Genomic DNA, 57,671 nt, shown 5'->3' on the forward strand with positions numbered 1-57,671 from the left:
ACGTTGATCGTCTGGTAGCCGTAAAGCGGGTCCATGATCGGCGGGAGCACCAGCTTGGCAGGGTCGGCGCGAGAGAATCCGCCATTACGGTCGACCGTCCATTGCATCGGTGTCCGCACACCGTCGCGGTCGCCAAGGTAGATGTTGTCGCCCATACCGATCTCGTCGCCTCAATACAGCACGGGGGTGCCAGGCATCGACAACAGCAGACTATTGAGCAACTCGATGCGGCGACGGTCCCGCTCGACCAGCGGTGCCAGGCGGCGTCGGATGCCCAGATTCAGCCGGGCCCTACGGTCGGACGCGTAGAAATTCCAAAGGTAATCCCGCTCCTTGTCGGTCACCATTTCGAGTGTGAGCTCGTCATGGTTGCGCAGGAAGATCGCCCATTGGCAGTTGTCTGGAATCTCGGGGGTCTGCCGGAGAATGTCGCTGATCGGGAAGCGGTCTTCTTGCGCCAAAGCCATGTACATGCGTGGCATCAGTGGGAAGTGGAAGGCCATATGGCATTCGTCTCCTTCCCCATTCTCATTGCCACCAAAATATGGCCGGGTGTCTTCGGGCCACTGGTTGGCTTCGGCGAGCAGCATGCGATCCGGGTAGTGCTGATCAATCACCGCCCGGATCTTCTTCAGCACGTCGTGCGTTTCGGGCAGGTTTTCGTTGTTGGTGCCTTCTCGCTCGACCAGGTAGGGAATCGCGTCCAGCCGCAAGCCGTCCACGCCCATGTCGAGCCAGTAGCGCATCACCCGTAGCACCGCCTCCAGCACACGAGGGTTGTCGAAGTTCAGGTCCGGCTGGTGCGAATAGAAGCGATGCCAGAAGTACTGTTTAGCGACCGGATCCCACGTCCAGTTCGACTTTTCCGTGTCGATGAAGATGATGCGCGTCTCGGAAAACTTCTGGTCAGTGTCGGACCAGACGTAAAAATCCCGGGCACTCGACCCGGGCTTTGCCCGCCGGGCACGCTGAAACCAGGGGTGCTGGTCAGAGGTGTGGTTGATGACGAGTTCAATGATGACGCGCAGACCACGCTTATGGGCTTCGCTAATAAACCGCTTGGCATCTGCGCGCGTGCCATAGTCAGGGCTGACATCGCGGTATTCCGCGATGTCGTAGCCGTCGTCGCGACGCGGTGAAGGAAAGAATGGCAACACCCAGATGGTGTTGACGCCGAGGTCGGCAATGTAGTCGAGCTTCTCGATCAGGCCAGCGAAATCGCCAATGCCGTCACCGTTGGCGTCGTAGTAGGACTTCACATGCACCTGGTAGATGACCGCATCCTTGTACCAGAGTGGATCTTCGATGAAGTCCGCAGTCATGGGCATTGCTTGGGCTTTCGCCATTTCAGTGAATGTCCCTTCAGCCGTTTAGGGGTGAGAACCGCCAGATACCGAATGGCAACTGGTTCGGGTCGAGTCGGGTGAACTGCGTCTTGCCGTGCCAGTGCCAGCGGTGGCCGTTCATCAGGTCCTCACCCTGCGTGGTGGCGTCGTCCGGCAGGCCAAACTCCCAGAGCGGAAGCTCGAAATGCGCCTCGTGAGCGTTATACGGATCGAGGTTGACGGCGATCAGGATGAAATTCGATAGGTCGGCGGTGCGCTTGCCGAAGTACAGGATGTTGTCATCCCAGCAGTTGTAGACCTGCAGGCCAAGGTGGGTCTGCAGGGCCGGGTTCTGACGTCGGATGCGATTGAGCTGGGCAATCTCGGCAATGATGTTGCCTGGCGCGTTGTAGTCGCGGGGGCGTATCTCGTACTTCTCGGAATCCAGATACTCTTCCTTGCCGGGTACAGGCGCCGATTCGCACAGCTCGAACCCGGAATACATGCCCCACAGACCAGAGCCCATGGTCGCCAGCGCCGCCCGGATCAGGAACCCCGGTCTGCCGCTGTTGTGCAGGAAGAAGGGATTGATATCCGGCGTGTTCACGAAGAAGTTCGGCCGGTAGCACTCACGCAGCGGGGATTCGTTGAGTTCGGTCAGGTACTCGGCCAACTCGGCCTTCGTATTGCGCCACGTAAAGTAGGTGTAGCTCTGATTGAAGCCGACCTTGCCGAGGCGTGCCATCATCGCGGGACGGGTGAAGGCTTCGGACAGGAACATGGTGTCGGGGTGCTTGCTGCGAACGTCCCCGATCATCCACTCCCAGAATGGCAGCGGCTTGGTATGCGGGTTGTCGACACGGAAAATCTTCACGCCCGCCTCGACCCAATGCAGGATGACGTCGCGCAGGGCGATCCAGAGGTCTGGGACAGCGTCGTCGGCATAGAAATCGACGTTGACGATATCCTGATACTTCTTCGGCGGGTTTTCCGCATAGCGAATGGTCCCGTCCGGCCGCCAGGCAAACCAGCCGGGATGCTGCTCAAGCCAGGGGTGGTCCTGAGAACACTGGATGGCGAAATCCAGCGCAATCTCCAATCCGTGGTTAGCGGCTTCACTGACCAGAGCCTTGAAGTCGTCCAGGGTCCCGAGTTGGGGATGGATGGCGTCGTGCCCGCCGTCGGGGCTACCGATCGCATAGGGGCTTCCCGGATCGTCCGGCCCTGCGTTCAGGGAGTTGTTTGGGCCCTTGCGGTGGGCCCGGCCGATGGGATGGATGGGCGGGAAATACAGCACGTCGAATCCCATGTCGCGAACCACGGGCAGGCGACCCATGACGTCGCGCAGCGTGCCGTGACGGTTAGCGTCATCCGTCTGGGAGCGGGGAAACAACTCATACCAGCTCGCGAAGATGGCCCGCTCGCGCTCGATCTCCAGCGGGTAAAGGCGCGTAACCACGCGATGGGGCTTGGCGTCGGCGGCGGCCATCGCGGCGTTCACTTCTGCGGAAAGGAGGAAGTTGACGCGATCGTCCAGAGCGTCATGCTCAGCAGGCATGCGCTCGAGCAGCGCATCCAGCACCTCGCGGTTCTCGCCATCGCTGCGATTCCGCGCCGCTTCCAGGTGTTGACGCCCTTCGGTCAGTTCCAGGTGAACCTGGACACCGGCCGCATGCTTCTTGCCGAGCTCATAGCGGTAAGTCTCGTAGATATTCCACCAAGCCTCGACCTGAAACTGGTGGCGCGCTACGCGGTTCGGGGAGAAGTGTGCCGTCCAGTAGTCGTTGCCCGCGGGGACGAGCTTTTCCCTGTGCCAGTCCTGTTCGTCCTCGGCACGCCAGAGCAGCGACGCTGCCAGCTGGTCGTGCCCGTCAGCGAAGATTCGGCAGCGGACGTCGATGCGCTGATTGACGATGCCCTTCACCGCGAATCGACCATCGTCCACCGACGGCGTGACCGATTCGATCGCAATACGCGGCATGCGTACAGCATCCTCCAGGCTTAGAACTTCGCCAGGCGCGGGGTGCCAATGTGCGTCATGCGACGGAGCGTAGGTCATCGGGGTCCTCTCCTCGGGTATTCGGGTCGGTTGCTCCCAGGCGAAGGCTTGGGTGGAGTGCCTTCGGTAATGCCTGACTACGGAACGGATCATGGAAGCGGCGAGCAATCGCAATCAGCGTTGGCTGGCGGAGTCCGGTTATATCCAAAGGCGAATGAAGCCAATGGGACCGGGGGCCTGCGGTCGACGAGGTGCGCTGTCGCTGGTCTGTTCATTCGAAGCAGCACGCTGATCAAAGTTCACTGCCGCTCAACGGGCCGGCCAAGCCCCTACGCCGCATGGTGTGGGTGTTTGCTGCCCTTGGGCGGGAAGTAAGCGAGACGGTACGGGCAGCAACCGCCTACGCTGGAAGTGCCGGCGAATAGTCGCCTGCACTCTGCGTAGGCGACAGACCCGACGAGCTACGTCGCCGTGCGGCTATCCGGCTGGGGGCGTCCCGGCGTGAGACGCCCCCGGAACGCTGGTTTAGCCGGTCTTCTTACGTGGGGTACGTGATTTGGACGTGGTCGACTTCCGAGTACTTCCGCTCGAGGACGACTTGCTTGATGAAGATGCCTTCGACTTCGTGGCGGGCTTCGCAGATGAAGATTTGCCCTTGTCGCCGCCGCGCAGGCTTCGCTTGAGCAGTTCGCTGAGATCGATCACTTCTGCGCCGCTCGAAGCATCGCCTCCATCATCTGCCTCGCCAACGGACTCGATATGCCCCTTGCTCGCCTTCTCCTCGACAAGTGCCATGATCTTGTCTTCGAACGAGTCGCGGTACTGAGATGGATCCCATTTGTCGCTCATGTCATCCACAAGCCTTACGGCCATGTCCAGCTCGCGCTTGTTGATGTCCGGACGAAGCGCGTCTTCATCGAGTTCCAGCGCGTCGATGCCCCGCACCTCGTTGCCCCAGCGCAACGTGTTGAGTACAAGTGCATCGCCCATCACCATGACAACGGCCAGGTGCTGCTTGGTATGCAGCACGACATTGGCGAGCCCGGCCTTACCGGTCTTCTTCAGTGTTTCGCGCAGCAAGGCATATACCTTCTCGCCACGCCGTTCGGGCTTCAGGTAGTAAGGTCGATCAATGAAGGTGAACGGGATTTCGGCCGCCTCCACGAACGCGATGATGTCCACGGTTTGGGTCGCTTTCGGATGCGCCTTTCGGATTTCGTCCTCGCTGATCACCACGTAGCGCCCTTTTTCGTACTGGACGCCTTTGACGATGTTCTCCCGGTCCATGTCCTCGCCGGTGGTCTTGTTGATCCGCTTATAGCCGACGGGGTCCATGGTTCGCTTGTCGAGCCAGTCGAAGTCGATACCCTGCCGGGTCGTCGCCGGTACGAGTGCGACGGGAATATGTACAAGACCGAAGCTGACCGCGCCTTTCCAGATGGTACGTGCCATGACCTTTTTCCTTCGTGAGGTGCCTACGGAGGACTCGGCGCCGCTTGCAAAAGTTCGCGCAGGATTTTCCGTAGGACCGTTGAAGCGCGAGGCAAAGACGGCAAGCCCGGGCAAATAAAAAACCCCGGTAACGCAGCGCGTCGCCGGGGTTTTGCAAGGGCCATGGTCAGACCTTGAGGACCACCCGCCCTCGTTTTGGGCCAGACTCCTGGTACCGGTGGGCTTCGACCACCTCTTCGAAACGGAACGTCCGGTCGATGTCCGTACGGAACAGCCGATCAGTCGTCAACTGATCGATGTATGTCAGCGCTTCACGCATTGCAGGCTCGTTGCGCGGAATCCCCATCTCCGTCAGGCCCGTAAAGTCATGCAGGCAATGCACGAAGAATTTCAGGCTCTTTTCGAAGGCGGCACATGCTGGGAACGGCGTTTGGTTACCGCCCATAAGGCCGTAGAGAATCAGCTTGCCGCGCTGGGCCATCACGTCGCCCAGCAGCCCCATCTGAGGACCGCCGCACGCGTCGAGAACAACGTCCATGCCGTGGCCGTCCGTAAGCCGCTGAACGCGCCCCACGATGTCCTCTTCTTCGGTCACGATAACCTTTTCGGCGCCCAGCGAGAGCAAGTATTCGCGGTCATCGCCATCGTCGGTGGTGGCGAACACTCTGGCGCCCATTTGATGGGCGAGCTGGAGTGTCGCAGGTCCGGAACAATGGCAGGCATTGGTGATGAGCACATTCTGCCCCGGCCGCAGGGTAGCCAGATAGTTGTAGGCAAAGTAGCCGATCAACGCGCCGCGATAATGCACGCAGGCTTCTTCGGGGGTCAGGTTGGCTGGATAGCGCGCGACCGAACCGACCGGCATGCACATTTGTTCGCCGTACGCCGGATAGGTGTTGACGTCGTGCCCGCCTGGAAAACTGGCGACACGGTCTCCCACTGCAAAAGCAGTAACATCTGGCCCGATCGCGTCGATGATGCCCGCCAGTTCGTTGCCAAGGCCTGACGGAAGGCGCGCATGCAGCGGGGCCATGTCCTGGCGCCAGAGCGCGTCGTTCCAGCTGACGCCGATTGCTTCGACACGGATGCGTACTTCACCGGCACCGGGCTCGCGGACAGGTTCGTCCTCGACCTTGAGCACATCGGGCGGTCCGAACTGGTGGAAGCGGATCACGCGTGGCATAGGATCCTCGTCTAATTACTACGTTATGGGGTGACTTTATCCGCCTTGCTTCGTCAACTCCACCCGTGACTATCAATAGTTTCCATGTCCAGCGGTGATGAGGGCAAGCTACTCTTCTTCGACAGCCATCCGTCGTATGATGCGCGCTGCCTCTCCGACCGCCCTGATGCCGCACGAGCCCTGGTATGAATCGCAACGACCTGCGCCGACTCGATCTTAACCTGCTGATCGTGTTTGAAACGCTGATGCACGAGAAAAGCGTCACGCGTGCGGCCGAGAAACTGTTCCTTGGGCAGCCGGCCATCAGTGCTGCTCTCGCCCGGCTTCGCAGCCTCTTCGATGATCCATTGTTCGTGCGGACCGGCCGCACGATGGAGCCCACCACGCGCGCGCAGGAGATCTACGTGCTGCTGGTGCCCGCCCTGGATTCGATCTCGACGGCTATCAGCCGTGCGAGCAGCTTCGATCCGGCAACCAGCAAGCAGGCTTTCCGGATCGGGTTATCGGATGAAGTCGAATTCGCGCTGCTGCCCGCATTACTTCGGCGGATCCGCACCGAAGCGCCCGGGGTGGTGCTGGTCATTCGCCGGGCAAACTACCTGCTCATGCCCGGCATGCTGACTACAGGCGAGATATCGGTAGGTGTGAGCTACACCGACGAGTTGCCGGCTAACGCCAAGCGCAAGACGTTGCGGCGGAGCAAGCCGATGGTGCTCCGAGCCGACACCATTCCTGGCCCGCTAAGCCTCGACGACTTCTGCAAACGCCCCCACGCGATGGTCTCCTATGCAGGCGATCTCAATGGCTTCGTGGACGACGAACTCGCCATGCTGGACCGCCAGCGCCATGTCGTGCTCGCCGTGCCTCAATTCAATGGGCTCAATTCGCTGATCGCCGGATCAGACATCATCGCCACAGTCCCTGACTTCGCGGCCGCCACGCTCACGGCTGCGGGTGGTCTGCGCGCAGAGCCCCTGCCCTTCGAGCCCAAGACGTCGTTCAGCCTGTCCATGGTTTGGCGCGGCGCCCAGGACAACGACCCGGCCGAGCGCTGGCTTCGCTCGCGTATCCAGATGTTCATGGGCGACCCCGACATGCGGTGAGGCGCATGGCGTGCGCTCAGGCATCCTCTGCAGACAGAACGGTAACGCTCTGCGAGACAGGGCTGACTGCCTCCGGTTTCATCATCGCCGTCGATGGACACGTTCACGAGGTTTGATTCGCCGCTTCGCTTGGTCGCAGGCAGAATCAAACTCAGCTCAACACATTGCGTGTTCTATCTCCTCCCAGCCGGCTCCCCCGCCGGCGACACTCTCGCGGCGTGCCCACGCCGCGTTTTTTTTGCCTGCACAAACGCTCAGCGCCCGCCCTCTTCGCCCAGCGCCGTCGCATCCCAGCCCCCGCCCAGCGCCGCGATAAGCTGAACACTGGCGGTAAGGCGACTGCCCAATAGGGTCAGGTTAGTTCGTTCGTTGTTCAGGGCAGTCGCCTGCACGTTCACCACACTGTTGAAATCAATCGTGCCAGCGCGGTACTGGTTCTCAATCAGCCGTAAGGATTCGCGTGCAGCGTCAAGCGCTTCCTGTTGCACCTGGGCTTCGCGCTCAAGAACGCTTAGCTGCACGAGATAGTCTTCGACCTCACGAAAGCCTGTCAGAACCGTTTGCCGGTAGGTTGCCACCGTCTGGTCGTAAGCCGCCTCACTACGCTCTACCTCAGCGCGGCGGGCGCCAGCATCAAAGAGCGTGACCGCGAGGGATGGGCCGAGCGACCAGAAGCGATTGGGCAGCGAAAACAGATCACCAAGGCTACTGTTCGTATAACCGCCACGTGCGCTGATCGTGAGATCCGGATAATACGCAGCTGTGGCAACCCCAATGCGCTCGTTCGCGGCAGCCACATTGCGCTCCGCTGAAGCAATGTCGGGACGCCGCTCAAGCAATTGCGAAGGCACTCCCGCGGGGACATCAGGCACGCGGGGAATGGAGGTCAGCTCGGCGAGTTCGAATGACGAAGGGGGAACACCGATCAGGACGGCGATTGCATTCTCCAGCTGTGCGCGCTGCCACTGCAGGTCGATCGCCTGCGCCTGGGCACTCTTGAGCTGCGTCTGTGCCTGAGAAACATCCGAGCGTGGCACGATCCCGGCGTTGTACTGGTTCTGAGTGAGTCGGAGGGCCCGTTCATAGGCTGAAACCGTCGCCTCTAGCAGACGCTTCTGCTCGTCCATGACCCGTAGCTGCAGGTAATTCTGGACCAGCTCCGATTGCAGGCTAAGCCGTGCCGCGGCAAGGTCCGCAAGGCTGGCTTGCGCGCTTGCCGTATTCGCGCTCAGCGTACGACGCAACTTGCCCCACAGATCCAGCTCCCAGCTAGCACCGAGCGTTGCCTGGTAATCCTCCGAAATGCCGCCGCCTCGCACGGTACTGACCGTGCTGCCGCCCTGCCCGGTCTGGCCTGTGATGACACTTGACGAACCGCCGCCCCTGCCCGACCGCGTCACCCCCGCGTCTGTTGTGATGCTGGGGAAGAAGCTGGCGCGGGCGCTGCGGACCAGTGCCCGTGCCTGGCGGTATTGTGCCTCGGCAGACGCCAGATTCTGATTGGATACGTTGAGGCGGCCAACCAGCTCGTTCAGTACAGGGTCATCATAGAGGGTCCACCATTCGCCCCGGTGCAGTGCGTCCGCGGGTGCAGCTGCTTTCCAGCCTTCCACCTGTTCGAATTGCGCCGGGACCAGCGTCGCAGGCCGGTGATAGTCCGGGCCGACGGCACAGGCCGATAGCATCAGGCTCGCTGCAGCAAGGCATACCGAGCGGCGCAGGCAATGCCCGCGCAGGACAGGTGGGAATGTAGGCATACGACTCATAGCGGGTTATCCAGTGCACCGTCGGTGCGAATGCCCCGCCAGCGGTTGAAGCGATGGCGAAGCCGATCGAAGAAGAGGTAGACCACGGGTGTGGTGTAAAGCGTAAGTAGCTGGCTGAGGATGAGACCGCCGATGATGGCGACGCCGAGCGGTTGGCGGGTTTCCGAGCCTTCCGCCGTGTCCAGCAGCAACGGCAGCGCACCGAACAGCGCGGCCAGCGTCGTCATCATGATTGGACGGAAACGCAGCAGGCACGCCTGCCTGATCGATTCGGTCGGCGACATCCCTTGGTGCCGCTCGAACTGCAATGCGAGATCGATCATCAGGATCGCGTTCTTCTTGACGATACCGATCAGCAGGAAGAGCCCGAGAAGCGAGACGAGGCTGAACTCCTGGCCGAAGAACTGAATGGCCAGCAATGCGCCGACTCCCGCAGACGGGAGCGTGGACAGAATGGTTAGTGGATGAATGTAGCTTTCGTAGAGGATGCCCAGCACGAGGTACACCAGTACCAGCGCAGCAAGGATCATCAGTGGCTGCCCCTGTTGTGCCTGTACGAACGCGCTGCCGGTACCGCCCATCATGCCCTGCACTTCATTCGGAAGGCCGACTCGCGCGATAGCACGATTAACCGCGGCGGTCGCCTGATCCATGCTCACGCCAGGCGCGAGGGCGAAGCCGACGCTTTCGGCGGCAAATTGCCCCTGATGCTGAACCCGATCGTCCTCCAGGCTGTATTCCCAATGCGCGATGGCTGACAGCGGAACCTGGTCACCGTTGGCCGTGATCACCCTGATCTGTGCCAGGGCCTCGGGGCCGCGCGCATATCGAGGGTCGATCTCCATGACCACTTGGTATTGGTTCATGTTGTCGTAGATCGTGGAGATCTGCCGCTGGCTGAAGGAGTTGTTCAGGACCGCAGTCACACCATTGATGTCGATGCCCAGGCGTTTCGCCGCTTCCCGGTCGACCACGACCCGCACTTGAGGCGCGCCCTTGCCGTCATCATCATCGACATCCGTCAGCTCAGGCAGCGCAGACAGTGCAGCTCTGACACGGGGTGCCCAGGTGCGTAGCGCATCGAGGTCATTGGCCAGAAGCACGTATTCGCTATCCGAGGTACGGCCCTGCCGTCCCCCAATCTGCAGGTCCTGGCTGGGCATGAGAAACATGCGCGCACCCGGTATCTTCGGCGTTTCCTTGCGCAGTCGATCCACCACTTCCTGAGCCGTCTCGGTCCGCTCGTCCAGGCCTTTGAGGCGGATCAGCACCGTTGCATTACTGATACCCGACTGTCCGCCGACGAAACCGGCCACAGCAGCCACGGCCGGGTCGGCAAGAAGCACCTGGCGATAAGCGTCGAGCTTCGGCTGCATCACGCTGAAGGACATGCCGTCCTCGCCACGAACGAAGCCGGTGATCTGGCCCGTGTCCTGCTGCGGCATGAAGGTCTTGGGTACGGCTATATAGAGGTAGACGTTGAGCCCAATCGTGACAAGCAGGCCAATCAGCATCAGCGTCGAATGGCGCAGCGACCACTCGAGGCTGCGTGCGTAGCGCGCCATGACGGTCGCCTGTATACGATTGCCAAAGCGTGCAATCCGGCCCGGTTCGCGCTTCTCCTCCACTTTGAGCCAGCGGGCACACAGCATCGGGGTCAGCGTCAGCGAGACGAGCAGTGACACCAGAATGGCGGCGGTCAACGTGATCGAAAATTCCCGGAACAGATTGGCGACGAACCCGCCCATGAACAAAATCGAAAGGAATACCGCGACGAGCGAAAGGTTCATCGACAGCAGCGTAAAGCCGACTTCGCGCGTTCCTTTCAATGCGGCCTGCAGTGGCGGATCGCCGTTCTCCATATGCCGTGCGATGTTCTCGAGCACGACAATGGCATCGTCCACAACGAGGCCGGTCGCAATGATCAATGCCATTAGCGAGAGGTTATTGAGAGAAAAGCCCCAGAGGTACATGACGGCAAACGTGCCGACCAGTGAAACGGGCACCGCCAGCGCAGGGATCAGCGCCGCACGCAGCCGTCCAAGAAAGGCGACAACGACGAGAATGACCAGCCCGGTCGCAATCAGCAGGGTTCGCTCGGCTTCATGCAGCGTCGCCCGGATCACCGGAGATCGGTCCAGTGCCACGTCGATATTGGCCGCAGCCGGCACTACAGCCCCCAGCGCTGGAAGCTGCTCGCGAATGGCATCAATCGTCTGAATGATATTGGCATCGGCTTGCCGGTTGACGACCAGAAGGATCGCGTCCTCGTCGTTGAAGAAGCCGGCGTTGTAACGGTCTTCAACGTCGTCCTTCACGCTGGCCACATCGCTCAGACGAAGGATGGCGCCATCCTCCTCCCTTATCACCAGCTTGGCGTAGTCCTTGGCCTGATAAAGCTGGTCACTCGCACCGATCTGCCAGTGGCGGGTTTCGTCCTCGATGGCACCCTTGGGCCGTTGGGCGTTCGCTGCCGAGATGGTACGTCGAACCTCTTCCAGGGGCACACCATATTGGTCCAGCTGGCGAGGCTGTAGTGAGACGCGGACCGCCGGCGATGCGCCCCCGCCGATCTGAACTTCCCCAACGCCTTTGACTTGCGCCACCTTTTGCGCCACGACGGTCGTCGCCATGTCCCGAAGCTGTGCCCGCGACAAGGTCGGGCTGGTTAACGCAAGTACCATGATGGGCGCCTGGGACGGATTCACCTTGCGATAGCTGGGCATGTTGACCATGCCGCTCGGCAGCAACGGCCGCGCCTTGTTGATCGCGGCCTGAACCTCACGCGCCGCGCTGTCCACATCACGGCCGATATCGAACAGAATGATGATCCGGGTATTGCCCTGGCTGCTGCGGCTTGTCATCTCGCTGATGCCCGAGATGCTTCCAAGCGCACGCTCGAGCGGCGTGGCCACCGTCGCGGCCATCACCTGGGGGCTTGCCCCGGGCAGGTTGGCCGTGATCGTGATCGCTGGGAAATCCATCCTCGGCAAAGGCGCGACGGGCAGCAACCCATAACTGAGGCCGCCCAGTAGCAGGATCGAAAGACTCAGCAGCAGCGTCGCTACGGGCCGCATGATGAAGGGCGCAGAGAGGTTCATATCGCCCGTCCCGCCAAGGAAGACATGAATCTCACGCCGAGACCCCCGACGCTGATCGGCCACTGACTCGCCGCGACAGCCGATCGAAATAAAGATAGATCACTGGTGTCGTGAAAAGGGTCAATACCTGGCTAACCAGTAGTCCCCCTACCATGACGATGCCAAGCGGCTGGCGCAGCTCCGCGCCGGAACCACTGGCGAGCATCAGCGGGATGGCGCCGAACAGCGCCGCCAGCGTGGTCATGAGGATCGGCCGGAAGCGGAGCAATGCGGCGTGGTAGATCGCATCGACCGGCGCCATGCCCTGATGACGCTCCGCCTCAAGGGCAAAGTCGATCATCATGATCGCGTTCTTCTTCACGATACCGATCAGTAGGATGATGCCGATAATGGCGATCAGACCGAGATCATTACCGGTAAGAATCAGCGCAAGTAGCGCACCGATGGCCGCAGACGGAAGCGTCGATAGGATCGTGATGGGGTGAATGTAGCTCTCGTAGAGCACGCCCAGCACGATGTACATGGTGACCACGGCAGCAAGGATCAGCAGCAGCGTGCTCGAAAGCGAAGCACGGAACGCCTCGGCGGCGCCCTGGAACCTGGTCTCGATACCGGCTGGCATGCCGATCGCTTGCTCGGTTGCCTCGATGGCAGCCACTGCTTCACCCAACGACACGCCCTGGGCGAGATTGAAGGAAAAGGTCACGGCCGGGAACTGACCGATATGGCTGACCAAAAGGGAGGTGGGCTGTTCGACGATACGCGCAAGAGACGACAGTGGAACCTGCTCCCCACCCCCGGTTGCGACGTGGATCTGGCGCAGCGATTCGGGACCAACCCGGCTTCCGGTATCTGCTTGCAATACGACGCGGTACTGGCTGGCCTGGGTGAAGATGGTCGATATCTGCCGCTGGCCGAAGGCATCGTAAAGGGCGTCGTCGATGGAGGAGATGCTAACCCCCAGCCGCGAGGCCAAGTCGCGATCGATGTCCAGGTAAACCTGCAAACCACCTGTCTGCAGGTCGCTGTTCACGTCGGTCAGCTCTGGCCGTTCACGCAGTGCCTCAACAAGACGCGGCGTCCAATCTTCCAGCAGTGCCGAATCCGGAGAGCCAAGCGTGAATTGGAATTGGGTGCGGCTGACGCGGTCCTCGATGGTCAGGTCCTGAACGGGCTGAAGGTACAAACGGATGCCAGTGATGCGGTCCAGCTCAGGTCGAAGACGCTCGATGACCTGGCTTGCAGTCACGTCACGCTCGCCGTGCGGTTTGAGGTTGATGAGCATACGGCCGCTGTTCAGCGTGAGGTTGTCGCCATCCACGCCAATGTAGGAGGACACACTCTGAACCGCAGGGTCGGCCAACACGACATCCGTGAGGCGCTGTTGTCGCTCGCCCATGGCAGCAAAGGAAATGGTTTGTGGCCCTTCCGAGATGCCCTGAATCACGCCCGTGTCCTGAACCGGGAAGAATCCTTTTGGAACGACGATATAAAGCAGTACGGTCAGGCCAAGCGTTGCGATCGCCACAAGCAGCGTCAGTGGCTGATGTTTGAGAACCCAGCGAAGGCCGACCGCATAGCGGTCGATCATCCAGTCGATCGCCTGGCCGGCAGACCGATAGAACCGGCTTTGATCCTCTTCACGTTCACGCTTTAGCAGTCTGGCGCACATCATCGGTGTCAGCGTCAGTGAAATGACAAGCGAGATAAGGATTGCAACGGCGAGGGTGATCGCAAATTCGCGGAACAGCCGGCCTACCACGTCTGCCATGAACAGCAGAGGGATGAGTACTGCGATAAGTGAAAAGGTCAGCGACACGAGCGTGAAACCGATCTGACGCGCGCCCTTGATGGCGGCATTCATCGGTGTCTCACCCTCCTCCAGGTGTCGGGCAATGTTCTCGAGCATGACGATCGCATCGTCGATCACGAAGCCAGTGGCGATCGTAAGCGCCATCAGGGTCAGGTTGTTGACCGAGAATCCAGCCAGGTACATCACACCAAAGGTACCGATCAGGGACAGCGGCACAACCACTGTGGGAATGATGGTCGCGGAGAGCTTGCGCAGAAACAGGAACGTCACGAGGACTACCAGCACGATCGCCAGCATCAACTCGTGCTCGGTGTCTGTCACGGCCGCCCGGATCGTCTGGGTACGGTCCGTGAGTGGCACCACATCAATGTTGTTCGGCAGCGTCGCGGTAATGTTGGGAAGGAGTGCCTGTACCCGGTTCGCAACGTCGATTACGTTGGCACCTGGCTGCCGCTGGATGTTCAGCAACACCGCTTCATTCTTGTTCGCCCACGCGGCGAGGCGTTCGTTTTCCGCGCCATCCACAATGGTAGCGACATCTCGGAGGCGCAACGCAGCCCCGTTCTCGTAGGCAAGGATCAGGTTACGGTATTCATCGGCCGATTTGAGTTGGTCGTTCGCATCAAGCTGGGTTACGCGGGTCGGCCCGTCGAAGCTGCCCTTTGGCTGATTGACGTTGGAGGCCGTGATCAGCGAGCGCACGTCCGACAGGTTCAGCCCATGAGAAGCCAGGACTTCCGGGTTGACGCGGATACGAACGGCCGGGCGCTGTCCCCCGGCCAGCGTGACAAGACCGACTCCGCTGATCTGCGCGATCCGCTGGGCCATCCGGGTATCGACCAGATCATTGACCTCATGCATCGGCATCGTCTTGGATGTAATCGCAAGCGTGAGGACCGGCGTATCGGCTGGGTTCACCTTGTTGTACACCGGTGGCGCAGGCAGATCACTGGGCAACAGGCTGCTTGCAGCGTTGATCGCCGCCTGAACTTCCTGCTCGGCGACGTCCATATTCACTTCGAGCCCGAAGCGCAGCGTGATTACCGATGCACCGCCGGAACTGCTTGATGCCATCTGCTGGAGGCCGGGCATCTGCCCGAACTGACGTTCGAGGGGTGCCGTGACGGCGCTGGTCATCACGTCAGGACTGGCCCCCGGATACAACGTCATGACGCGGATCGTGGGGTAATCGACCTGTGGCAATGCCGAGACGGGCAACATCCGGTAGGCGATGAGGCCACTGATGAAGATCGCCACCATGAGCAAGGTAGTGGCGACGGGCCGAAGGATAAAGGGGCGGGAGACGTTCATGCTTGGCGGTTTTGGAGCGGCGCCGGAACTGGCTTGCCAGGCTTCTCGGTTTCGATGATCTCCACCTTGCTGCCCTCACGCAGCTGCTCGGTGCCTTCTACGACGACACTCTCGCCGGGCTGAACGCCCTCCTCTACCACGGTTTGCGTATCGTTGCTGGCGCCGGTCTTGATCGGTCTTACCTGGACCTTATCTTCGTCACCGATCACATAAACAAAGGTGCCGATCGAACCATATTGAATGGCATCGGAGGGGATCAGGGTAGCATTGGCAAGCGTGCGTACGCGCAGGCGAACGTTCACGAACTGATTGGGAAAGAGGGACTCGTCCTTGTTTTCGAACTGAGCCTTGAGCCGCACGGTGCCGGTCGCAAGGTTGATCTGGTTGTCGATGCTTTGCAGCATCCCGGTTGCCAGCACGTTTCGCTCGCCCTTGTCCCACGCTTCGACTGGAAGCTTGCTGTCATTGCGATAAGCCGCCAACACCGCCGGCAGGTCAGCTTCTGGCAAGGTAAAGGCAATGGATATCGGGCGTGTCTCGGTAATGATTACAAGTGGCGTGGTGTCTCCGGTGGTGACCAGGTTACCGATGTCCACCTGGCGCAGGCCCACACGACCACTGATGGGCGCCGTTACCTTTGTGAACTGAAGATCCAGCTTGGCCTGGTCGACCGCGGCCTGGTTCGTCGCGATCGTGCCCTGGAACTGTGCGACCTGCGCCTCCTGTGTGTCGAGGGTCTGCTTGGCGATAGAGTCCTGAGCGAACAGACCGCGGTAACGGTCGAGATCGATCTGCGCATTACGCAGCTGTGCACGGTTCTGCTGCAGCGTCCCTTCGGCCTGTTTCAACGCGACCTCATAGGGTCGTGGGTCGATAATCGCCAGCACATCGCCCGCCTTCACCCGCTGCCCTTCTTTGAACCGTATTTCGGTGAGCAGGCCGTTCACCCGGGCTCGCACATTCGCTGTGTTTGATGCGGTCACCGTTCCCAATGCCGTGAGATTCACCGGAAAATCAGCTTGGGACGCCTCAGCGATACGCACGGGCGTAGGTTCACCGGCAAAACCGCGTGGGCCATTGGCAGACGTTGCAGCCGTCCGCGGCCAGAACCACCACGCCAGAATGGCAATGAGGATCAAAACTACGATGATGACTACGCGCGTACGACGCGGGCGACGGGGCGGAGTGGGCGTTACAGCGGACATGAAATACGTTCACAGAGAAAGGAGGCTGCACGATAAGCAGCGAAAGGCGATAGGCAAAGACCCTTTACCGGCACTTTACGTTCCGGATATTGCGGCCATGCGAATGAAAACGGCCTGATCGTTCAGGCCGTTGCTCGCTGCGGACTCCGCTCAGGAGAGCGAGGCAATTGCCGCTTCGTAGTTCGGCTCGCTCGAGATTTCCCCGACCAGCTCGCTGTGCAGGACGTTGTCGTTTTCATCCAGCACAACGACCGCACGGGCCGCCAGGCCGGCCATGCCGCCGTCGACGATCGCTACGCCGTATTGCTTCAGGAACTCCGGATTACGAAACGTCGACAGGTTCTGCACGTTTTCAAGGCCTTCGGCGCCGCAGAAGCGGGCCTGAGCGAACGGGAGATCAGCCGATACGCAAAGCACAACGGTATTGTTAAGCGCACCGGCCTCTGCGTTGAACTTGCGGACTGAGGTCGCGCAGGTTGGGGTGTCCACGCTTGGGAAGATGTTCAACACCTTGCGCTTGCCTGCGAAATCCTTGAGCGACACATCGGCCAGGCCGGCGCCTACCAATGTGAATGCTGGCGCCTGGCTGCCCACCTTCGGCAATTCCCCGGCAACTTCCATAACCGCACCGCGACGGGTTACCTGAACCATGGACTGACTCCTCAAGCGAAATAAAAAGAGGCGTGATTAATCACGCCTCTTCGAAGGGATGTCAAGGCGGCATCGCCGCGCTTGTCTTCAAGCCTTGCGCGCGAAGTACTCCTTCGTCAGCTTCACGACGACCGGACTCAACATCAACAGGGCAATCAGGTTGGGTATTGCCATGAGGCCATTGAGAGTGTCCGCGAGTAGCCATGCGAAGTCGAGTTGCGCGATCGCGCCGAATGGAATGGCGAGCACCCAGATGATGCGGAAAGGCATGATGGACTTGGTACCGACGAGAAACTCCCAGCAGCGTTCGCCGTAGTAGCTCCATCCCAGGATGGTGGTGAACGCGAAGACCACCAGCGCAACTGACAGGATCGGCCCGCCTATGCCAGGCATGGCCGTCTCGAACGCTGCTGCGGACAGGGCTGCGCCACTCTCCCCGCTCGTCCACACACCGGAGCAGATGATCGCAAGGCCCGTCATGGTGCAGATGATGAGGGTGTCGATAAATGTACCGAGCATGCCAATCAGGCCTGAGCTCACGGGGCTATTGGTCGTGCCTGCTGCCTGTGCGATACCGGCAGTACCAAGACCGGCTTCATTGGAAAAGATCCCGCGGGCTACACCGAAACGAATAGCTGCCATCACCGCCGCACCAGCAAAGCCGCCCGTTGCGGCTGCTGGGCTGAATGCATGTTCGAAGATCAGCGCGATAGCGGCTGGAATCGCCGCGGCGTTGACCACGAGCACGACCAACGCGGAAACCACGTAGGCAACACACATTATCGGCACCAGCCGTGCGGCAACCTTACCGATGCGCTTGATACCGCCCAGGATCACCATACCGACCAGGACCATGGCGACCACACCGGTCACCCACATCGGTATATGGAAGGTCGTGTTTAGGGCATGGGCCATGCTGTTGACCTGGACCATGTTACCGATCCCGAAACCCGCAAGCCCACCAAAGATGGCAAAGAGCACGCCAAGCCACGCCCACTTGGCACCCAGGCCGTTTTTGATGGCGTACATGGGACCACCAACATGCTCGTTCCGCTCGTCCTTCTCACGGTAATGCACCGCCAGGACCACTTCCGAGTATTTGGTTGCCATGCCGACGAGCGCCGTACACCACATCCAGAACAGCGCGCCGGGCCCACCCATGAAGACGGCAGTTGCAACGCCGGCGATATTACCAGTGCCGACTGTGGCCGCCAGCGAGGTCATAAGCGCCTGGAATGGGCTGATCTCCCCCGACTCCCCATCATCCTTCGAGCGCCCCTTCCACATCAGGCCAAACCCGGTCGGGATCTTCATGAGCGGCATGAACTTGAGCATGACCATCAGGACCAGGCCAGTCCCGAGAATGGCGACCAGCATGGGCGGTCCCCAAACCAGGCCATTGAGCGTATTAACAAAGGCTTCCACGTATTCCATGAGCTTCCCCTATTGTTGGTGGACAGACCATGGCGCGTGCTCAGAACGCCTCCAGGGGTCTGCCCTTTCTTGATTATCCCGTATGCGGCGGTTGCCTTCGACTCAGAAGTCCCGCCTGTAGAAAATATCAAGCGAGCTGGCGAGTCCGCTGGCTGCTTCGAGGTAGATGCGCCGCGTCAGTTCGTAGCGCAGCGCAATAGTATTGGCGGGTTCGAAAACGCCGACACCGTAACGCAAAGTGAGTCGATCGGTAAGCTCGCCGCTCGCGACAACGCTCGTGGCATTGCCGCGCCCTTCGGTGTCGAGCTGGAAATTCTGGATGCCGAGACGTTCCGCAACGCTGCCGGTATACGCCGAGCTGCCGGCAAGCCCCAGCCCGAGCGCGGCCTGGGCAAGCAGGTTGTCGTCTTCCTGCCCCGTACTGAGGGGGCGCCCGAGTACCAGGTACGACAGCGCCTGCTCCTGACTCATGGCGGGCTCGGAGAATATCTCGGTCTCGGGTGCGGCTGCGTTTCCGGTCAAGCGGATGCCTGCTGTGACATCGTCAACCTTGCGAATCGCCTCGACGTCCAGGAACGGCTGGCTGATCGGCCCGGTGAACAGCACTCGCGCGCGGCGAACTGTCAGGCGCTGCCCGTAGGCACGGAAACGGCCGTCATTGAGGTTGAGTTCGCCGCGGGCATCGAGGTTGTCGCCGATATGCATGCGTCCTGCGATGTTGGCATTCAACCCGAATGCACTGAAGGCAAGCTTGTCCTGGCCAACGATCACTGTAATGTCCATGGCCATCTGCATGGGCGTGGCTGGCTCTTTCGCCTCCTGCCCGACGATGACCGTATCCGACGAAACCTGGACTGTCGACGGCGGCAGCTCACGGACTTCGATGTTGCCACGAGGCACGCTGACAGTACCGCTCAGCGCCAGACGATTGCCCGCAAGGCCAATCGTAAGATCCGGTTCCACTTCCAGCTCTGCATAGGGCTGCACAGTGACAGGCAAGCGGGTACCGGATATTCGAAGGTCCAGATCTGTCCCGGCGCTCCAGTCGAAGGTCCCCGCCAGGCGCCCCTGGCCCCGTTCACCGCTGCGCCAGCTGCCGTCGAGGCTGACGCTCTCGCCTGCAATATTCGCCGTGAGATTCAGGTCCTGAATCTGGAGCGGCAATTCACTGCCAGCCACCTGCCCGTTTGCAACGTATAGCCTTCCGTTGACCGATGGCGCTTCTAACGTACCGCCCAGTGTTCCGTTACCGCTCAGCGTGCCTTCGAGGCGATCTACCATCGGCGCAAATGGGCGACCGATTGAAAGATCGAGCCCTTGCAATGTGAAGCGGCCATTGAGCGCCTTGTTCTCTTCTCGCGGATCGATAGTCGCCTGGACATCGAGCCGACCCAGCTGCCCCCCGTCGAACTGAACGGTGCTATCAACGCGCTGCGGTGTCAGCTGGGTGTTCACCGAAAGGCGTGAGTATGGGAAGTCATGCCATTGCTCGCCGTCTCGGATGCGCAACGTACCGCTGCCGGCATCGATCGACACACTGCCTTTGGGCCCGGCTTCAGGAAGATCCAGATTGACATCGGCGTTCAACCGCCCCTGCCAGGCAAAATCGTCGGGTAACCATTGCGCGAATGTTTCCAGCGGGAACTGTCGTAGCTTCATTCGGATTGCGGTATCCGGCGTCAGGCGCTGGTCATCCATGCAGAGGGTAGACGCCTGGTAGGCCCAGCAATGCCGACCCAGTGTCACTCGACCGTCCGCCAGCCGCTCGATGGCCGCTGGCTGCTGAAGACGCCAGTCCATTCCATTGGTACTGATATCGCCACGCAATAACCGGCCGCGCCAGTTGCCATCCTTGAGTGTTCCATCCAATGCGAGCGCGGTTTGCAGCAGCGGTCCCGTGAGTGAAAGGTCCGCCTGTTGCGAATCGAGGTTGCCGCGTCCATTGACCGTGAGGTTCCCAAGGTCGGTTTCGCCGAGCGCAATACCTTGGGACCTTAGCGCGATAGTCGCCTGCTGGTTTGCGTCCAGTCGTGCCTGAAGGTCAAGCGCGGTGACGCGGTTATCCTCCAGGCCAACACGCTGGCCTTTGAGGGCAAGATTGCCCTGCGGACGTTCCAGCGTACCGCTTGCCGTTGCGGTCCCATCGATTCTGCCGGTAAGGCCAGGCCAAAGCTGACCGAGGTTTTCGAGTGCAAGCTTCAGCTCGCCCCTTAGCGCCCCTTCAAGCGCACCCCGGCCGTCGATGCGGTTGTTGCCGAGCTGGAATGCAAGGGTTTCAAGCGTCCATCGCTCGCCCTTGCCCGCCCCCTTCACAGATAGCCGGGTTGGCTGCGCGCGCAGGCGCCCTTGCAAGGCGATGTCCGCGTCGGCGTCAACGACACCATCATTCATCCGGCCTCGGCTACGAATCGGCCCTGCCAGTTGGCCTGGCAATTCCGCTACCCAGTAGGATGGATCGAACTGACTCACCTCCAGCTGCGTATCCCAGGAGATGCCCTCCGCGAAACCTACTTGCAGGCGCCCCTCCACCGCGCCCTGGCCCGCCTTGAGGCTCAGGGCGGGCAAGAGGACCTGAGCGTCGTCCCCTTGAATGGGGGTATTGAGAGTAAACGCACCTGCGGGTCCGTCCAGATCTGCATCCAAGCGCCCATCGTAGCGGCCCTCCTTATAGTTGATGCTGCCAGCAAGCCGGCGAACCGCTACCGGCGGCTCGTCGACCTCTGGGTACAAGCTCTGCCAAGGGAAATCCTTCCAATCGATACGAGCATCGGCCGCCAGTGCGTCTTTCCAGTTGACGGTTCCGTCCAGACGGACGTGTCGTTGTCGGTTCGCCAGTAGCTCGAGGGCACGTATATGTGCGCTATTTGCGTCCACATCACCGTCGAGCGCGAGCTTTACGGGCCCGTCTGTCGAGGGCAGCGTAGAGGTACCAAGAATGCGGTATCCGCCTGAAAGCGTGCCTTCCGCGACCAGCTCCAGCGCATTGAGCATCAGCGTGTCGGGAAGGGTGTCAACGGCCTTGAAGCGATCGGCCGTCAGGCGCAATCGAGCCGGCAGGGCTTCATCGAGAGGCTTCACCCAGCCCTTGAGCGCGCCGCCCAGATAACCGGTACTCTGAGCGTCCAGCCGGACCTCGTCCTTCACCTCGCCGCTTGCCTGAAGCGCAATGGACCAGGGTTTGTCCCCCGGCCCCGCCAGATTGACCTGCCCCTGGAGACTTAGCGGCCACTGCCCGCTCAACGCGACCGTACCTGACAGCTGTGCGTCGAGGTCATCCCGCTGCGCGGTCAACTGTTCGATATTGAGGCCGTCCTCGTTCCACCGAGCGGTCAATGTACCCTTGACCAACTGCCGCGCGCCGTTCAGGTATACCTCACCCAGATCGACCTGATGAACCTCCAGACGCAACGGCAGCTTGATATCTGGCAGCTCGATCGGTCCGGTCGACGGTTCGGTGGGCTCGGATGGCGGAAAGGACAGGTCAATCCGTTGCGTGGCGAGCCGCTCGATACATAGCGTCAGGCGGAACAGGCAGCTCGGCGACCAGTCCAGCGCGGGCTGGATCACGGTCACTCGCTGGTCGCCCTGTGCCCATACCAACTGATCGGCACGCCAAGCGCCACCCAGCCTGCCGGCAAATCCGTCGACCTCGAGGCCCGGCACCTGGCCCAGGACCCAGCGGCTGCCTGCCTGAGTACCCACCAACAGCGTGAGTACCAACACGAGCAATACAATCAGCGACAGTAACGCGATGAGGGTCCATTTGATGAAGCGCATTACAGTTCGGGTCCCATCGAGAAGTGCAGACGGACACCGCCGTCGTCATCCAAAGCGTGTGCCAGGTCCAGTCGAAGTGGGCCGACCGGCGACACCCAACGCACACCGATACCGACGCCTGTTTTCAGGCTGGGGAAATCAAGCGAGTTGAAGCTGTTGCCCTGGTCCACGAACGTTGCGATACGCCATTTTTCCGCGATGGAGTACTGGTATTCCAGACTGCCGGCGACCATGTAGCGGCCGCCGACTCGGTCGCCATCCGAGTTGGTGGGCGACAGGGTCTGATAGTCGTAGCCGCGAACACTCTGGTCGCCCCCGGCAAAGAACCGCAAGGACGGCGGTACCGAGCGGTATTCATCACTGAAATTGCCGCCGAATTGGGCGCGCGCGAGAAAACGGTGACGATCCCACAGCGTGACAAGGCCGCGGGCCATCGCTTCGCCGTGGACCAGGTCGGTATCGGAAGCCAAGCCATCCTTTGCGGCCGATACGCTGAATTGCAGGCGATAGCCATGGCTCGGATCGAGGCGGTTGTTGCTGTGCAGATAGGTATAGGCGACGCCAGGCATCAGCAGCGTACTGAGGCCAGAATCGTCGCCCAAGCGATACTCCTCGCGCTGCCATTTGAGCGACAGGACGCGCTTCCAGCCGCTCGGCAACTCACTGTGCCACTCGGGACCGAACGTCAGCAGTTTGCTCAAGCTGTCGGTGTTCGCGAGCTCCTCATACTGATAACCACCGGCCCACCGCAGCTTGTCCGTTACCGGCGGATCGAGGGGTATGTCGTACCAGAGGCCAATGTTCTGCCTTGGCGCGGAGAGTTCCATTTCCGCACCGTAGCTGTGCCCTTTGCCATTGACCCAATGGCGGGTCCAGCTGCCGCGCCCGCGCGGCCCTACGTCAGTCGAGTAGCCCAGACCGAGCCCGAAGCTACGAGGCTTGCGCATGGCTAATTGCACATCGACCGGCAGGCGCTGGTCCTTGGCCGCGTTTGGCGCGATGTCGACTCGAACCGACTCGAAATACCCGCTCGCCTGAAGATCCTTGTACAACTCAGCGATCAGTTCCGAGTCATACGGCGTATCGGGCTCGAACGGCACCATGCGCCGAAGCAGGTCATCATCGAAGATTGTGTCGCCGCTGAATGTAACATCGCCTAGCAAATAGCGCGGGCCGCTGTCGTAAACGAGGTCGATATCGGCAACCCCTCCGGCCGGGTCAACGCTGAGGCGCTGCTGAGTAAAACGCCCTGCGAAGAAACCATAACGCGAGGCCTGTCCCTCGATCAGGCGCTTTGCGTCTTCGTAATGCCCATGATTCAAGACCGCGCCCTGCCGAAGCTCGCGACCGGAAGGGGCCTGAAACCCTTTCAGGGTACTCGCAGGTCCTTCAATCCGGATATTGACGTTGCGCAAGCGCACCGGCTCGCCAGGGTCCACATGGAGCACCAGGCGCGGCGATTCACCCGCGGCTACATGACTCCGGATCCGCGCATGGTAGAAGCCAAGCGCCTGCGCAGCCTGGGCGGCCTGCCTTTCGGCACCGGGCGCATAACGCTCGAGCGCAGCGGTATCGCGGTCACCCAGGCTACCGATGTAGCCCTCGATGTTACCGCGCAGCGCCGCATTGGCAGGATTGACCCGCACTTCGAGCACGGCATCGGCCATGGCCCCAGTACAAATCATGAGGGAAAACAGTGGGATGAGACGACGAATCGAAGGCATCATGTCCGCGATGCTACCACGCAGCCGGCCATTGGGAATGCCGAAACACGTAGCGTTCATCGCCGTCTCGATTTCAATCCGGCGGGCCCGTTCGGCCAGGGTGCTGTTTTTCGTTCACCGCCAGCGTCGGTCCGGCGCCTGGCGGCCCGAACAAACCGCCAATCACCCGTTCAGCGCCAGCATGCCTCGCGATAGGCATACGTGATCGATGTTATCGACGCTGGCTCGCTGGTTCGGTCGAGTCCGCTTGCGATAGCATTCCTGTCTTTGCCCGGACAGGTGTCCCTATGAAGATCATCTCCTTCAATATCAACGGTATCAGGGCGCGTCCCCATCAGCTCAAAGCGCTCATCGATACTCATTCACCGGACATCATCGGGCTGCAGGAAACCAAGGTTTCTGACGATCTTTTCCCCCAGGCTGACATCGAGGCGCTCGGTTACCACGTTCACTTTCATGGGCAAAAAGGGCATTACGGTGTCGCACTCCTGTCGAAACAAAAGCCATTGGAAGTATTCAAAGGCTTCCCAGGCGACGGTGAGGACTCCCAGAAGCGCTGGGTAGGTGCGACGTTCGAAACGCCGCAAGGCCCGCTGCACGTCTTTAATGGGTACTTCCCACAAGGCGAAAGCCGCGTCCACCCGATCAAGTTTCCGGCCAAGACGCGCTTCTATGCAGACCTCCAGGCGCTGCTTGAGGCCCGCTACAGTCCTGACCAGAACGTCGTCGTGATGGGTGACTTCAACATTTCCCCCGAAGATTGCGACATTGGTATTGGCGAAGAGAACCGTAAGCGCTGGCTAAAGGCAGGCAAATGCAGCTTCCTGCCCGAAGAGCGCGAGTGGCTCGGCCAATTGAAGCAGTGGGGGCTGATAGACAGCTTCCGCACGCTGTATCCCGACGTGCACGACCGCTTCAGCTGGTTCGATTACCGCAGCCGCGGTTTCGAGGACTCGCCTAAACGAGGGCTGCGTATCGATCTGGTCATGGTGAGTACGGCGCTACGTGAACGCATGCGCGATGCCGGGATTGACTATGATCTGCGCGGCATGGAAAAGCCGTCAGATCACGCACCGATCTGGCTGACGCTCGACTGAGCGATCTCATGAAAGTGGCGCGAGCGTGATGTCATATTAGTGTCATCCCGCGCCACTACCCTTCGCGGCAGCAGTCCGCCCGCCTCGAAGGTATCGCGAGCCATGTCCCTCCCCGCATCGAATCATGCCAGTGAAATCTGGTGCAAAACCCTCGGTTACGTACTGGTCGGTTTCTTCTTCTATGCCATTCCATGGTCGGTATTCGCCGCCCTGCCCGTCCCGTCCGACGGCTCTCCAGCGCTGCGTATACAGGGGTCCAACACCATCGGAGCCGAACTTGGGCCGGCGCTGGTCAAGGGCCTGCTACAGCAGGAAGGCTACTCGCAGATCAGAGTCGAACCCGGTCCCCGCGCGAATGAGCAATTCATTGTGGCCCGCAACGATAAAGGCGGCCGGGTGAGGATCGCGCTCGCTGCGCACGGGTCGAGCACGGGCTTCAAGGCGCTTGGCGAGAATCAGGCCGACCTCGCCGCGTCCTCGCGGCCGATCAAGGCTGAGGAAGCGCGCAAGCTCATGGACCTGGGCGACCTTCGGTCGCGACATGGCGAACAGATCATCGCGCTCGACGGGCTCGCGATGATCGTCAACCCGGCGAACCCTGTTCGCTCGCTGAGCGTGGAACAGCTCGGTGGAATCTTCGCTGGCGACATCAGCGACTGGTCCGAAGTCGGGGGCAATCCGGGTCCAATTGACCTATATGCGCGGGATGACAACTCCGGCACGTACGACACGTTCAAGGAACTGGTGCTTGCTAGCCAAGGCAAGAGCCTATCCGGCAAGGCCAGGCGGTATGAGTCCAGCGAAGAGCTCTCCGACACGGTCGCTACCAATCCTCGGGGCATCGGCTTTATTGGTTTGCCCTACGTGCGCAAGGCGCGGGCCCTCGACGTATCGGACGGCGGCGCGGCCGCAATGGCGCCCAGCAGTGCATCTATCTCCACCGAGGATTACCCACTCGCACGGCGGCTTTATCTCTACACCCCGACAGTCACCCACAACGCGTGGGTCAGGGCTCTCGCCGAATACGCACAGAGCCCAGCTGGGCAGGCAATTGTCGCGGCCAATGGGTTCATCGGCCAGCAGCCTCAGTCACTTGCCGTCGAGCCGTCGAGTGCGATGCCGGCCAACTATCGTGATTTGGCCCAGAAGGGCCAGCGCCTGAGCGTCAACTTCCGCTTTGCGGAAGGCAGCGCCACACTCGACAACAAGGCCCTGCGTGACGTCGAGCGCGTGCTTGCCTATGTGAAAGCGAATGGCCAGGGCAAGAATCTGGCATTGATAGGCTTCAGTGACGATAAGGCGGACGATTCACGGGCGCGCCTGCTCTCGCGCCTGCGTGCGATGGCTGTCCGCCGTGAACTGTTCAAGGCCGGGGTGGTTCCCCAGGAAATAACCGGTATGGGCAACCTCCTGCCGGTGGCGGCCAATGATGATGCGGCCGGCCGGATCCGTAACCGACGCGTCGAGGTCTGGGTCTACTGATGGCCTGGCAGTGAAGCGTTACGGCATGGCGTAAAAAGTATCAGCAACCATGCGGCGAAATACTGTCCCGAGGTTGGCTTGCGCGGTATGGTTCGGTGAACCGAGGTCCAACGACGACAAGATAGCCTCTGGAGCGCACGCATGTATCTGGTTTGCGGAGAAGCCCTTTTTGACGTGTTCGACGTCTCCCCCGCTGATGGCGCGGCGAACACGTATCAATTCAAGGCCGTCGCTGGCGGCTCACCGTTCAACGTTGCGATTGGCCTACGCCGTCTGGGATGCGAGGTCCAATTCGTTGGCGGGTTGTCCTCCGACTCCCTGGGCACTCGCCTTCGTCGGCTCCTGCAGGCCGACGGTGTCGGGACGCAGTGGCTGAAAACCACGCCCGACCCGACCACCCTGGCCATGGTGACACTCGACAGCGAAGGCCACCCGCAGTATGACTTTCGCGGCACTGGGTGTGCGGATCGCTCGCTGTCGCCTAGCGACCTTCCTGCGTGGGACTCCTCGATACGCGGCGTACATTTCGGCTCCTACTCCCTCGTGGTCGAACCCATCGGCAGCAGTCTGCTCGCATGGGCTGAACGCTTGCCCCGGGACTGCCTAGTCACACTCGACCCGAACATACGTCTGAACGTAGAACCCGATGTCACCGTCTGGCGAAAACGCATCGAAGCCTTTGCCTCCTACGCGGACATCATCAAGGTCAGTGACGAAGATCTCCAACTCCTCTATCCCGAGAGCGATCCGGCATCTGTCGTGCAGCGATGGCTAAGCGGGCGATCTTCGCTGGTGGTCGTTACTCGTGGCGCCGAAGGTGCCAGCGCATACACCGCGTCTTTCAACCGAAACGTCTCGCCCTTCAAGGTCGTCGTACGCGACACCGTAGGTGCCGGTGACACCTTCCAGGCGGCGCTGATCGCCTATCTGGACGAATCGGCGCAGGCATCTTCATCGAGCGTCACGAGCCTTTCGGAGAGCGCGATCGAAGTGATGCTACGGTTCGCCAGCGCGGCGTCTGCGATCACATGCTCGCGTACAGGGCCGGACCTGCCCTACCGCTCGGAGGTCAATACGTTTCTGGCGGGTTGCCCATGAAGGCGATGGTAGACCCATCCTATGAGCTGATGGACGATCACGGCGGGCGATCGTTGATCTATCGTGAACACGGCTTTCCGTCTCCGCTCGTGCGTTGGCACAACCATAAGGAGTACGAGCTGCACTTGATTGTCGCGAGCGCCGGAAAGGTGTTCATCGGCGATTACATCGGCAATTTCCAGCCTGACACGCTGTTCCTGACCGGCCCCAACCTGCCGCACAACTGGATCAGTCAGCTCGGGCCCGGCGAGCATGTTCCGAAGCGGGACATGCTGGTGAATTTCACGGATGAAACCTTCGCGGACGCCGGAAAGAGCTTCACTGAGCTTCGAAGCCTGCAACCCATGTTCGAGCGCGCGGCATACGGGATCGAGTATCGGTGCCGGAAAACGGTCCGAGAGGCCCGTCAACTCATGCAGCGGATTGCCGAAACCCGCGACCTCATTCGGCTTGGCTACACCCTGGTGTTACTCGAGACGCTGGCCAGCAGTGATGACCAGCACACGCTCTCCGGCAGTACCGCCGCCCAGCTGGTGGGTGACGACCGTCATTCAGACAGGACCAACCAGGCGGTCAACTACATCTTCAACCATTACACGCGCGAGATCTCCCTGGAAGAAGTCGCATCACACATGGGCATGAAACCCACGTACTTTTCACGCTTTTTCAAGCAGGCGACCGGCCGCTGCTTCGTCGAATTCGTCAACAGCTTGCGGATCAGCAAGTCCTGCGAGCTGCTGGTGGGTAGCCATTTGCCGGTGACCGAGGTGTGCTTCGAGTCGGGCTTCAACAATCTTTCAAACTTCAACCGGCGCTTCCAGCAACTGAAGGGCATGACGCCAAGCCAGTACCGGCGACTGGCCGGCCAACGCCTCATCGAGAACGGCGCCTAGGGTGCCGCGCTGCCCTGCCCGTGTTGCAGGAATCCGGCGGTAATGACCGTCCCAATCGCATAGCTTGTATGGCGGATTAGCGAAAGGCGTACGCCGCCATCTTCTCGCACCCTTGAACTGTCCGCCGCGTGGTCGCACCTTCCAGCGGCCATGGCGGAACCGATACGCTCCCGCGATCCCGGACCGTAGGGCGGATTAGCCAAAGGCGACATCCGCCGTTCACTTAGAACCTTTGCCCCACCGAGTGCCCGCGCCCTAACGCCCGCTGTGTTGCACCCACATGCCCTCGCAATCCATTAGCGCCGCCACAAAATAGTATCGGTTTCTGTGCACCTCAGGCTTTGTAGCCAGGCGCTGCTGAGGCTGTAATGCAGCGGACAGAACCTCGGTCTAGCCGTACCCAGGCCGAGCACAACAACAATAAGCGCTGCTGTCGCCACCGTTGGCACAGGAGCCGGGGGTATGAAATGAAACCATCGAAGCTGTTCTTCGCATCGGCACTGCTCGCGCTTTCGACCTCTGCACTAGCCGCAGAGACAGTCACCATCGCCACGGTCAACAACGCAGACATGATTCGCATGCAGCGTCTGTCGGCGGAATTTCAAAAGCAGCACCCGGACATCAAACTCAACTGGGTGGTGCTGGAGGAAAACGTACTGCGCCAGCGGCTGACGACCGATATCGCCACCGGCAGCGGTCAGTTCGACGTACTGACAATCGGCATGTACGAGGCTTCCCTCTGGGGTGATCGAGGTTGGCTGGAGCCGATGAATGAGCTGCCTGCCGATTACGACCTTGACGACGTCTTCCCCTCGGTCCGCGAAGGCCTTTCCGCCAAGGGCCAGCTCTACGCACTACCGTTCTACGCTGAGAGCTCCATCACCTATTACCGTACCGATCTGTTCGAACAGGCTGGCCTGACCATGCCGGAACATCCCACCTGGGACCAGATCAGCGAGTTCGCCGCGAAGCTGACCGACAAGAACAAGGAGCAGTACGGCATCTGCCTGCGTGGCAAGGCGGGATGGGGCGAGAATATGGCGCTCATCACCACCCTTGCCAACGGCTATGGTGCGCGTTGGTTCGACGAGAAATGGCAGCCCGAATTCACCGGCCCGGAGTGGAAGCAGGCACTCACCTTCTACGTCGACAACATGACGAAGTACGGCCCGCCCGGCGCCTCCAGCAACGGTTTCAACGAGAACCTTGCGCTATTCAATAGCGGCAAATGCGCCATGTGGGTGGACGCCAGTGTCGCAGGGTCCTTCGTAACGGACAGCTCGCAAAGCAAGGTCGCCGACCATGTCGGGTTCACGTTCGCGCCGAAGCAGGCCACCGATAAGGGAACGGCCTGGTTGTATTCGTGGGCACTTGCGATTCCCACCAGCTCCAAGTCCAAGGAAGCGGCCAAGACGTTCAGCGCCTGGGCGACGTCCAAGCAATACGCAGAGCTGGTCGCCGAAAAGGATGGCGTGGCCAACGTGCCGCCCGGTACCCGTCAATCGACCTACACCGATGCGTACATGAAGGCCGCGCCATTCGCCAACGTCACGCTCGAATCACTCAAGGTTGCGGACCCAGCCAACCCTACCGAGAAACCGGTCCCGTACGTCGGCATCCAACTGGTAACCATTCCTGAGTTCCAGGCCATCGGTACGCAAGTCGGCAAGCTCTTCTCCGCAGCGGTCACGGGTCAGATGCCAGTCGACCAGGCGCTCACGTCGGCCCAATCGATCACCGAGCGTGAAATGAAGCGCGCCGGCTATCCCAAGTAACGTCCCTGCTTTCCCGGCCGGCGCGCCCGGCCGGGTTTTCAGCCACCCGAGTCTTACTGGACGTCACCATGGCCACTACTACGCTCAAGACCGACGCGCCCGCAGAGACCCTGTCCGCCGCCCTCCCACGCAAGCACCGCATGGGCCCGGGCTGGTTTCTGGTCAGCCCTTCGGTTGCGCTCCTGCTGCTCTGGATGGTCGTGCCGCTGGGCATGACGATCTACTTTTCGACCATCCGCTACAACCTGCTCTATCCAGGCGAGAACGGGTTCGTCGGGCTTGAGAACTTCACTTTTTTCCTGACCGATCCAGGGTTCTGGCCGGGCGCAACCAACACGCTACTGCTGGTCGGCAGTGTGCTGCTCATCAGTATCGTCTTCGGCGTGCTGATCTCCGCACTCCTCGAAGCAGCAGAATTCACCGGGCGCGGAATCGTTCGCGTCCTGCTTATTTCACCGTTCTTCATCATGCCGACCGTGAGCGCGCTGGTGTGGAAGAACCTCATCTTCCATCCGGTGTCCGGCATCCTTGCGGCCGTCTGGCGATTCTTCGGTGCGCAGCCTGTGGACTGGCTCGCCCAGTACCCGCTGTTGTCGATCATCATCATCGTCTCGTGGCAGTGGCTGCCCTTCGCGATACTGATCCTGATGACGGCGATGCAATCGCTCGACCAGGACCAGAAGGAGGCAGCTCGCCTGGACGGCGCAGGGCCAATCGCAATCTTCTGGCATCTGACGCTGCCCCATCTGGCACGCCCGATTGCGGTGGTGATCATGATCGAAACGATCTTCCTGCTTTCGCTTTTCGCCGAGATCTTCACAACAACCAGTGGCGGGCCCGGTTACGCGTCCACCAACCTCGCCTACCTCATCTATAACCAGGCACTGCTGCAATTCGATGTAGGCATGGCCTCCGCAGGCGGCTTGATTGCCGTCGTCATTGCCAACATCGCCGCGATCTTCCTGGTGCGTTTGATCGGCAAGAACCTGACGGACAAGTGAGGAAACGGCCATGCTGACCTTGAAACAGACCCGCCGCGTCCACGCCGCTCTGATCGGTATTCTCGCTTGGGCGATCGCGCTGCTGCTGTTCTTCCCGATCTTCTGGATGGTACTGACCAGCTTCAAGACCGAAATCGCCGCGTTCGCCTCGCCGCCTCAGTTCATCTTCCAGCCGACCCTGGACAACTATCTGCACATCCAGGAACGCAGCGGCTACCTGCGCTTTGCCTGGAACTCGATCACCATCTCGCTCGGCGCCACGCTGCTCGGGCTTCTGCTGGCAATCCCGGCGGCGTATTCGATGGCATTCCACCCAACCCATCGGACCAAGGGCACGTTGCTATGGATGCTCTCCACCAAGATGCTGCCACCGGTAGGTGTCCTGGTACCGATCTACCTGTTGGCCAAGCAGTTCGGTCTGCTGGATACGCGCCTTGCGCTGATCATCATCTATACGCTGATCAACCTTCCCATCATGGTCTGGATGATCTACACCTACTTCAAGGACATCCCGCGGGACATCCTGGAAGCCGCACGGATGGATGGGGCCACGACGCTGCAGGAGATCGTGCGTGTCCTGTTGCCCATCAGCAAGGGCGGCATTGCCTCCACGGTCCTGCTCTCGCTCATCCTGTGCTGGAACGAGGCGTTCTGGTCACTGAACCTCACCTCTTCACACGCCGCACCGCTCACGGCACTCATCGCCTCCTATTCAAGCCCTGAAGGTCTTTTCTGGGCCAAATTGTCCGCCGTTTCCACCCTCGCCTGCGCGCCCATCGTGATCTTCGGCTGGATCAGCCAGAAGCAGCTTGTTCGTGGCCTGTCGTTCGGCGCCGTGAAATGAACCATTCGATCTCGATGGGAGGAGCCTGAAATGGCCGACCTGAAAATACGTGACCTCAAGAAAGGCTTCGAAGGCCACCAGGTAATCAAGGGCATCGACCTGGACGTCAACGACCGCGAATTCGTGGTCTTCGTCGGGCCATCCGGTTGCGGCAAGTCCACGCTGCTGCGCCTCATTGCCGGGCTCGAGGAAGTGACATCCGGCACGATAAGCCTCGATGACCGCGACATCACGGATGAAACACCCGCCAAGCGTGATCTGGCGATGGTGTTCCAGACCTATGCGCTGTACCCGCACATGACGGTGCGCAAGAACATGTCCTTTGCGCTGGATCTTGCGAAGGTGGATAAGCGCGAAGTCCAGACCAAGGTCAGCGAAGCCGCCCGTATCCTCGAACTGGATGCTCTGCTGGAGCGAAAACCCAAGCAGCTTTCAGGTGGCCAGCGGCAGCGCGTTGCCATCGGCCGAGCGATCGTCCGCAACCCGAAGATCTTCCTTTTCGATGAACCCCTATCCAACCTGGACGCGGCGCTTCGCGTGCAGATGCGCCTCGAATTGGCGCGCCTGCACAAGGAGCTCGAAGCCACCATGATCTATGTGACCCACGACCAGGTGGAGGCCATGACCCTGGCGGACAAGGTGGTCGTGCTGAGCGGTGGCCGCATCGAGCAGGTGGGCTCTCCCCTGGAGCTGTACCACCACCCCGCCAACCTATTCGTGGCAGGTTTCATCGGTACGCCAAAGATGGGTTTCCTGAAGGGCACATTGACCCGAACCGACTCGACCGGTTGCGAGGTTGCGCTTGATGCGGGCTGCTCCATCATCCTGCCCCGCGCCGCCGACACGTCAGCAGTGGGATCCCCCGTAACGCTCGGCATCCGCCCGGAACACATCGAGGTGGTGGCGGCCGGCTCGGGTTCGTTTGACGTCACGGCCGATGTCAACGAGCGCCTGGGCAGCGATACCTTCTGCCACGTGCAGACCCAATCCGGCGAAAACCTCACGGTCCGGATTCGCGGTGATTTCGCGGACCGCTACGGGGACCGCCTTGGCCTGCGCCTGGACGCCGACTGCTGTCACTTGTTCGACGCACAGGGCCAGGCCATCCGACCGTTAATGAAACAGGCGGCGTAAGCAGACGCCCACCATTACTACAGCGGCCTTTTTCTCCAGTCGCCACACTCTCGCGGCTGGCCGGCACACATTCAGGTGAGGCACCTATGAAACTCAGTCAGAAAAACCTGTCAGAGCTGCCCGTGCACGTCGAGAAGCCCGGCTACGACCTGACCTCTCGTCAACAAGGCATTGCCCATATCGGCGTGGGTGGCTTCCACCGTGCCCATGAAGCGATTTACACCGAAGTCCTGATGAACGCCGGCGAAGCACTGGAATGGGGAATCTGCGGCGTCGGCCTGCGACCGGAGGACGCCGCCATGCGCGACGCACTGGCCGGCCAGGACTACCTCTACACCCTGATGGAGCTGAGCGATTCGCCCGACACCGAGGTGCGGGTGGTGGGCGTGATTGGCGACATGCTGCTATCCAGTGACTCGCCGTCAGCGCTGATCGATCGCCTGGCGAGCCCATCCATCCGCATCGTTTCGCTGACCATCACCGAAGGTGGCTACTGCATGGACGACAGTACGGGCGAATTCAATGCAGACTCGCCCGGCATCCGGCACGACTTGGCCAACCCGGATGCACCGCAGACCGTGTTCGGATATCTGCTCTCTGCGCTTCGGCAGCGGCGTGCAATGGGCGTAGCCCCGTTTACGGTCATGTCCTGCGATAATCTGCCTCACAACGGCGAAGTAGCCCGCAAGGCACTGCTGAGCTTTGCCGCGCTGGCCGACGGGTCCATGCGCGACTGGATCGCGGATCAGGTCGCCTTTCCCAATGCCATGGTCGATCGGATCACGCCCATGACAAGCGCAGAACACAAGGCGCAGCTGGCGACCGAACACGGGATCGAAGATGCATGGCCGGTCGTCTGCGAACCTTTTCTGCAATGGGTGCTGGAAGACAAGTTCGTCAACGGGCGTCCGGCCTGGGAAAAGGCAGGTGTCCAGTTCACCGATGACGTGACGCCCTATGAGGAGATGAAGATCAAGCTGCTCAACGGCAGCCATCTTGCTCTGACCTACATCGGCACACTGAAGGGCTATCGCTTCGTTCACGAGGCCATGAACGACCCTCTGATCGCGCGCTATATACGTGCCTACATGGATCTCGACGTAACGCCTCAGCTCGCAGCGGTACCGGGAATTGACCTCGAAGCCTACAAGGACACGCTGATCGAACGTTTTTCGAACCAGGCCATCGCGGACCAGCTGGAACGTGTGTGCTCGGACGGATCCTCGAAATTCCCCAAGTTCACGGTTCCCACCATTAATCGCCTTATCGCCGATGACAAGGCGCTGGATCGCGCATCACTGGTGGTCGCGGCGTGGGCGCATTACCTCAAGGGCAAGGACGAGCACGGCAACGGCTACCGCATGATCGACCCGCGACTCGCGTTTTGTCAGTCACTGGTTTCGGATGACGACAAGGTGCGCGAACGCGTGCTGGGCGTAGATGAGATTTTCGGCCGAAGCATCCCAACGAGCCCGGCCTTCGTCGCTTCCTTCGAGCGAAACCTGAACAGCCTGCGCGCCCATGGTGTCTCAGCAACGCTCGAACGCCTGCCCGACGAGTGACAGAATCGCCAGGCGTGTCAGAATTCGCGTTTCGGCCTGCCATCACTCAAGGAGAACTCGCATGCCCACACTGCTCGAACAGCTCAAGCGCCATACCCTGGTTGTCGCCGACACCGGGGAGCTGGAAGCGATCGAGCGCTTCCGCCCGGAAGACGCCACCACCAACCCGTCCCTGGTGCTCAAGGCTATCCAGGCCGGACATTACCCCGAGCAGGTCGATCAGGTACTGGCCTGGGCGAAGGAAAGCAGCGGTTCGTCCTCAGAGGCCGTTCAAAAGGCCTGTGATCGCCTCGCTGTGCTGATGGGCGCCGAGATCCTTAAGCGCGTACCAGGCAAGGTCTCCACTGAAGTACCTGCAGCGCTCTCTTTCGACACTGACGCGACGCTGGCCAAGGCCGAAGAACTCATCGAGCACTACAAGGCGGCCGGCGTGGATACCGACCGGGTCTTGATCAAGATCGCCGCAACCTGGGAAGGCATCCAGGCGGCTCGCATCCTCGAAAGCCGCGGCATCAAGTGCAACCTGACGCTGATCTTCAACATGGCCCAGGCCCGCGCGTGCGCAGAGGCTGGCGCGTTCCTGATCTCCCCGTTCGTAGGGCGCATCCTCGACTGGTACGTAAAGCAGGATGCCTCTCGCACCTATAGCGGCGAGGAAGAGCCGGGCGTGAAGTCCGTCAGCGCCATCCATGCGTTCTTCAAGCGCCACGAGTATCCCACCATCGTGATGGGCGCCAGCTTCCGGAATGTGGACGAGATCATCGCGCTCACCGGATGCGATCGTCTGACCATCAGCCCAGCGCTGCTGCAGGAACTGGAAAGCCGCGACGGCGAACTGGCCGTTCGCCTGAAGGACGACGGCCAACGCGAGCCTCGCCCCGCCGCACTCACCGAAGCCCAGTTCCGCTGGCAAATGAACGAAGACCCGATGGCCACTGAAAAGCTCGCCGAAGGCATTCGCACCTTCAATGCCGACCAGGTGAAACTTGAGAAGATGATCGCCGAACGCCTCGGCGTTTAAGGCGCTGCACGGCGGTTGCAGCGACCTGCAACCGCCAATTCGTCGATCATCGGCCCGTCGCGATACCTGAGCCAAGCCATCAAAACGGATGGCACAACATAACAAGACAGACGGAGAGTCCACGATGAGAGATGCGCTCTACCTGGGCGTCGACTGCGGCACGCAGGGAACGAAAGCCGTCGTTCTGGATGTCGTGACGGGCGAAGCGCTCGGTATCGGCTCCGCCTCGCACACGCTCGTCAGCGAGGCCAACGGCCGTCGCGAACAGGATCCCGCCCAATGGACAGCAGCGTTCGAACAGGCGACCCGAGCGGCCATCAGCCAAGCCGGCATCGACGGGCGACTGATCAAGGCAATCGGCGTCTCGGGCCAGCAACACGGTCTTGTCGCGCTGGATGAAGCGGGGCACGTGCTTCGCCCCGCCAAGCTGTGGTGTGATACCGAATCTTCCGCCGAGAACGATGCGCTGCTGGACCAACTGGGGGGCACGCAGGGTTCACTGGAGCGGCTGGGTATCGCTATCGCGCCTGGCTATACCCTCTCGAAACTGCCGTGGATGCGAGAACGCTTTCCAGCACTCTTCGAGCGTATTGCGCACATTCTCCTGCCCCATGACTATCTCAACTTCTGGCTCACCGGCCGCTATTGCGCCGAGTACGGTGATGCGTCGGGCACGGGCTACTTCAACATTCGCTCGCGCCAGTGGGATCGCAACCTGCTGAACCAGATCGACCCAACCGGGCGACTCGAGCATGCACTGCCACCGCTCATCGAAGCCGATCAGCCGGTTGGCACACTTCGTCCCGCCTTGGCAGAGCGGCTTGGGTTGAGCCCCGACGTGATCGTCTCGAGCGGTGGTGGCGACAACATGATGGGAGCAATCGGCACGGGCAATATCACGCCAGGGGTCGTCACCATGAGTCTCGGTACGTCCGGAACGCTCTATGCGTATTCCGATACGCCCGTCGTCAGCGACCACGCTTCGGTCGCCGCGTTCTGCTCGTCGAGCGGGGGCTGGTTGCCTCTGATCTGTACGATGAACCTCACCAACGCGAACGCAGCGATACGAGACCTTCTGGAAATAGACCTCGATGAGTTCAATCGCCTCCTGGGTGAAGCACCCATCGGGGCCGAAGGCGTCGTAATGCTTCCGTTCCTGAATGGTGAGCGGGTACCTGCCCTTCCCCACGGCACAGCGAGCCTCCACGGACTCACGACAGAAAACCTGACGCGCGCCAACCTTTGCCGTGCCGTGGTCGAAGGCGTCACCTTTGGTCTTCGTCACGGGTTGGACCTGCTTCGCGCCAGCGGCATCCAAAGCCAGGCGATCCGTGTCATTGGCGGCGGCTCCAACAATGCGCTATGGCGCCAAGTGGTCGCGGACATCATGAATACGCCCGTCGTGCGGACTACACACAGCGAAGCGGCCGCACTGGGTGGCGCTATTCAAGCGGCCTGGTGTGAACAACGCCATCGAGGGCTGGCCATATCGCTGGAGGCGCTTTGCGAGCGATGCGTCACGCTCGACGAGGACAGTCGGGTCGAGCCAATCGCACCAAATGTGGAACGTTATCAGAAGGTGTATCAAACCTATCAAGCGCACATCCAGGCGCTCTACGGTCACGTCTGACGTTGAGGCCCGCGTCCATGCTTCAGCCCGGCTTCGTTAGGACCGGGCATGATCACGAAGCGAACAGTCCTGAGACCGTGCAACGCAGCCTCTGCGGGCTCGGTCCGTACGCGTGCCGGGATCATTTCGCCATGTGATCTTCGATGCCTTCAACGACCGCGCCCGGTCGAATCTCATGCTTGTCGAACCATCCCTGATTGGCCTCGATCGCATACAGCGCCGGCGCTTTGGTGCAGCGCGTTTCCAGACTCTCCGGTTCAAGATCGATAAGGTCGACTACCGCCCCCTCTTCGTCCAGAAACGCAGCGGTCAATGGGATGAACGTATTCTTCATCCAAAGACACTGAATTCCAGCCTGTCCGAACCGGAACAGCATGCCCTGGTCTGCCGGCAGGGATTTGCGGTACATCAAACCCAACTGGCGCGCCTGGGGATCCGCCGCCACTTCGACATGTAATACCGCATCGCCTATCTTCAACGGCATCAGGGGTGAATTGGCGGTGGCATCCGCCGCCAACACACACAATGAAACGACCGCAACGTATCGAAAGATATTCATAGCCTGACGCTCCCTTGATTGGCAGCGAGACTACCATCAACACGGAACGCGTATCCGCCCCAACGTTCGTAGACACATAGCCTAAAAACAAAAAGGAACCGCCATGAACCTCAACGGTAAGACAGCACTGGTCACCGGGTCCACCAGCGGCATCGGACTTGGCATCGCTGAGCGCCTCGCACAGGCAGGCGCGAATATCCTGCTCAACGGGTTTGGTGATATCGACGCAGCACGTGCCCGCGTCGAGGGATTCGGCACCAAGATTCTCCATCACGGCGCAGACCTGTCGGATCCGGATGCCATAGCGGACATGCAGGCCTATGCCGATAGCGATCTGGGCGGTATCGACATCCTCGTCAACAATGCCGGGATCCAGCACGTTGCGCCCGTAGTGGAATTCCCCGTGGATCGCTGGGACTCGGTCATTTCGCTGAATCTGAGCGCGGTCTTCCATACCACTCGACTCGCCTTGCCGGGAATGCTGGAACGCAACTGGGGACGCGTCATCAATATTGCCTCAGCCCACGGCCTGGTGGGTTCGGTCGAGAAGTCGGCTTACGTGGCCGCCAAGCACGGGGTCGTCGGCCTGACCAAGGTCGTTGCCCTTGAAACAGCGAAAACGGGCGTCACGTGCAATGCCATCTGTCCCGGTTGGGTCCTCACGCCTCTGGTGCAGAAGCAGATCGACAAACTGGCCGAAGCGCATGGCGATCCCGAACGGGCGAAGCGCGAATTGCTTTCTGAAAAGCATCCCTCAGTCGAGTTCGTCACGCCCGAGCAGCTCGGCGAACTCGCCCTCTTCCTGTGCAGCGACGCCGCTGTACAGGTACGCGGCGCTGCCTGGAGCATCGATGGCGGTTGGACGGCACGCTAGCGGGCTCGCATTGCATGGTCACGGTCCGGGTTGACGGAGAGAACATCGCAACGCTGGCGTCATTTCGCCGCCTTGTTTGTCCCCCTGCCCTCAGAATCCCCGCCACGGCTGGCGGTGCCGTTAGGCATTCAACACCCAAGGCACACAAAGGAAACCGTATGAACCGCCAACTTTCATTTCTGGTGATCGCTCTTATCGCGCCCATGCCCGCATTGGCAGACATCGATCCGTGTGCAAAGGCGCAAACTCAAATGGATTTGAACGCCTGCACCGACCAGGCCTACCGCGCCGCAGACCTGGCCCTGAATCAGACGTACCAGACGCTGCGCAAGCGGCTTAGCGAGAACGGACGAACAAAGCTCAAGGATGCGCAGCGCGCATGGATCAGCTTTCGTGATGCAGAATGCACCTTCATCGCGTCTGGCATGGAAGGCGGTTCAGCCCAGCCCATGGTCCATAGCAGTTGCCTGACCAACCTGACCCGCGAGCGAACCGAAACACTCGCCAAGCAGATGGATTGCCCGGAGGGTGATCTGGCCTGTCCTCGGTAACGGCGCCCGTGGTGCACGTGCTTACAGTTCTTCGCTCCGAGAGCTTTGTCAGCATGCGTTGCGCCTGGCGTGTAGGTCATGGAAAAGCCTAGCGGCCCACTCATACAGTTATTGATGCGTGGCAATGTCTCATGGGACTCAAGTCTGCAGGCGACCGGGCCTTCACGCCTTTCTAAATAAAGAAGAGGCACAGTGATCGAGGGCGCATTCTGGCAGGCCATGCACCTGCCCCGGCGGACTGATAGCGGTCAGGGCAACAAAAGTACACGGCCGAAAATCCTGTTGTCCTCGATGTAGCGATGAGCAGCAGCGGCTTGGGCGAGAGGAAACTCGCGATCAATCGGCACGGTAAGCTTGCCCTGCGAGAGATCGGCCAGCATGGCATCGATCGTCTGGCGCACTGCCGCGCGCGGCAAAACGGACCCCATGAATACGCCGAGCACTGACTGATTTCGCTGTACCGCCTGCCAGAGGTCTACCGTCAGCGCCGCGCCGCCAGCATTGCCCACCGATACGAGCGTTCCCTCATCGCACAGTGCTGCAAGAGAGGATTCCAGGGTGGAGCCTACCGGGTCGATGACCAGATCAGCGCCGCGCCCATCAGTCAGGTCTCGCACCACATCCACGACAGATTCGGTTGTACGGTCGATCACATTCGACGCACCGAGGCCGATGAGTCTCTCCGCACGATCTGCGCCGCTCGCGACGGCGATTACGGTTGCGCCGGCCTGGTGCGCAAGCTGCACGGCTGCAATTCCGATCCCCCCGGCTCCGCCCTGTATCAGGACGGTATTCCCGTGCGAGAGCCGACCACGGGCGAAGAGACAGTGGTGCGCAGTCCCGAAGCCGATTGGAATAGTGGCCGCTTCGGCCATGCTCACATCCGGGGGTAGCAACCAGGTCTGACACGCCGGTAGCACACGGAGTTGCGCGTGTGACCCGTTCAATCCCCACGATGTCACTCGATCGCCGACGCTGCGATCCGTGACGTCACTCCCGACTGCCTCCACCGTTCCGGCTGCCGCGTAGCCCACAATATAGCCACGATGCTCCGGTGGCGAACTGCGGCGGTTGATCACATCGCCGCCTTCAATGGAGATCGCTTCCACGCGAATCAAGACATCGCGCGGCCCGATCTCAGGATCCGGCACATCGGTATAGCGCAGCACCTCCGGTGCCCCATTCTGATCGTATACGGCTGCCTTCACTGTTCTTCCTCGTGCGCGGGGCGGCTTGCGCAGGGATGGCTCCAGAAAAAGCCCCCTTCACAGGACGCTGTGGTTGTTTATCGGGTGTGACACGCCTGTTCCTGGCTCAACTACAACCTCAAACGCCACAGCCACCGGCTTGTCACTTCATTCCCAGTTGCTTCCTCATCTTCGCCGTGATGTTTTGCTTCACACGGCTCAACTCCGCCCATGGATCATCGTCGCCGAGTTCGTCCAGACGGTCGAAGAGGTTATGGATGGTCCACTGGTTCGCGCTTTTAAGGTCTTCAAGTTCAGTCCGGTGAATCGGAACCGACACCGGGAGGCCCTCACGTGAGCGAACCGAATAGGCAGCCACCGAGGTCGCGCCTCGGCCATTACGCAAGTAGTCAATGAAGATCTTGCCCACGCGGTTCTTTGGCCCGCTGACAGCCGAAAAGCGTGAGGGAAGCAGGTTCGCCATGTGCTGGGCGATGACCTTGCTGAACTCTTTCACCTCATCCCAACCCTGACGTCGAGAGATAGGCACTACGATATGCATGCCTTTCCCGCCGCTGGTCTTGAGGAAGGATTTCAGCCCGATCTCATCGAGCAAGGTCTGCGTCAGCTGCGTTGCTTCGATCATGTGCTTCCACGGCAGCGCCGGGTCCGGGTCCAGGTCCAGAATGAAGCGGTCTGGTTTGTCGAGGTTTGGCACTGTGGCGTTCCAGCCATGCACCTCAACCACGCCCATCTGGGCGGCTCCAACCAGCGCTTCGGCAGAATCGACCACGAAAAGCGGCTTGGGCTCGCTCTCATGCTTGACCTGTCCCACGTGAGGCATTGCGCGGCGGTCCGCGTGTTTCTGGAAGAACAGCTCGCCTTCGATACCGTCAGGCGCTCGCACCAGTGCGACTGGGCGCTTGGCCATCTCAGGATGCATCCACTCGGCGACCTGGCCGTAATACCGAGCGATGTCGAGCTTGGTGCCACCCGATGTCTTATCGATCACGCGGTCCGGGTGGCTGATCTTTATCCCGACAACATCGGGCGTCTGTCGGCTTTTAGCTGAGGGCGCCGCCGCAGCTTTCTTGGTAACTGGCTGCGGCGCATTACGTTTGGTCTTTCCTTTCGCCTGTCCTTCCTCCTCCACAGCATCGGCCGGCTTCGCTGTTTCACGGCCAATCGCCTTGGCCGGTTTGTCGTTCCTCAGGCCATGGAAGACCGAGTGACGGACGATCCCTTCGCGGGTGATCTGCGCATACGCCACCTCGCAGAGAAGCTCGGGCTTGAGCCAATGAACGCCCCGCGCATCGGCGCCCTTGGGAGGGTTTGCGACGCTTGCCTTCTTGGCTTCGAGCGGTTTGAGCTGGTCGAGGATGGTCTTGAGGGTTTCTTCATTGAAGCCTGTACCCACCTTGCCGGCATACTTCAGCTCGCCGCTGGCATCGTCATGCAGGCCCAATAGCAACGCGCCGAATCCACTACGGCTGCCTTTGGGATCGGTATATCCCACGACCACGAATTCCTGTCGGTTCTGGCATTTGATCTTGATCCAGCTGCTGCTACGGCGGGAGGTGTACGTGCTACCAGCCCGCTTGCCAATCAGGCCTTCGAGCTTCATCTGGCATGCGCTCGTGAGCATGCTAGCCGCGTCCTCGGCAAAATCGTCCGAGAAGCGAAGCAAGGAACTTTCATTCTGTTGGTAGAGTGCGGCCAGCGCCTCACGGCGCTGCTCCAACGGGACCTGCCGCAAATCCATGCCGTTCAGGTAAGGCGCATCGAACAGGTAGTACAGGATGCGCTCGCTGCGCGCAGCTTCGAAGGCATTCTGCAGCGCCTGGAAATCGGGCAGCCCTTCCTCGTTGGGTACGATGACTTCGCCATCGAGCCAGCCTTCCTGCAGCCCCAGCGCGGCAATTGCTTCGGCCTGCTTGGGCATCTTGTCGGTCCAGTCGTGGCCGTTACGGGTGAACAGTCGGACCTCGCCATCCCTGATGCGGGCCAGGATGCGGTAGCCGTCGAATTTGATTTCGTACCGCCAATCGCCACTTGGCGCCGACTCGACCAAGGTCGCGAGCTGAGGTGAAAGCTGGTCTGGCAACGAGGCCTTCCTGGCGCCTTCGAGTACCGGGTCGTCCGCCTTTTTCCTGGCCCGCTTGGCCGGCGCCTTCACGGCCTCGGTGGAGTCCGCTTCGGGCTTGGTCGACTTGGCGGACTTGGCGGACTTGGTCTTGCCACGCTCGCGAGGGATCAATGTCCGGTCGCTGAGCACGCTGTCAGGTTCGGCCTCCAGAATGTCGAATTCGGATTCCGGGCGAGCCGCATCATCATGAGACTTGATAAGGAACCACTGCTCCTTTTTGCCAGCCATGCCTGTACGCACGAGGTTCCAGGCGCCGCTGAGCTTCTCGCCGTCGAGCGCAAATTTCATCCTGCCCTTTTCGTACGACTCGTTCGGATCACCCACAGGCGTCCAGATCCCACGGTCCCACACGATGACATCGCCCGCACCGTAGTGACCCTCGGGGATATGACCTTCGAAGGTTGCGTAATCTAGGGGATGGTCTTCGACGTGCACGGCAAGGCGACGCACTTTTGGATCGAGACAGGGCCCTTTCGGAATTGCCCAGCTCTTGAGTGCCCCGTTCAGCTCGAGACGGAAGTCATAGTGCAGGTGCGAGGCATCATGCTTCTGGATACAGAACTGCAGCGTCTCAAAGCTGTTGGCGTCCTTTTTCCGCCTACGCCCGGTCGTGCCGGACGGTTCCGGCGTCGCCTTGAAATCCCGCTTGCGGTTGTACTCGTCCAGTGCCTTCGCCATGGAATCGCCTCGTCCGGATGTTTCGGTGTTAGAAACATTCCAGCGCGAGGCGTTCGTTTGCGTCCGTCGGTGACGTTAGGACAGTTGTGGAATATCCATCTGGTCCAACGCCATATCGAGTTGCACGAAGGTGGCCACTGAGCTGTTTCCACTCATGTACTCTTTCTCACCGTCAATCCAACGGTCGTCTAGCATTTGCTTCACTCGACCATCAATGGCTGGATCGGACACTGGGAATGTCGAAGCATTTCCACCATGTGAATCGATAGCATTGCGCAAGTTCCCAGCCAGCGCGTCGAACCTTTCCGGCGACATATCGTTCACCCAGCTGACGAATGTCTTTTGGCCGTGCTCATCTCTTACATCCAAGCCCTTCTCGGCCGCATAGCGCGCCAAAAGCGGCACAATGCTATAGCCCTCCCTGCTTTGATTCGACAGCGTCTGCGCGGCGCTTTCGGAGAACCCAGCGTGTTTGAGAAACTCAACAGTTTCAGGCGTTTCGTACTGGCTCGCGTGCTGGGCTCTTTGATGTTCGGACAAAATATACAAACTGCCCATGTTTACGATGATCCCGACGGGCCCCAGCCAGTAACCTGAACCTGCTGCAGCTGCGATGCCGCTTATCCCAGATACGGTATAGAGGGTAGCTGCGGTCCTATCGCCACTTTCCGCTGCCATCTTGGCGTAATAAAAATCGAATGCTGAGGTCACAGCACCTAACGCTGCTGCTGCAGGCAGACGGCTGCTTCCAAGATAATCCCTAGCTATGGTGTGGTTAGCGAGCGCGTTGCTGTACACCGCTGAGATTTCAATGCCCTTCTGGCCAAGTCCAGCCAGATCAAATAGTGCTTTCGCGATGTTGCCGAAATTTGGGTCTTGCGCTGCTAATGTACTGCTATTTGCCAGACCGGCTATAGCGCCTGCAACACCGATCTGCCTAAGGGCCATTCCTCCGGGCGTGTCCGCTTGGAACCCCCGGATACCATTTAGGCGGCCGGCCATCTTTTTGATAGCCTCGTCGAACATTTCTGGTTGAGCGGAAGCGGTCCCACCTTTGATCGGCGATGCCAAAGTAGCGGCAACGGCATCAATTGCCCTGTTCAATGAGACTTGTGACACACCGAGCATCTTTGCGAGCTCGCTGCCTTTGAGCGCGTTCAGCTGGGCATGCACTGCTGCTCGGCTTGCAGCATTGCTAGGATCAAAGTGCCTAAGGGCAGGAAGCATTTTTGAACGAATGTAGAGCGAAGCTAACTCCTCGACCAGTTTTCGGCCTCTGTCCGTCATCTTCCCTATCTGTGCTACGCGCTGCATAGCCCCAACACTATCTAATAGGCCAGGCTTGTCCTCGACTGCTAGTCGCATCGCCATCATTGCTTCAGGACTATTGATTTGATCCAAATAAGCCTGAGCGATGGCGCGATCCGTTTCGGTAGGAAGACGCTCAACTGCCTCGGACATATGCTGGGTGTCAGAATCAAACAGCGCCGGATATTTAGCCTCCAGCACACTTAGATATCCGATATACATCTCGCCGTCGCGCGCGATCTGCGCGCGAAGCTCATCGGCAGAAGCGCTCCACTCCGAATTGCTCTCGGTGAAGTGCGATACCGCTTCGTCCAACTGAGCATCCGTCATTACCGTGCCGCCATTCTGCGATAGCCAGCTTACCTGCATCAGATGCTGTTGGTAGGCCTGTATATGTGAGGAAACTTCACTGCTCTGCTGTTTCAGGATATAGGTTAGTGCCTGATCCACAGGATAGACCGACGACTTATCGCTTTGTGCAGCCACCGCTGTGATGTAGGCCATAGAGCCCCCCTCCCTCACGCCTACGAAAGGGGTAGAGGCGCTGAGCCCGACTGTGCTGGCTAGATCTTGGATTGCGGCGTGGTCACGTGCGGGATCAAGCTGCTTCGTAACGTTAAGGACTGTTTCGGTTGCCTGTAGCCAGACCTCAGGCGAGTCTCCACGCTGGTGGACCGTATCCATTCCTCGTGCAAGCGCCGGAGCGAAATGTTCCATGAAGCGACTTCTAAGCTCTGGATCAAGCGTCAACGTCGTTGCATCCAGTCGTTCCGCCATAGTCAGACTTCGCAGACTATGGCCGTGGGAAGGCTCGTTCACTGATGCAAGAGGTAAAGCCGACCAATCCGCCGCGTCCTTGATAATCCGTTGTGACTCGGGGGCCTTTAGCAGAGCACGCTGGACATCGCTCGGGCTTGCCGAGTAAGCAGCATTCAATAGTGAAAGCGCGCTTTGCGGCGATGTCTGATCACCGAGACCCAGCAGGATGTTTCTTACTTCGGTCTCGATCTCAGGCCCTTGGTGGGTGGAGCGCTTGAGCTCGTGCCCGATTTGCTCGGCCGCTTGCTCGATCGCCAGTTGCGCAGGCCCCGCATCGGTCCAGTCGTGGTCGAACAGATGCTGGGTGGCAATCTCGCGGTAGCCGTCGGGAAGCGCCGAGAGGAACTCCGCCGTGTCGTTCGCTAACAGCCCGATTTCGGCCTGGTGATCGGTACTGCCCGCATCGGCATATTCAATCGCACTGCCGCGCTGATAGAGCTCATCACGAAAGGTATCGAGACCATTCGGCTGCGCCGCAATTTCGCTCGGCGAGGGGGGCGGAAGGAAAAGCACTTCGCCTGTTCGAATGAAGTCCACGTTCTCGAGCTGGGGATTGGCCAGTGCAATCGCTTCCAGGTCCACCTGGGTAGCGGCAGCGATCTCCAGCAGGCGGTCGCCCTCCTCGACCACCACCATACGCTCCTGTGGCCCGATGCCTTGAAATTGCTTGTCGTCGGAGGCTTTCGCTCGCTCGCCCTGCGCCTTGTTCACAGCGGCGCGAAAACGATCCCGTTCTTCCTGCAATTGAGCCTGGACGAACTTGGAGGCGACCTGGCGCGCGCCGTTGTTATCGATCAACGTAGACATTGCACTACCTCTGTTTGGATGCAGCCACGAATCCAAAAAGCCACATCTGAATGAGCCGCGCCGCGAAGCGGATATTCGCGGCGCACGGAAAATAACGGATCGGCAGACTCTGTTAGCTAACGCACGCGGGAAGGCGCGTAGGCTATCTGCGCGCCTGGGGTTGCAATTACACCAGGCGCGCTGCTGCGAAGCCGTCAGCCGAGCCCGTCCGCTGTGGTTACACCAGCGGCTCCACGCCCAACACCTCGAGCGTCATGTCCAACTGGGCGAAGCTGCGTGGGTAGCCATGCCCATTCTCGGTCGCGTGCGTGGTGTTGTAGCGCAGATCCCAGTTCTCCAAGCCTTCGGCAAATTGCCGATCTCCCTTCTCGTCTGTGGCCGGGAAGCTATCAACGTCGTTTTTCTGCTGGTCCAGCACGCGGTGCATGTTGTCGCGGAACATCTCCAGGGACTTGTCGGGCATGCCGTTCAGCCATGTCACCAGCTCGGCCTGATCCGCGGGTTGGCTGAGGTCCAGGCCCTTGTGCTCGGCATAACGTGCGATGAGCGGGAGCACGCTGTAGCCCTCGCCGCTCTGGTTGGAAAGAATTTCAGCAGAGCGCTCGCTCAAGCCCGCATGGGTGAGGAAGTTGATGGTCTCCGGGGTTTCATACTGGCTCGCGTATTGCGCCTTCTGGTGCTGCATGATGGCGATGGTGGCCGCAACACTGACGGTGATGCCTACCGGACCGAGCCATGATCCCGACCCTGCTGCCGCGGCGATCCCGCCGGCGCCCGACACGCTGTAGAGCACCGCGCCCCGGGTGTCGCCACTCTCGGCCGCCTTGTATGCCGAATAGAAATCGAATGCAGAGGTCACGCTGCCAAGCACTTTGACGGCGGGCGCACGGCTGCTGCCAAACAACTTGGCCGCTGAGGTCGCGGCTACTTTGTCGCTGTAGGCCGCTGCGATCTCGATGCCTTTTTGCGCAAGCCCTACCGATTCAAAGAGCGCCTTGCCGACCGTGGCGAAATTGGGATCCTCGATGGCGAGCCTTCCGCTGTTCGCCAGGCTTACCGAAGCACCGGCAACACCCACCAGGCGTAGCGCCAATCCTCCCGGCATGTCGGCCTGGAAGGCTCGGACGCTACCCAGGCGTCTATCCATCGTTTTCAGGCGGGCATTCCAATCCGCCTCAGTAGCGAAGGTACCGGCATTGGGCCATGTGTCCTCGATGGCAGCGACGGCGTTGTCGAGCGATTTGGGCGAGACGCCAAGAAGCTTGGCGAAGTTATCCGACTTGAGAAGGCTCAGGTTTTCGTGCGCCAGGGCACGACTGCCGAAGTCCTTGCTGTTGAAGTCCACAAGTGCGGGGATCATTTCACGCCGGACATAGAGCGAAGCCACTTCTTCGACGAACTTCCGCCCGCGATCCGTCATTTTCCCGAACTGACCCACGCGTTGCATGACTAACCCGTCGTCCATGAGCGCGGGCTTTTCTTCAATGGCCATGCGCATGGACATCGTCACTTCTGGGCTGTCGAGGTGCTCCAGATAGGCCTTGGCGATCTCCCGATCACTGTCCGTAGGCAACTGTTCGAGCCGTTCCGCCATCTCCCCGCCTTCGGCATTGAACAACTCGGGGTAGCGCGCCTCCAGCACGCTCAGCTGCTCGATGTATTGCTCGCCTTCCTGGGCGATACGCGCACGCAGCTCGTCCGCGGTCGCGCTCCACTCCGGATTGTTGACAGTGAAGTCGGACACAGCTTGCTCAAGCTGCTCGTCCGTCATCACGGCGCCGCCGTTTTCGGACAGCCAGCTGAGCTCCATGAAGTGCTGCTGGTACTCCTCGATGCGCTGTGACGTCTCTCGCCGGTCCTGCTCGAAGCCGGGCGCGATAACAGAGTTGAAGACATCGTTCTTCAGCTGTGGCTCGGACGGTGTTGCGATCTCCAGCATGTAGGCGAGCATGCCGCCCTCGGCCGGCTGCATGTGAACGACCTGATGGTGCCAGATACCAATTTCCGCCAGTCCTTCGATGCTGCGCTGATCTCGCGCAGGGTCAAGTCGCTTGATCGCATCGAACATCTGCTCGGTGCCACCGAAGCCGAACGTCAGCGCATCGTCCGTACCTGCCCGTTGCGTGTACTCCTCCTCGAGCGCCGGTACGACCGATTCGAATAGACGCGTGCGCATCTCCGGTGACAGTGTCATGGACATCGTATTGAGGCGGCTGGCCAGTTCAAGCTCAGCCGTGCTGATATCCAGCGCGCCCTTGGGTTTGTCGTCGAGTGCGCTCATGACGTAATCGCTCGCCTGGCTGATGATCTCGCGAGCAGCCGGCGCACGCAGCAAAGCGCTTTGGACATCCGGCTTTGCTGTGGCATAAGCCATATCCAACGCAGCAAGCGCACTCTGTGGCGATACCTGGTCGCCGAGATTCGCCAGGACATCCCTGACTTCGTTTTCGAGCTCCGGCCCTTGGTGGGTTGAGTGCTTCAGCTCCTGGCCGATCTGATCGGCTGCTTGTTCGATCGCCATCTGCGCAGGGCCGGCGTCGGTCCAGTCGTGGTCGAAGAGGTGCTGGGTGGCGATCTCGCGGTAGCCATCCGGAAGCGCCGAGAGGAACTCGACCGTGTCGTCCGTCAGCATGTCGATTTCAGCCCGGTGATCGGTGCTATCCGCATCGGCGTATTCAATGGCGTTGCCGCGTTGATAGAGCCCATCGCGAAACACATCGAGGCCATCCGGCCGAGCCGCAATTTCGGTTGGCGATGGCGGCGGGAGGAACAGCACCTCGCCTGTCCTGATGAAATCGACGTTTTCGAGCTGCGGGTTGACCGTGGCTATCTCGTCCAGCTCGACATTCGTTTCGGCCGCAATCTCAAGGAGGCGATCACCCTGCTCGACGACCACCAGGCGCTCTTGGGGTCCGATGCTGTCGAATCGCTTGTCATCGGATGCTTTCGCCCGCTCGCTTTGAGCCTTGTTCACGGCAGAGCGGAAACGGTCCCGCTCCTCCTGAAGCTGCTGCGGAACGAGTTTGGAAGCAAGCCGGCGGGCGCCGGAGTCGTCGATCAGCATGGGCATTGCAACACTCCTGTATCGAGGGCCACGGACCGCGGGGCCGGTTGGTTTAGATGAGCCGGGCCGCGACGAGAATGTCCGCGACTTGCTGAAAATAGCGATCGGGTAACGGGCTGCCTGCTGGGGCGCGCTGGGCGATGCCCTGTGCTAGCGCCGCATCCTGTGACTGCGGCAGGCCAAGGCTTGTCGCACGTTCGAGCAGTGCAGCGGATTGATCCGGTGCCGCACGGCAGACAACAACCGGCACTGGCGTCTGACCTCGCACGTAACGAAGTCCTACAGCCCACCCTCCGGCCTGGCCGATGACGAGGTTGGCGTGGTCCAGCCCTACCTTGGCGGTCGAATGCTGCATTTCCTGCCTAAGCTTGCGCCGCTCCCGTTTGATCAGCGGGTCACCCTCGGTGTCCTTGTGCTCGCGCTTGGTTTCGCTCTTCGTCATCTTCATCTCACGCTGGAACAGCCAGCGCTGAACGAGCACATCCAGGCCGCCGACCAACAGGAACGCAATCAGCGCGGTAATGACCAGTGGCGTCAGGAGTGCAGTGAAGGATGAATAGATGCAGGGAGCCCCGCATCGGGAAGATTCCATAAGTGCTTGCAGGCCCGTGCGATAGACGAGAACGAATGCGACGGCAACCAGCGAAACCTTGAAGAGCGACTTGAGGAATTCCGTGATGCTGCGCATCGAGAACATGCGCTTGAAGCCGGCCACCGGGTCGATACGTTTGGGGTCCGGCTTGATGGGCTCACCGGTGAACACCATTCCTCGCATGGTCACGATGTTCGTAAGAATGACCGTCGCAACCGTCGCGACGAGGATGGGTACCGTGGACGCCAGCAATAGCCCTGTGGCTTCGGCCTGCAGCCTTGGCCAGACGCTTGCGAACGGCTCGACATAGATACGGCCTACGAGGAACAGGAACTGGCGGACGCGACCTTCGATATCCGCCACGAGCCAGGTGACGCAAAGCGTGCACACCAGCATGACCATGGCCGTAACCATGTCCTGGCTCTTGGAGAGCTGCCCTTTCTGCCGGGCCTCGCGCAGTTTCTTTTCGGAGGCCGGCTGGGATTTTTCTTCGCTTTTATCGCTCATGGACAACGTGGCCGGTGACGGAATACCAATTGGCCGACAGCGTTCGAAACACCATCGGCCGGACGCTGCACATCATTCAATTCGCTGGTAGCCGGGTGCACGCTTAAGGGGCCTGCCTTCCTCACCGGCACGGCGGCGGCCGTTTACAGACGCCTCGTTCGGCGCTTTGGGTGTGTGGAAGGTCAGTCGAGCGGGCCGTATTTTGCAGCGGACGATATCAACGGCGATTTCGCCTGGATGGCCTATCGCGATGCACTCATGACGTAGCGGGGGCTGGGTGTCCGGCTGTGCATAGGCGTATGGCGTCTCCTCCTTCCGGCCGGCCCGCTTGGCCAGCGGGAAGAACCGCCCGGCCACCCCGGATGCGCCGGTACGTCCGGATGGTTTGACACACGACACTGGGCTCATGGAATGCTCCGCTTCTTATCGAATTCGGAGCCAGACAACAGCGACTGGGCGCTACAGGCTCGGCGGGCCGTATAGGCCCGCTCGCGGCTCGCATACCCCTGCGTATGCCGCTCGTTGAGGCCACTATGGGGCCTGTCGGTTACGACCTGATTGCAGGTACGTTAAATCGCTACTCGGCGCTCCAACGTGGTATGCAGCGCCTTGGCCTGGATGAGCGCCCATTCAAGGAACGCCGAGCCATTCAGTGGCTGGCTGATAAGGTACCCCTGCAGATGGTCGCAGGCGCGTTCGCTCAGGAATCGGCGCTGAACCGGCGTTTCCACGCCCTCGGCCGTCACGGTGATGCCGAGCGAATGGGCCAGCGTGATAACCGCGGAAGCGATCGCATCATCGTCTGCATCGACCGTGAGGTCCTGAACGAAACTGCGATCAAGCTTGAGCGTGTCCACAGCAAATCGCTTGAGATAGGACAGGGACGAGTATCCGGTCCCGAAGTCATCGATGGCGACCCTGACGCCGAGATCATTCAGCTCGAGCAGAGCGGCTGCGCTTCCCCGATCATCTAGCAGGACACTTTCCGTAATCTCGACTTCGAGCAGCTCGGGCTGCAGACCGGTGCGAGCCAGGATGTCCTTTACGTTAACGGTGAACTCCGGCTGCCGTAGCTGGCAAACAGAGAGGTTCACTGCGACCCTGACGCCGCCCAGCCCATGGCGCTGCCATTCCATTGCGGCAGCACAGGCCTGTTCCATGACCCAGCGGCCGACAGAAACGATGAGCTGGGAAGCCTCAAGCAGTGGAATGAATTCAGTCGGCGCGATAGGCCCCCATTCCGAATCCCATCGCAACAGGGCCTCCGCGCTGACGAGCCGGCCCGAGGCGGTATGCAGCTGCGGTTGGAACACGACGCGAAACTCACCGCGGTCAAGCGCAGTACGCAGCCCGTTTTCCAGCTGAAAACGACGGTGCGCTTGTTTGTTGAGCTCCGCCGTATAGAAGAAGTAGCCGTTACGGCCCTGTTCCTTTGCCTGATACATCGCCGCATCGGCACATTTCAGGAGAGTCTCCACATCTTGCGCATCGCCGGGATACAGCGTGATACCGATACTTGTGGAGACCGAAATGGAACGGCCCGCCAGCTCGAAGGGTTCGCTGAAGCGTTCGCCGATCTTTTCCGCCACGACCGCGGCCTGTTGCGGTTCGCGAAGCTCTTCCAGGATGACGGTGAACTCGTCTCCTCCCAATCGGGCGACCGTGTCGGAACGACGAACGAGGCCAGAAAGGCGTTCGGCTACCTGTTGGAGCAACTCATCGCCGGCAGCATGGCCCAGCGCGTCGTTGATCCACTTGAAGCGATCCAGATCAAGGAACAGCAGGCCGACCGACGCGCCCTTTCGGTCCGCCTGAAGCACAGCGTGTTCGAGCCGGTCCTGGAAGAGATAGCGGTTGGGCAGCTGCGTCAAATGGTCGAAGCTGGCGAGATGGGCCAGGCGCGCCTCGGTCATCCGTCGCTGCGTGATGTCCTGCATCGTACCCACGGCGTGACGTTCACCGTTCTCCGGGTCGCGGTAATGCTCGCCCTGCAGTTCGATCACCCGAGGTTCGCCGTGAGCGTCCTTTAGGTGAAGCTCCAGCGTGGTGGGCTGGCTACCGTGGCCCAGTCGGAAGAAGTCCCGCAACTGCGCCGCGGGCTCGGCGTCGACCACCGCCATTACGGTGGCAAGCGGCGCTTGCGACATCGTATGGCTGAGGCCGAGCATCTGGTTAAGCTGAGGTGACCACGAAAGGACGTCGTCGCTCGCCTGCCATTCCCAGCTGCCGAGCCCGGCAATCTGCTGTGCGCGAATCATGACGCGACGGTTACGGCCAAGATCCCGCGCCATCGCCTTAAGCAGGTCAAGCACCATCCCAAGCCCAAGGTATCGGCCTGCCTCGTCGACCAGGATGAAATCCTCGGTGATCGGGTATTGCAGTTGCGCCGTGACCGCGTCGGCTGCGGCTTCGAGCGGCGTGCCGAGTGGAAGGACCAATGGGTTGGTATTCATGATGTCGGTGACCGGCCGCCGCTCCCAGAGGTCTCGGCCGTAGCGTGTCATGAAGATATCCTGCAACCGATAGCGGCTGATCAGCCCTACCGGACGTCCCCCACTATCGACCACCGGCAGGCAGAGAAAACGCTTGCTCTGCGCGGTCATCAGCTTGTCCGCCACCGCACTGATGCTCAACGACGGGTGTAACGGATCGACAGGCTTGAGCAGCGGAGCGAGATCCATCCAGAGTGACCATCAGGGAATACATGACGGTCGCATTAGAGCAGAATCATATTGCCATCATGTGACAGTGTTCAACTTTTGGTCCACAAGGGAATGTTGGTACCCATGGCTTCCGGCGATACAGGCGCGTACCGGCCGGCGCCTTGGCGGCTGCCGTTTATGACCGGCTAGAAGATCAGGCTCGAAGCAACCAGGGCTCAACAAAAGAAGTGCCCAGCGCATCGAGCCGGAACGGCTACAGGTCCGCTCCGACTGTTACGCGGCCGACTCAGTAGTATTGGTTGCCGCCCGGATAGCCATCCGGCAGCGCCTGTCCCTGATCGAGCAGGTCGGCGTAGAAGTTGACCTTCTCCACGTAATTCATGGTCCCAAAACCGGTCGTGGATCGGGTGTGATCGGTTGGATCGACGGATAAAGGCCCTGAGTTGTACGCGCGAAGAGCGAGGTCCCAGTTACCGAATTGCTCGAACTGCTCCTGTAAATACAGCGCGCCGCCCATGATGTTGTTGCGCGGGTCGGACGCATCACCGCTCAGGAGTTCGGGATTGCGGTTCTGTAGATCCGCATAGGTCTGCGGGTTGATCTGCATCAGGCCCGTATCGGTCAGGCCATTTTCGCCATTCACCGTGCCTGCGGACGCGATGCCTTTCGACTCATCCCAGATCACCGCAGCCAACAGATTGGGCGGCACACCGGTCGCGTCCGAGGCGGCAAGGATGTCCTCGCGATACGGCTCGAGGGCGCCGAGGTTATCGCTCAGCGGCCCGGATGCGCTGGTAGGTAGCGGTGCGTTCACATCGTAATCGATGTATGAGACGTCATCGGCTCTCGGCGCAGCATCGCGGGCCTCGCCCGTCCCGGACGGCTGCGGTGCGTCTACGGAGTTCACACCTTGCGGCGTGTCCATCCCCATGGCCTGCATCGTGACGCGTGCCTGCTCGAGCTCGGCCTCGAAGTGCTGGCGGGTTGCGTCGTCTACGGCGGCGTCGCGCCGTTCCGTCCGATCCGCAACGAATGACTCCCAACCTGACACCTGCGTATCTACCTTCATGTCGTGCTCCCCTGGTGCTGCGATGGCGTACCTGCCGTCAGCCACCTCAATATGGAATGTCAGCAAACACTCTGGGAGACGACCCCGATCACCCGACTTCAGCTGCCTTCAAGGCTGACAGCCCAGTGTTTCGTCCCAATTACACGTGCGCTAAATGCACCAAGCTCACCCGCACTCAAAACACAGGTGGTCACAATGTAGAGGGGCAACGCTTTAGCACTGCATGAAAGCGCTGACCCTGGGTCGCGTTCACTCACCCACCGCAGCCATCGCATCGCTCAAGCGGCTGAATGACGCCGGCAAATCGCCCAATAGCCCAAACAGAAACGGCAGTAGGAAGGCCGCATAGGCCGTTAGCAGAACGGCGAACAGCAGGTTTTTCACCGGCAATGACAGGTCAAACACATGCAACTGCGGCGCCATACGCGACAGGTAGGCAAGCATCAGGTCCGCGACCAGCAGCGCAATCACCAACGGTGCGACCATCATGACGCCGATGTACATCATCTGATCCAGCAGGTGCAGAATCTGTAACGCCGATGTGTCGCTGAACATGGGCACGAACGCAAGTGCTGGCCAGAGGTGATAGCTGTGGTAGAAACCTTCCAGCATTGCCGTGAAGCAGCCGCTCATGAAGAACAGCGCGATCAGCACGACACTCAAAAAGGTCGACATCACGCTTGACTCGCCAATGCTCAGCGGGTCCAGCAACTGCGCCATGGTCGAACCGCGCTGCAGGTCGATGAGCTCACCCGCCACCTCCGCCGCCCAGAACGGAATCCCGAAGATCAACCCGATTACGAGGCCAATTACCAGCTCTTTCATCAACAGGCCAGCGTAGGTCAACGCGGAGGGCGACGGCATGTCGCCCAGCGCGATGAATACCGTAGGTGCAATCGGGATCGATATCACCACGGCAACAACGGACCGAAGCATCCCGGACAGACCCAGGCGGTTGAACGCGGGCGTGATCAACACCAACCCCAAAGAGCGCGCGACAGCCAGTCCGAACGCACTTAGCATCGGGTAAGCGAGATCGAACAGCGCGTCGGCAAACTCCGGATTCATGGCCGGTCAGCGGGTCCAGGTCGGAAAGCGGTCGAGCATGTCGCTGGCCAGGTTCACGACCTGGCCGCCCAACAACGGACCAACCACGATCAGGACCAGCAATACGGCAACGAGCTTGACCGCCTGGGGCAACGTCTGGTCCTGAATCTGCGTCAACGCCTGCAGAAGCCCTACCCCTAGCCCGACAAAGATGGCCACCCCCAGCGCGGGGGCAGACAACAGCAAGACCGTGAGCAACGCATCCTGCACAACGGACAGAAAGTCGGCCTGCCCCATGTCAGCCTCCGTAGCTCATGATCAAGCCGTGCATCAGCCGCGACCAGCCATCCACCGCAACGAAGAGGAAGATCTTCAACGGGATGGAAATCAACGTCGGCGACACCATCATCATGCCCATCGCCATCAGCACATTGGAGACGATGAGGTCGATGACAAGGAACGGGATGTAAAGCAAAAAGCCGATCTCGAATGCGCGAGTAAGCTCCGAACTCACGAAGGCCGGGATCAGTACCACCAGGTCATCATCCCTGAGATCCGCCCGAGCCTCTTCCGACCAGACACTTTCGGTGGCCTGCAGGAAGAACGCCCGCTCGTTCGGTTCGGCATATCGGGACAGGTGCGCCTGAAGCGGCCCGCGCAGCGTATCCGCCGTATCGCGCATATCGTCCACGCTCTGAAGGTTGAGCGGCCTGTCTTCGAATTGGCGGAACATCTCGCCCGCCACTGGCGTGGTCACGTAGACCGCAAGGATCAGCGCGATACCGTAGAGCACCAGGTTTGGCGGCGTTTGCTGCACACCCAACGCATTGCGGATGAGGAACAGCACCACCGAGATTTTCAGGAAACCCGTTAGGGTCACTACCGCCAACGGCACCAGGCCAATGGTCGAAACAACGAGGATGATCTCGATCAGGTTGGGTTGGTAATCATTCATCGGATGCGAAGCTCGTCACCCTGACGCCCAGACCTGTTCCGAGCTTCACCAGCTCGCCCCGGCCGACACACTGGCCGTTGGCGACGAGACGAACCGGGTCGGACAGGTCGCCGCCGATTGCCAGCACACTGCCCTCACCTAACGCCTTGAGATCGCCCAGCGCAATTTCGATTCGACCGATCTCGCAAACAAGCCGTACCGGTACATCATCGAACGGTTCCTTTTGTTCTCTGGACTCAAACGACGCAGGCATGGACAACTCCTCACTTCTGGATAGCGGTACAAGCGCACCGGTCAGCCGCAGGCGGCCAGGCTCGGCAAGCGCACACGGGGCGCGATAGCGCTGGGATAGGTTCAGTTGGTAGGCGCTGGCTGGGCGCTCGAGCATCACCACATCGCCGGGGCGCAGGCTTCTCAGGTCCGCCAGCGTGAGGTGCTGCCAGCCAACTTCTGCGCAGGCCTCAATCGGCAAGGCATGCGGGAGGACATTCTCTGCTGGCAAATCCTCCAGCATGTCGGCCAGCCGCGTTGCGGCCCAGGCTTCGCACTCCAGCCACAGTCGGACAGCCGACGCATCAGAGGTCTCGCCTACCCTGAAGCCGAGCGTAACGGGCTCCATGACAGGCTCTGAAGGCGCGTCCAGTTCGAAGCGGATGGTCATTCCCAGTCGCGCCTCCAGTGCCTCTATTGCCGGCAGCATGGCGACCTCGAACAACAGGCCCTGGAGATGGGGCGCCGCGCCCAGCCAATCGAAGCCAAATGTCGTGGTCAGCAGATCACAGGCTTCAGGCGACAATCGAAGACGCGCATGAGCGCTGTCTAGGCGGACAGACAGAGAGATGGCGCCCGTCGTGTCAGGCGCTGCGAACGAGGCCTGCAACAGCAATGAGCGGTCTGCGACCGACAAGGCTATGGGCGTCCTTGGCCGGTACAGCCGATTGTAGAGCTTGGCCAGGGCCGCCGGGGTTTCGATCAGCTCATCGAGGTAAGCGGTAGTGCGATTTGGAGAGGCAACGAATCCGTTCTGCAGCATGCTTAATGGCGATCCTTCCAGACCTGAATCGGCTGCGGCAGCATGTCGTCTTCTTCACGAAGCTGCGCCCGTTGGACAGCGCGAATTCGGTGTTGGTCGCGCAGCGTCTCAAGCGCCAGGAGGCGACGCTGCCGGGCAGCATACGTACGCATCGCTTCGTGTCGATCCGAATCCGCTGATTGAAGCGTGGCATCGGCCTCGGCCAATTGCCCAGCGAGGGTATCGCGTTCCAGGGCTTGCATCGCCTCGCGTGCTTCGTGACGAGCCAGCGCTACATGGTCGATCCGCCCGCCCATGAACTCATCCCAGGCCGACGCTTGTGCGTCGTCCAATGCGCTACGCTGTTGCCGAGCCCATGCATCGAGCGTTTCGCAGGCGTGTTTCGCTTTATGAAAAGTCTGCACGCGCCGGGCCAATACAGCTGAAGCCGC

Annotated in this window: 39 protein-coding genes and 1 pseudogene (2 of these 40 cut by a window edge); 14 read left to right on the forward strand and 26 right to left on the reverse strand. The window is 60.5% G+C overall.

Annotated features, from left to right (window positions below; translation table 11 throughout):
- From treS to ACY8D3_RS09020, 4 genes and pseudogenes are all read right to left on the reverse strand, one after another.
- A pseudogene (treS, locus tag ACY8D3_RS09005) lies at positions 1 to 1,328 on the reverse strand (maltose alpha-D-glucosyltransferase); it reaches 1,990 nt to the left of the window's first position.
- A gap of 34 nt (positions 1,329 to 1,362) precedes the next feature.
- Positions 1,363 to 3,384: an alpha-1,4-glucan--maltose-1-phosphate maltosyltransferase gene (locus ACY8D3_RS09010; RefSeq protein WP_462383503.1), complete on the reverse strand. Its 2,022-nt coding sequence runs from the start codon at positions 3,382 to 3,384 to the stop codon at positions 1,363 to 1,365.
- A 465-nt stretch (positions 3,385 to 3,849) separates the two neighbouring features.
- Positions 3,850 to 4,776: a non-homologous end joining protein Ku gene (gene ku / locus ACY8D3_RS09015; protein ID WP_462383505.1), complete on the reverse strand. Its 927-nt coding sequence runs from the start codon at positions 4,774 to 4,776 to the stop codon at positions 3,850 to 3,852.
- 166 nt (positions 4,777 to 4,942) lie between these two features.
- Positions 4,943 to 5,959, reverse strand: coding sequence for a zinc-dependent alcohol dehydrogenase family protein (locus ACY8D3_RS09020; RefSeq protein ID WP_462383507.1), 1,017 nt, complete (start codon positions 5,957 to 5,959; stop codon positions 4,943 to 4,945).
- Positions 5,960 to 6,144: 185 nt separating this feature from the next.
- Between ACY8D3_RS09020 and ACY8D3_RS09025 the strand changes: the two genes are divergently transcribed.
- On the forward strand, positions 6,145 to 7,062 hold the full coding sequence (locus ACY8D3_RS09025; protein WP_462383509.1) for a LysR family transcriptional regulator: 918 nt from the start codon (positions 6,145 to 6,147) through the stop codon (positions 7,060 to 7,062).
- Positions 7,063 to 7,316: 254 nt separating this feature from the next.
- Here ACY8D3_RS09025 and ACY8D3_RS09030 read toward each other — a convergent pair whose 3' ends face one another.
- The 8 genes from ACY8D3_RS09030 to ACY8D3_RS09065 all read right to left on the reverse strand — a co-directional run bounded on the left by ACY8D3_RS09030 (position 7,317) and on the right by ACY8D3_RS09065 (position 23,844).
- The gene (locus ACY8D3_RS09030; protein ID WP_462383511.1) at positions 7,317 to 8,828 is read right to left on the reverse strand and encodes an efflux transporter outer membrane subunit; all 1,512 of its coding nucleotides are present in this window, start codon (positions 8,826 to 8,828) and stop codon (positions 7,317 to 7,319) included.
- Positions 8,825 to 11,929 carry an efflux RND transporter permease subunit gene (locus ACY8D3_RS09035; protein ID WP_462383512.1) on the reverse strand — a complete coding sequence of 1,035 codons (3,105 nt, stop codon included), beginning with the start codon at positions 11,927 to 11,929 and terminating at the stop codon, positions 8,825 to 8,827. The genes ACY8D3_RS09030 and ACY8D3_RS09035 overlap by 4 nt, the downstream gene beginning before the upstream one ends.
- Before the next feature lie 31 nt (positions 11,930 to 11,960).
- Positions 11,961 to 15,053 carry an MdtB/MuxB family multidrug efflux RND transporter permease subunit gene (locus tag ACY8D3_RS09040; RefSeq protein ID WP_462383514.1) on the reverse strand — a complete coding sequence of 1,031 codons (3,093 nt, stop codon included), beginning with the start codon at positions 15,051 to 15,053 and terminating at the stop codon, positions 11,961 to 11,963.
- Positions 15,050 to 16,258 carry an MdtA/MuxA family multidrug efflux RND transporter periplasmic adaptor subunit gene (locus ACY8D3_RS09045; RefSeq protein ID WP_462383516.1) on the reverse strand — a complete coding sequence of 403 codons (1,209 nt, stop codon included), beginning with the start codon at positions 16,256 to 16,258 and terminating at the stop codon, positions 15,050 to 15,052. The genes ACY8D3_RS09040 and ACY8D3_RS09045 overlap by 4 nt, the downstream gene beginning before the upstream one ends.
- 150 nt (positions 16,259 to 16,408) lie before the next feature.
- Positions 16,409 to 16,909, reverse strand: a complete 501-nt coding sequence (tpx, locus tag ACY8D3_RS09050) for a thiol peroxidase (RefSeq protein ID WP_462383518.1) — start codon at positions 16,907 to 16,909, stop codon at positions 16,409 to 16,411.
- An 87-nt stretch (positions 16,910 to 16,996) separates the two neighbouring features.
- Positions 16,997 to 18,343: an alanine/glycine:cation symporter family protein gene (locus ACY8D3_RS09055; RefSeq protein WP_462383520.1), complete on the reverse strand. Its 1,347-nt coding sequence runs from the start codon at positions 18,341 to 18,343 to the stop codon at positions 16,997 to 16,999.
- Between the two features lie 102 nt (positions 18,344 to 18,445).
- Positions 18,446 to 22,120, reverse strand: a complete 3,675-nt coding sequence (locus ACY8D3_RS09060) for a translocation/assembly module TamB domain-containing protein (protein ID WP_462383522.1) — start codon at positions 22,118 to 22,120, stop codon at positions 18,446 to 18,448.
- Positions 22,120 to 23,844 (reverse strand): autotransporter assembly complex protein TamA, encoded by a 1,725-nt coding sequence (locus ACY8D3_RS09065; RefSeq protein WP_462384310.1) that lies wholly within the window; start codon positions 23,842 to 23,844, stop codon positions 22,120 to 22,122. Before ACY8D3_RS09065 ends, ACY8D3_RS09060 begins: the two co-directional genes overlap by 1 nt.
- 287 nt (positions 23,845 to 24,131) lie before the next feature.
- Here ACY8D3_RS09065 and xthA point away from each other — a divergent pair, with 287 nt between their 5' ends.
- The 11 genes from xthA (at position 24,132) to xylB (ending at position 37,381) form a co-directional block, all read left to right on the forward strand.
- A complete protein-coding gene (gene xthA / locus ACY8D3_RS09070) occupies positions 24,132 to 24,941 on the forward strand; it encodes an exodeoxyribonuclease III (RefSeq protein ID WP_462383524.1) in 810 nt (269 codons plus the stop codon).
- Between the two features lie 102 nt (positions 24,942 to 25,043).
- On the forward strand, positions 25,044 to 26,423 hold the full coding sequence (locus tag ACY8D3_RS09075) for a substrate-binding domain-containing protein (protein WP_462383526.1): 1,380 nt from the start codon (positions 25,044 to 25,046) through the stop codon (positions 26,421 to 26,423).
- Between the two features lie 141 nt (positions 26,424 to 26,564).
- On the forward strand, positions 26,565 to 27,521 hold the full coding sequence (locus tag ACY8D3_RS09080; RefSeq protein WP_462383528.1) for a carbohydrate kinase family protein: 957 nt from the start codon (positions 26,565 to 26,567) through the stop codon (positions 27,519 to 27,521).
- Positions 27,518 to 28,414, forward strand: coding sequence for an AraC family transcriptional regulator (locus ACY8D3_RS09085; protein ID WP_462383530.1), 897 nt, complete (start codon positions 27,518 to 27,520; stop codon positions 28,412 to 28,414). The genes ACY8D3_RS09080 and ACY8D3_RS09085 overlap by 4 nt, the downstream gene beginning before the upstream one ends.
- A gap of 467 nt (positions 28,415 to 28,881) precedes the next feature.
- Complete coding sequence (locus tag ACY8D3_RS09090; protein WP_462383532.1) at positions 28,882 to 30,189, forward strand: ABC transporter substrate-binding protein; 1,308 nt, start codon at positions 28,882 to 28,884, stop codon at positions 30,187 to 30,189.
- Positions 30,190 to 30,257: 68 nt separating this feature from the next.
- The gene (locus ACY8D3_RS09095; RefSeq protein ID WP_462383534.1) at positions 30,258 to 31,190 is read left to right on the forward strand and encodes a carbohydrate ABC transporter permease; all 933 of its coding nucleotides are present in this window, start codon (positions 30,258 to 30,260) and stop codon (positions 31,188 to 31,190) included.
- Positions 31,191 to 31,200: 10 nt separating this feature from the next.
- The gene (locus ACY8D3_RS09100; protein ID WP_462383536.1) at positions 31,201 to 32,034 is read left to right on the forward strand and encodes a carbohydrate ABC transporter permease; all 834 of its coding nucleotides are present in this window, start codon (positions 31,201 to 31,203) and stop codon (positions 32,032 to 32,034) included.
- Positions 32,035 to 32,064: 30 nt separating this feature from the next.
- Positions 32,065 to 33,168, forward strand: a complete 1,104-nt coding sequence (locus ACY8D3_RS09105) for an ABC transporter ATP-binding protein (protein WP_462383538.1) — start codon at positions 32,065 to 32,067, stop codon at positions 33,166 to 33,168.
- Between the two features lie 86 nt (positions 33,169 to 33,254).
- The gene (locus ACY8D3_RS09110) at positions 33,255 to 34,730 is read left to right on the forward strand and encodes a mannitol dehydrogenase family protein (RefSeq protein ID WP_462383540.1); all 1,476 of its coding nucleotides are present in this window, start codon (positions 33,255 to 33,257) and stop codon (positions 34,728 to 34,730) included.
- A gap of 61 nt (positions 34,731 to 34,791) precedes the next feature.
- Positions 34,792 to 35,751: a transaldolase gene (gene tal, locus ACY8D3_RS09115; protein ID WP_462383542.1), complete on the forward strand. Its 960-nt coding sequence runs from the start codon at positions 34,792 to 34,794 to the stop codon at positions 35,749 to 35,751.
- A gap of 124 nt (positions 35,752 to 35,875) precedes the next feature.
- The gene (gene xylB, locus ACY8D3_RS09120) at positions 35,876 to 37,381 is read left to right on the forward strand and encodes a xylulokinase (RefSeq protein ID WP_462383544.1); all 1,506 of its coding nucleotides are present in this window, start codon (positions 35,876 to 35,878) and stop codon (positions 37,379 to 37,381) included.
- A 121-nt stretch (positions 37,382 to 37,502) separates the two neighbouring features.
- On the opposite strand, the gene ACY8D3_RS09125 is transcribed toward xylB, so the two are convergent.
- Positions 37,503 to 37,940 carry a DUF192 domain-containing protein gene (locus ACY8D3_RS09125; RefSeq protein ID WP_462383546.1) on the reverse strand — a complete coding sequence of 146 codons (438 nt, stop codon included), beginning with the start codon at positions 37,938 to 37,940 and terminating at the stop codon, positions 37,503 to 37,505.
- A gap of 103 nt (positions 37,941 to 38,043) precedes the next feature.
- On the opposite strand from ACY8D3_RS09125, the gene ACY8D3_RS09130 reads away from it, so the two are divergent.
- Positions 38,044 to 38,814 (forward strand): 3-hydroxybutyrate dehydrogenase, encoded by a 771-nt coding sequence (locus ACY8D3_RS09130; RefSeq protein WP_462383548.1) that lies wholly within the window; start codon positions 38,044 to 38,046, stop codon positions 38,812 to 38,814.
- 158 nt (positions 38,815 to 38,972) lie between these two features.
- A complete protein-coding gene (locus ACY8D3_RS09135) occupies positions 38,973 to 39,365 on the forward strand; it encodes a lysozyme inhibitor LprI family protein (protein ID WP_462383550.1) in 393 nt (130 codons plus the stop codon).
- A 248-nt stretch (positions 39,366 to 39,613) separates the two neighbouring features.
- Here ACY8D3_RS09135 and ACY8D3_RS09140 read toward each other — a convergent pair whose 3' ends face one another.
- The 13 genes from ACY8D3_RS09140 to ACY8D3_RS09200 form a co-directional block, all read right to left on the reverse strand.
- Positions 39,614 to 40,573 carry a quinone oxidoreductase family protein gene (locus ACY8D3_RS09140; protein WP_462383552.1) on the reverse strand — a complete coding sequence of 320 codons (960 nt, stop codon included), beginning with the start codon at positions 40,571 to 40,573 and terminating at the stop codon, positions 39,614 to 39,616.
- 142 nt (positions 40,574 to 40,715) lie between these two features.
- A complete protein-coding gene (gene ligD, locus ACY8D3_RS09145; protein ID WP_462383554.1) occupies positions 40,716 to 43,376 on the reverse strand; it encodes a DNA ligase D in 2,661 nt (886 codons plus the stop codon).
- 75 nt (positions 43,377 to 43,451) lie between these two features.
- Complete coding sequence (locus tag ACY8D3_RS09150; protein ID WP_462383556.1) at positions 43,452 to 46,310, reverse strand: hypothetical protein; 2,859 nt, start codon at positions 46,308 to 46,310, stop codon at positions 43,452 to 43,454.
- A 217-nt stretch (positions 46,311 to 46,527) separates the two neighbouring features.
- Complete coding sequence (locus ACY8D3_RS09155; RefSeq protein ID WP_462383558.1) at positions 46,528 to 49,380, reverse strand: LysM peptidoglycan-binding domain-containing protein; 2,853 nt, start codon at positions 49,378 to 49,380, stop codon at positions 46,528 to 46,530.
- A 46-nt stretch (positions 49,381 to 49,426) separates the two neighbouring features.
- A complete protein-coding gene (locus ACY8D3_RS09160; RefSeq protein ID WP_462383560.1) occupies positions 49,427 to 50,473 on the reverse strand; it encodes an EscU/YscU/HrcU family type III secretion system export apparatus switch protein in 1,047 nt (348 codons plus the stop codon).
- Positions 50,474 to 50,545: 72 nt separating this feature from the next.
- Positions 50,546 to 50,881, reverse strand: coding sequence for a hypothetical protein (locus tag ACY8D3_RS09165; protein ID WP_462383562.1), 336 nt, complete (start codon positions 50,879 to 50,881; stop codon positions 50,546 to 50,548).
- 161 nt (positions 50,882 to 51,042) lie between these two features.
- Positions 51,043 to 53,154, reverse strand: a complete 2,112-nt coding sequence (locus tag ACY8D3_RS09170; RefSeq protein WP_462383564.1) for an EAL domain-containing protein — start codon at positions 53,152 to 53,154, stop codon at positions 51,043 to 51,045.
- A 268-nt stretch (positions 53,155 to 53,422) separates the two neighbouring features.
- Positions 53,423 to 54,205 (reverse strand): lytic transglycosylase domain-containing protein, encoded by a 783-nt coding sequence (locus ACY8D3_RS09175; protein ID WP_462383566.1) that lies wholly within the window; start codon positions 54,203 to 54,205, stop codon positions 53,423 to 53,425.
- Between the two features lie 249 nt (positions 54,206 to 54,454).
- Positions 54,455 to 55,273, reverse strand: coding sequence for a type III secretion system export apparatus subunit SctT (gene sctT, locus ACY8D3_RS09180; protein WP_462383568.1), 819 nt, complete (start codon positions 55,271 to 55,273; stop codon positions 54,455 to 54,457).
- Between the two features lie 6 nt (positions 55,274 to 55,279).
- Positions 55,280 to 55,549 carry a type III secretion system export apparatus subunit SctS gene (gene sctS / locus ACY8D3_RS09185; RefSeq protein ID WP_462383570.1) on the reverse strand — a complete coding sequence of 90 codons (270 nt, stop codon included), beginning with the start codon at positions 55,547 to 55,549 and terminating at the stop codon, positions 55,280 to 55,282.
- 1 nt (position 55,550) lies between these two features.
- A complete protein-coding gene (gene sctR, locus ACY8D3_RS09190) occupies positions 55,551 to 56,207 on the reverse strand; it encodes a type III secretion system export apparatus subunit SctR (RefSeq protein WP_462383572.1) in 657 nt (218 codons plus the stop codon).
- Positions 56,200 to 57,240 carry a type III secretion system cytoplasmic ring protein SctQ gene (gene sctQ, locus ACY8D3_RS09195; RefSeq protein WP_462383574.1) on the reverse strand — a complete coding sequence of 347 codons (1,041 nt, stop codon included), beginning with the start codon at positions 57,238 to 57,240 and terminating at the stop codon, positions 56,200 to 56,202. Before sctQ ends, sctR begins: the two co-directional genes overlap by 8 nt.
- 2 nt (positions 57,241 to 57,242) lie before the next feature.
- Positions 57,243 to 57,671, reverse strand: partial view of a hypothetical protein gene (locus ACY8D3_RS09200; protein ID WP_462383576.1) — the 3' portion only. The gene runs 54 nt beyond the window's last position; the window shows 429 of its 483 coding nt (coding positions 55–483); the start codon falls outside the window, past its right edge — the gene reads right to left on this strand; its stop codon occupies positions 57,243 to 57,245.

The organism is Pseudomonas sp. Marseille-QA0892, assembly GCF_054950135.1.

Bases quoted from the DNA above. Each gene is read 5' to 3' on its own strand.
- ACY8D3_RS09010 (WP_462383503.1), bottom strand. From the start codon at position 3,384: ATGACCTACGCTCCGTCGCATGACGCACATTGGCACCCCGCGCCTGGC.
- ku (WP_462383505.1), bottom strand. From the start codon at position 4,776: ATGGCACGTACCATCTGGAAAGGCGCGGTCAGCTTCGGTCTTGTACAT.
- ACY8D3_RS09020 (WP_462383507.1), bottom strand. From the start codon at position 5,959: ATGCCACGCGTGATCCGCTTCCACCAGTTCGGACCGCCCGATGTGCTC.
- ACY8D3_RS09025 (WP_462383509.1), top strand. From the start codon at position 6,145: ATGAATCGCAACGACCTGCGCCGACTCGATCTTAACCTGCTGATCGTG.
- ACY8D3_RS09030 (WP_462383511.1), bottom strand. From the start codon at position 8,828: ATGAGTCGTATGCCTACATTCCCACCTGTCCTGCGCGGGCATTGCCTG.
- ACY8D3_RS09035 (WP_462383512.1), bottom strand. From the start codon at position 11,929: ATGAACCTCTCTGCGCCCTTCATCATGCGGCCCGTAGCGACGCTGCTG.
- ACY8D3_RS09040 (WP_462383514.1), bottom strand. From the start codon at position 15,053: ATGAACGTCTCCCGCCCCTTTATCCTTCGGCCCGTCGCCACTACCTTG.
- ACY8D3_RS09045 (WP_462383516.1), bottom strand. From the start codon at position 16,258: ATGTCCGCTGTAACGCCCACTCCGCCCCGTCGCCCGCGTCGTACGCGC.
- tpx (WP_462383518.1), bottom strand. From the start codon at position 16,909: ATGGTTCAGGTAACCCGTCGCGGTGCGGTTATGGAAGTTGCCGGGGAA.
- ACY8D3_RS09055 (WP_462383520.1), bottom strand. From the start codon at position 18,343: ATGGAATACGTGGAAGCCTTTGTTAATACGCTCAATGGCCTGGTTTGG.
- ACY8D3_RS09060 (WP_462383522.1), bottom strand. From the start codon at position 22,120: ATGCGCTTCATCAAATGGACCCTCATCGCGTTACTGTCGCTGATTGTA.
- ACY8D3_RS09065 (WP_462384310.1), bottom strand. From the start codon at position 23,844: ATGCCTTCGATTCGTCGTCTCATCCCACTGTTTTCCCTCATGATTTGT.
- xthA (WP_462383524.1), top strand. From the start codon at position 24,132: ATGAAGATCATCTCCTTCAATATCAACGGTATCAGGGCGCGTCCCCAT.
- ACY8D3_RS09075 (WP_462383526.1), top strand. From the start codon at position 25,044: ATGTCCCTCCCCGCATCGAATCATGCCAGTGAAATCTGGTGCAAAACC.
- ACY8D3_RS09080 (WP_462383528.1), top strand. From the start codon at position 26,565: ATGTATCTGGTTTGCGGAGAAGCCCTTTTTGACGTGTTCGACGTCTCC.
- ACY8D3_RS09085 (WP_462383530.1), top strand. From the start codon at position 27,518: ATGAAGGCGATGGTAGACCCATCCTATGAGCTGATGGACGATCACGGC.
- ACY8D3_RS09090 (WP_462383532.1), top strand. From the start codon at position 28,882: ATGAAACCATCGAAGCTGTTCTTCGCATCGGCACTGCTCGCGCTTTCG.
- ACY8D3_RS09095 (WP_462383534.1), top strand. From the start codon at position 30,258: ATGGCCACTACTACGCTCAAGACCGACGCGCCCGCAGAGACCCTGTCC.
- ACY8D3_RS09100 (WP_462383536.1), top strand. From the start codon at position 31,201: ATGCTGACCTTGAAACAGACCCGCCGCGTCCACGCCGCTCTGATCGGT.
- ACY8D3_RS09105 (WP_462383538.1), top strand. From the start codon at position 32,065: ATGGCCGACCTGAAAATACGTGACCTCAAGAAAGGCTTCGAAGGCCAC.
- ACY8D3_RS09110 (WP_462383540.1), top strand. From the start codon at position 33,255: ATGAAACTCAGTCAGAAAAACCTGTCAGAGCTGCCCGTGCACGTCGAG.
- tal (WP_462383542.1), top strand. From the start codon at position 34,792: ATGCCCACACTGCTCGAACAGCTCAAGCGCCATACCCTGGTTGTCGCC.
- xylB (WP_462383544.1), top strand. From the start codon at position 35,876: ATGAGAGATGCGCTCTACCTGGGCGTCGACTGCGGCACGCAGGGAACG.
- ACY8D3_RS09125 (WP_462383546.1), bottom strand. From the start codon at position 37,940: ATGAATATCTTTCGATACGTTGCGGTCGTTTCATTGTGTGTGTTGGCG.
- ACY8D3_RS09130 (WP_462383548.1), top strand. From the start codon at position 38,044: ATGAACCTCAACGGTAAGACAGCACTGGTCACCGGGTCCACCAGCGGC.
- ACY8D3_RS09135 (WP_462383550.1), top strand. From the start codon at position 38,973: ATGAACCGCCAACTTTCATTTCTGGTGATCGCTCTTATCGCGCCCATG.
- ligD (WP_462383554.1), bottom strand. From the start codon at position 43,376: ATGGCGAAGGCACTGGACGAGTACAACCGCAAGCGGGATTTCAAGGCG.
- ACY8D3_RS09150 (WP_462383556.1), bottom strand. From the start codon at position 46,310: ATGTCTACGTTGATCGATAACAACGGCGCGCGCCAGGTCGCCTCCAAG.
- ACY8D3_RS09155 (WP_462383558.1), bottom strand. From the start codon at position 49,380: ATGCCCATGCTGATCGACGACTCCGGCGCCCGCCGGCTTGCTTCCAAA.
- ACY8D3_RS09160 (WP_462383560.1), bottom strand. From the start codon at position 50,473: ATGAGCGATAAAAGCGAAGAAAAATCCCAGCCGGCCTCCGAAAAGAAA.
- ACY8D3_RS09165 (WP_462383562.1), bottom strand. From the start codon at position 50,881: ATGAGCCCAGTGTCGTGTGTCAAACCATCCGGACGTACCGGCGCATCC.
- ACY8D3_RS09170 (WP_462383564.1), bottom strand. From the start codon at position 53,154: ATGGATCTCGCTCCGCTGCTCAAGCCTGTCGATCCGTTACACCCGTCG.
- ACY8D3_RS09175 (WP_462383566.1), bottom strand. From the start codon at position 54,205: ATGAAGGTAGATACGCAGGTGTCAGGTTGGGAGTCATTCGTTGCGGAT.
- sctT (WP_462383568.1), bottom strand. From the start codon at position 55,273: ATGAATCCGGAGTTTGCCGACGCGCTGTTCGATCTCGCTTACCCGATG.
- sctS (WP_462383570.1), bottom strand. From the start codon at position 55,549: ATGGGGCAGGCCGACTTTCTGTCCGTTGTGCAGGATGCGTTGCTCACG.
- sctR (WP_462383572.1), bottom strand. From the start codon at position 56,207: ATGAATGATTACCAACCCAACCTGATCGAGATCATCCTCGTTGTTTCG.
- sctQ (WP_462383574.1), bottom strand. From the start codon at position 57,240: ATGCTGCAGAACGGATTCGTTGCCTCTCCAAATCGCACTACCGCTTAC.